Genomic DNA, 57,671 nt, shown 5'->3' with positions numbered 1-57,671 from the left:
CGGGCCTTCGCCGTGGCGGCACCACCGGACCGGTCCGGGTCTCCGGTCCGGCCGGGCCGCGGCGGATCGCTCGCCCCGGCGTCGCCGGGCCCGGCATCGGCCCGCTCGCCGTCGACCGGCGCGGAGCCGCTGGGCCCGGAACCGGCGGGCCCGGCGTCGGGACGTCCGGGGTCGCCCGGTCCGGTGTCGGTCCGCCCGCCGTCGGCCTGCGCCGGAACGGGCTCCGGATCCGCTTCCGCCGCCCGACTCCGCTCCCGCTCGGTGCGACGGCGGCGCTCCGCCTCCACGCTCGCCAGCAGCGACTCGGGCGCGTAGCCGCCGTTGAGCGACTCGTACAGGAGCTGGGCCAGCAGGTAGGACGGGGCGAGACGGAGCGTGTGGGCGAGCACCACCCGGGCCGTGGCGGCGTCCCCCGCGGCCCAGGAGACCCAGGCCAGCAGGGTGAGCGGCGGCGCGGCGTAGCCCGTGTAGGGCGGCACGCAGCGGGTGGCGAGGAAGCGCCAGAGCCGCTGCGCGGGCGCGAGCTCGGCCGGCCTGGCGTACTCGGCGGCGCGGTCCCGGATCACCCGGTCCTGGAGGGCGAGCAGCAACCGGGCCGTCCGGTCCTCGTCGAGCCCGGTGGCACCCGCCGCGAAGTCGGCGACGGCCCGGTCGAGCAGCCGGGCGCTCTCCTCCCGGCCGAGCACCGGCCGCCGCCCCGCCGCCGGGCCGCCCTCGGCCCGGGCGATCGCCCGCCGCTGGGGGCCAGCCCCGGGCGGGCCGACCGGCGCCAGCCCGGCGACGATCTCCTTGCGGCTCCCGCGCGGTGCGAGGCCCGCGACGGTGGCGGCCACCGCGACCGGGCCCGGCCCCGGGCCCCTGCCGATCGGGGTGCCCGCCGGGTCGCAACGGCACCCGTCACGCCGGCAGAGGAAGGACCACCAGCGGCCGGCCGAGACGCAGAGCGACTCCTTCACCCGCACCCCCCGGCTCTCGAAGGCCAGCCGCAACCGGTCGGCGAGCGGGCGCAGCCGCTCGTCCACCGGCGGGCCGTGCTCCCGTCCGGGGTCCTGACAGAGGTAGAGGAGGACCTGGGCCGGCCGCTCGCCCTGCCGCTCGGAGAGCCTGACCAGGAGGGCGGCCGTCTCCTCCGCGGCGGCCGGCCACTCCTCGGCCGACTCGGGGATGTCCAACCGGATCACCCCGCCCTGGCGGAGGTCCGGAGGCTGCAGGCCCACCGCGACGATGCTGTCGTCGGGGAAGAAGCCGAGGAGGTAGGGCAGCAGCTCGGCCATGTCGGCCGGGCCCCGCATGGTGATCGGGCGGCCGCCGGGGCCGTCGCCGAAGGGGAGCGCGATGCGTTCGTCGTTCATGGCCGGAAGACTGCCGCAATTCGCCAGGGCCCCCGGATTTTTCTTTTTTCCCTGTGGATAAACCCCGCCTGTGCATAACTCCTCCCTCGTTCGGCCCATCGGGCACCACTCTCCCGGGGGACATTCGGCGTCCGTTCAGCAGAACAGCCGATGAAATACGACCCCGATCCCGCCGGACATCACCGGCCGCCGTTCGCCCGTTGTCGGCACCTCGGGGTTACATGGACGCCATGCAGCAGCCGAAGACCCACAGCACCGCCACCGCCGCCGACCGCGCCGAGGTCCGGACCCGGGCCGAGGCCGTCCTGCGCGAGCTGGCCGGCCCCGGCGCCACGCTCCGCGACGACCAGTGGACGGCCATCGAGGCCCTGGTCGTCGACCACCGCCGGGCCCTCGTGGTCCAGCGCACCGGCTGGGGGAAGTCCGCCGTCTACTTCATCGCCACCTCCCTGCTGCGGGCCCGCGGCGCCGGACCGACGGTCATCGTCTCGCCGCTGCTCGCCCTGATGCGCAACCAGGTGGAGTCGGCCGCCCGGGCCGGCATCCACGCCCGCACCATCAACTCCGCCAACACCGACGAGTGGGACGCGATCCAGGCCGAGGTCGCGGCCGGGGCCGTGGACGTCCTGCTGGTCAGCCCCGAGCGGCTGAACAACCCGGACTTCCGCGACCAGGTGCTCCCCAAGCTCGCCGCCTCCACCGGCCTGCTGGTGGTCGACGAGGCCCACTGCATCTCCGACTGGGGCCACGACTTCCGCCCCGACTACCGCCGGCTGCGCACCATGCTCGCCGACCTCTCGCCGGGCGTTCCGGTGCTGGCCACCACCGCGACGGCCAACGCCCGGGTCACCGCCGACGTCGCCGAGCAGCTCGGCACGGGCGCCGGCGACGCGCACGCGCTCGTGCTGCGCGGGCCGCTCGACCGCGAGAGCCTCACCCTCGGCGTCCTCGCCCTGCCCGACCCGGCGCACCGGCTGGCCTGGCTGGCCGACCACCTCGACCGGCTGCCCGGCTCCGGCATCGTCTACACCCTGACGGTCGCCGCCGCGGACGAGGTGACGGCCTTCCTGCGCGAGCGGGGCTTCGCGGTGGCCTCGTACTCCGGCCGCACCGAGGACGCCGAGCGCCGCACCGCCGAGGCCGACCTGCTGGCCAACCGGGTCAAGGCGCTGGTCGCCACCTCCGCGCTGGGCATGGGGTTCGACAAGCCGGACCTCGGCTTCGTGGTCCACCTCGGCTCGCCCAGCTCCCCGATCGCCTACTACCAGCAGGTCGGCCGGGCCGGGCGCGGTGTCGACCGGGCCGAGGTGCTGCTGCTGCCCGGCCGGGAGGACGAGGCGATCTGGCGGTACTTCGCCTCGCTGGCCTTCCCGCCCGAGGAGCAGGTGCGCCGGACCATCGACGCGCTCGCCGAGGCCGGCCGCCCGCTCTCCACCGCCGCGCTGGAGCCCCGGGTGGACCTGCGCCGCGCCCGGCTGGAGACCATGCTCAAGGTCCTCGACGTCGACGGCGCCGTCCGGCGGGTGAAGGGCGGCTGGACGGCCACCGGGCAGAGCTGGGAGTACGACACCGCCCGCTACGCCAAGGTGGCCGCCTCCCGCGAGGCCGAGCAGCGGGCGATGCGCGAGTACGCGGCGGCCACCGACTGCCGGATGGAGTTCCTGCGCCGGCAGCTGGACGACGACCGGGCCGCACCCTGCGGCCGGTGCGACAACTGCGCCGGACCGCTGCACGGCCCGGAGGTGTCGGCCGAGGCCCTGGAGGCCGCCCGGGCTGCGCTCGGCCGCCCCGGGGTCGGCTTCGAGCCCCGCCGGCTCTGGCCCACCGGGATGGACGCGCTGGGCGTGCCGCTCAAGGGCCGCATCCCGGCCGGCGAGCAGGCCGAGACCGGCCGTGCGCTCGGCCGGCTCTCCGACATCGGCTGGGGCAACCGCCTGCGGACGCTGCTCGCCGACCAGGCTCCCGACGGGCCGGTCCCCGGCGAGGCGGTGGACGCCCTGGTGACCGTGCTGGCGGACTGGGCACGCGGCCCGGGCGGCTGGGCCGGCCCGGCGGCGGCGGACGGCGGGCGGCTCGACCGCCCGGTCGGCGTGGTGACCATGGCCTCGTCCCGCCGGCCCCGGCTGGTCGGCAGCCTGGGCGCCCGGATCGCCGAGATCGGGCGGCTGCCCCTGCTCGGGCAGATCGCGTACGCGACCGGGCAGCCGCCGCACGGGTCGCGCAGCAACAGCGCCCAGCGGCTGAACGCGCTGGCCGGCGCGCTCGTCCTGCCCCCGGAGCTGGAGGAGGCGGTGGCGGCCGCGGGCGGGCCGGTCCTGCTGGTGGACGACCTGGTCGACTCCGGGTGGACGGTCACCGTGGCCGCCCGACTGCTGCGCCGGGCCGGGGCGAGTGCGGTGCTGCCGCTGGTGCTGGCGGTGCAGGGCTGACCGTCCCCGGCGGCAATCCGACCCCTATCACCCGAATGGAGTATTGGCGGAGGTCACCGGAACGGCGGGACACCCGGCGGGCACCGCCGGGGCCGCCGACAACGAAAAGCGGAGGTGGAGTCGGCCCGGGACACTTCGCGGCGCCCTCCGGCCGTCCCGGATCACGGTCCGACGACAGTCGGGTAGCGCTCGCACGAACGTGGAATATATCCGGCAGAACGTTGGCTTTCGGGCGGCGTTCATCATTTCATCGTTGCCGCTCCACCCCGTCTACCCTGAGAATTGGACCGTACCCGGAACCCGGTCCTTTCGACCAGGTCTTCGGCGTACGCAGGTACCCGCGCGCCCGTGGGTCGGGAAGGAGGATCGTGATCAACGGTATCGACCGAGGTCAGTATCCCCTCGCCCGGAGCTCGGCGCCCAGACGGGTGCTCGACCTGGAGACCTGGACGGCCTCGGGGATCCCGTTGCTCCGCGATCCGCGGGAGTTCGTGCTGGAACTGCACCAGCGCCACCTGCCCCAGCCCGGCACCGTCGTGGTCGCCGTCCTGGACGCACTGCACCGGCTGGTCGGCTCGGCCTCGTTCGCACCGCGGCCGCACCAGGAGGACGGCTGGCTCCACCGCAACGCGATCCTCGCGCACCTGCGCCAGGTCGTCCCGCACGACCTCCGCCTCCCGGCCCCGACCCGGACGGCCGTGCTGCTGCGCTGCCGGGAGGGCGCGGCCGGCTGGACGGAGCAGGACGGCGCCTGGATGTGGGCGCTCCAGGACGCGGCCACCCTGCACGGGCTGCGGTGCGGCGCGTACGTCGCGCTGACGCCGACGGGCTGGCAGATCCTCGGCGACGGACGGAGCGGACGCAATCCGCACGCGGGTTCGTGGGCGGAAGGACCCGTCCACACCGTGACGGAGCTGCCGCCGCGCTCGGCCCTGGACGGCCCGCGCGGCCAGCGGCCACTGCGGCAGGCGGCACCCGAGCGACCCCAGCGCGGGGAGCGGCCGCAGCGGCCCCGCCAGTCCGAGCACCCGTGGACACCCACCCGGGTCACGGCCATCGAGCAGGCGCGCCGCACCGGCACCCGCTGACCCGACCGGCGCCCTCTCGCCCGCGGCGGGACCCGCACCGACCCGGGCACCCAGGCCCCCGGATACCCGGAGCGCCCGGCTGACGGCTGACGGCTGACGGCTGACGGCTGACGACGGTGGGCTGCCAACCGACGACTGCCGGTGCCCGACCCGGGGCCTGACGACCGGCGACCCGGCGACCGGCCCGGAGCGCCGGGCACCGACCAGGCACGACCGGGCACGACCGGGCACGACCGGCCAGGCGGAAACACCGAGGCCCGGCACCAGCGGTACCGGGCCTCGACGGTCCAGAGGGTCTCAAGGGCAAGTGGGCTCAGGCGGGCAGCCGGCCGCCGGTCGGTGCTCCGGCACCCGCGAGGGCCGCCGGAGCGGGAGCGTCGCCACCGCAGACCACCAGCAGCGTCTCCGCGTGCTGGAGCGCCTTGGTGTGCGCGGCGGCGGCGTGGCCGGCCGAACCGCCGTTGACGACCAGCACGACCACCGGGCGGCGGGCCGGGCGGGTCAGGCCGGCGTCGGCGTAGAACACGTCACCGCCCTCGGTGAGCTGCGCCCAGTAGCGCTCCTCGCCGAAGGTGAGTTCGTGCTGCTGCCACGGGTGCGCCGCTCCGACCGTCAGCACCAGGATGTCGCCGGGGTCGCGGCCGGAGTCCAGCAGTCGGTCGACGGCCTCGTCGGCCCGGTCGAGGGCCTCCGCCGCCCCGGTGGCCGGCACGTGCCGGACCTCGACCGGTGCGGGCCGCGACGGCGGGCGCGGAGGGGTGGGCTTGGGGATCTGGTTCGGGCGCGGCGGCGGCCCCGGACGGTCCGCACGCGCGGGCGCCGGACGCGGCGGCACCGGACGCGGCGCCGCAGGGCGCGGGCCCGGCACCTTGGCCGGCGCGGGGGTGACGGCCGACGGTACGGCGGTGGTCGCGCCGCCGGTGGCAGGCGCGCGGAGGGCTTGTGCGTCCGACTCGCGGGGGCTGGGAACGCCGGGGCCCGGGAGGCTCTCGCTGATTTCCGGCTCCTCGGGGAAGACAGGCATACCCGGATATCTATCAAATGCCGGTCGGACGCGCACGGGCGCCCCACCCATTGGGCACCGCGAACCTCCGGACCCGCCCGCCGGCCCCTCCCGACGGACCGTCAGAAGCCGAGCGACAGCTGTTCGCCGACCGGCTCCGCCGAGCCCGCTCCGCCCGCTCCGGAAAGCGCCCGTTCCCGCTTCAGGTGGCGCCACTTGGGCAGTCCGTCCAGATATGCCCAGGAGAGGCGGTGGTGCTCGGTCGGCCCGAGCTCCTCCAGCGCGGCCCGGTGGACCGGGGACGGGTAGCCGGCGTTGTCGGCGAAGCCGTAGTCGGGGTGCGCCTCGCCCAGTTCGGCCATCAGGCCGTCGCGGTGGACCTTGGCGAGCACCGAGGCGGCCGACACGCAGATGCACGACTGGTCGCCCTTGATCACCGTGCGCACCCGCCACGGGCCGCCGAGGTAGTCGTGCTTGCCGTCCAGGATCACCGCGTCGGGCTCCACCGGCAGCGCCTCCAGCGCCCGGACGGCGGCGAGCCGCAGCGCGGCCGTCATCCCCAACTCGTCACACTCCAGCGCGGAGGCGTGACCGAGCGCGTACGCGGTGACCCAGTCGGCGAGCACGGGGGCGAGTGCCTCGCGGCGGAGTTCGGTGAGCAGCTTGGAGTCGGTCAGACCCTCCGGCGGCCTGCGCAGCCCGGTGACGGCCGCACCGACGGTCACCGGCCCGGCCCAGGCACCGCGCCCGACCTCGTCGAGGCCGACCACGACCTTGGCGCCGGCCCGCCGGAGCGAGCGCTCGACGGAGTGCGTCGGCGGGACGATGGGCATGGTGGAGTCCGTTCAGCTGGGCGGACTCCAGCGTATTCCACCCGCCGGGAGGCCCGGAACGGCCGGGACCGCCGGGCGCCACCCGGGCGCCCCGGCGCGGCCCGCCCGACCCCGACCCGCGACGCCCGCACCCGCACCCGAGCCCGAGTCCCCGACACCCGACCCCGAACCCCCGCCCCGGCGTCCGACCCGAGCCCTGCCCCGGCCACGCCGTGAACCCCGCCCCCCGACGTCCTCCCTCTCAGCTCCGCATCAGCGGGACCAGGACCTCGTCCACCAGCTCGGTCGCGAACTCCGGGCCCACCTGCCCGCCGCAGATCTTGACCCGGTACAGCAGCATCGCCGGCGCCAGGTCGGCGACCATCGGGGTGACGGCACCGGGCCGGACGTCGCCGCGTTCGGCGCCGCGCCGGAGGATGTCCAGGATGACCTCCTTGGTCGGCTCGATCACCCGCTGGGCCATGAAGTCCTTGAACAGTTCGGCCTGTTCCTGATCCAGCTCGGCCATCAGCGCGTGCATCGCCCCACCCGAGCGGGAGTGGACGACGGCCGCGAAGCTCTCGACGAGGTGGAGCAGTTCGTCACGGGCGGACCCGAGGTCCGGTGTGTCGGAGGGGCGTGGCAGAGTGGAGTCCAGGGCGTCGATGACCAGTTCGACCTTGGACGCCCACCGCCGGTACAGCGCGGCCTTCCCGGTCCGGGCGGCACCGGCGACCCCCTCCATCGTCAGCCGCGCGAATCCGCCGGAGGTGAGCTGGTCGAGCGTCGCTTCGAAGATCGCGGCCTCCAGCTCCTTCCCCCGCCGTCGCACCGGTCGGCGCAGGACCTCGGCCGCGACCCGCACGGGGCATGGCCCCGGGGCGGCCTCGGCCACCCGCTCCGCCGGTCGGTCGACTACCCGGTCGACCGTCCGGCCGACCGACCGGTCCGTCGCCTGGCGCCGCACCAACTGATCCATTGTCACCAGCCCTAAGGAACGCTTGCGTTCATAATCTCGCCCACGATATCGTCCACAGTAGTGAACGATTCCGTTCCTTCATAGTCCGCGGGACGCCGTCGGACCGTGCCGGACCCCGGGTCCGAAGTATACGAAGCAATAGCCAGCAGGGGGCATCAACTTGGCTATCTCCGACACACTCAGCAAGAACTCCCCAGCGCAGGGCCGCCAGGGGCGCAACAAGAACCTCACCCTGACCGTCATCGCGGCCTCGCAGCTGATGGTGGTGCTCGACGCCACCATCGTGAACATCGCCCTGCCGCAGATCAGGGACGTGCTGAACTTCTCCACCACCAACCTGTCGTGGGTGATCAACGCCTACACGCTGACCTTCGGCGGCCTGTTGCTGCTCGGCGGCCGCGCGGGCGACATCCTCGGCCGGCGCCGGGTCTTCATAGCCGGCACGCTCCTGTTCGGATTCGCCTCGCTGCTCGGCGGGTTCGCGCAGGACGGCGGCATGCTGCTGGCCGCCCGCGCGCTCCAGGGCATCGGCGGCGCGATCTGTTCACCGACGGCGTTCGCACTGATCGCCACCAACTTCGACGAAGGCCCCGAACGCAACAAGGCATTCGGGGTCTTTTCGGCGGTGGCCGGATCCGGCGCCGCGATCGGCCTGCTGGCCGGCGGCGTGCTCACCGAGTACCTGGACTGGCGCTGGGTCTTCTTCGTCAACGTGCCGATCGCCATCCTGATCGCCGTCGCCGCACCGCGCCACATCGCCGAGTCCGAGCGCCACGAGGGCCGTTTCGACCTTCCCGGCGCGCTCACCTCGACGCTCGGCCTGGTCGGCCTGGTCTACGGCTTCATCCGCGCCGCCTCGGACGGCTGGACCGACCCGCTGACGCTCGGCTCGTTCGCGGCCGGCGTGGTGCTGATGGCCGCGTTCCTCGTCATCGAGACCCGGACCGCGCAGCCGATCACCCCGCTGAAGCTGTTCGCCGACCGGAACCGCACCGGCGGCCTGGTGATGATGCTCTGCCTGGCCGCGGCCATGTTCGGCATCTTCTTCTACATCACGCTCTTCGTGCAGGGCCCGCTCGGCTACAGCCCGCTGAAGTCCGGCTTCGCCTTCCTGCCGATCAGCGCGTCCATCATCGTGGCCGCCCAGCTCGCCTCCAGCCTGCAGGTCAAGTACGGCCCCAAGCCGTTCATGGCCGGCGGTTCGCTGCTGGTCACCATCGGGCTCACCTGGCTGACCTTCATGGACGCGGACAGCGGCTACCTGGATGGTGTGCTCGGCCCCACGGTGATCTTCGGCTTCGGCATGGGCCTGGTGTTCGTCCCGGTGATGCTGCTCGCCGTCGCGGGCGTCGCCGGGGACGAGACCGGAGCCGCCTCCGGTCTGCTCAACTCGATGCAGCAGATCGGTGGTTCGCTCGGCCTGTCGATCCTGACCACGGTGTTCGCGCACTACGCGACCGCCGAGGCCAAGGTCCAGCTGCCCGGCTTCATGGCCACGGCCACGCCGGAGCAGAAGGCCTGGCTACTGGAGAAGCAGGAGTTCCCGCAGGGCACCGGCGCGGCCAACGAGGTGCTCGTGCAGGGCATCTCGCACGGCTTCATCGCGGGTGCCGCCCTGGCGTTCCTCGCGCTGCTGGTCGCGGCCTTCGTCGTCAAGGCCAAGGCCTCCGACCTGCCGTCGGACGCCGCCGGCGTCGCGGTGCACTGAGCGCGACGCACCACGCACCACGCACCGAGTGCGCCGCGCACTGAACACGGCACACCTGGAGCACCACGCACCGAGTGACCGCCGGACGTGAGGGCCGGCCGGGAGCAGCACGCTCCCGGCCGGCCCTCACGCTTCCCCCGACACCCCTTCCCCCGACGCCCCGCTTCCCCCGACGCCCTCGCGGCCGCACGCGGCCCGGGGCTCAGCGCTCGGCGATGTAGCTGTCGCCGAACAGCCCCAGCCGCGCGCACGCGCCGTCGCGCTCGGACCAGCCGGCCGCCGGCGGACGCTCGGCGAGGATCCGCCGGGCCCGGGACTCGGCCAGGCTGGTGGCGTACCAGGGCGCCGAGCCGTTTGCCGGCCCGTACACGAAGGCGTCCAGCGCGCAGGTCCGGTAGTCGCCCGGCAGCCGGTCCAGGGCCGGGACGGCGTCGAGCGAGAGGCTCCGGACGTTGCGCAGGTCGATCTGCCCGGTCCGCTCGAAGCGGGCGACGTTCTGTTCGGCGACGATCGCGTCCGGGCCCATCAGCCCGTACACCGCGGCGGCCACCGCCGCGCTGAGCACCGCCGCGCGCGGCAGCCAGGCCGTCGAGCGGGTGAGCCCGGCCGCGACGAGGAGCAGGAAGACGACGCCCAGCCAGACCTCGACCACCAGCACCCAGAGCCGCAGCGCGGTCAGCCCGGAGGCGTCCACGTAGAACCACATCCGACCGAGCGCGGAGGCGACCACGGTCAGGGTGAGCAGGCAGAGCGCGCCGAGCAGCAGCCGCGCCAGCCGGCGGTCGCCCTCCGTCCCCCGCGGCGCCCAGCGCTTGGCGAGGGCGACCACGAACAGGGTCAGCACGGTGACCACCAGCAGCTGCCAGAAGCCCTGCCGCGCGTACTCGGAGCGGCTCATCCCGGTGGTCGCGGTGATCGAGTCCCGGCCGCCGAGCACCACCACGGCCTGGACCACCGCGAAGGCGCCGAACATCAGGTTGAGCGCGACCAGCGGCACCGCCCACTCCACCCGGCCCCGTGCGCGGCCCGGACGGACCACCGTGCGGTCCCAGCGCCGGGGGCCGGCGGCGATCCGGGCGAAGCCCAGCGCGGTCGCCAGGCCGATGACGAAGAGCACGAGACGGAGCGGGAGTTCACCGAGGTCGACGCTGGGCGTGAGGCTCTCGAAGACACCGGCCATGGCCGCGTCGGCGCTGGCGAAGAGCGCTCCGAAGACGGTCAGCAGGACGCCGGCCACCAGCACCGCCTTGACCACCGGCACCACCGTGCCCCGGCCCGCCGCTCCGCGGCCGCGCAGAGCGCCGAGGGCCCAGCGCAGACCGGGCACGAGGTTCCAGAGCAGTCCGGGCAGGGCCAGCAGGACGCCGGCCCAGCGGCGTCCGCCGTGCAGTGCGAGGGAGGCGAGGCCCAGCGCGCAGACCGTGGACAGCACGACCGGCCAGCCGGCTTCGTGCAGGGCGGGCACCGTGAGCAGGGCGGTCGCGAGTGCGCTCCACAGGACGGTCCAGCCGCGCAGCCTCCGGTCGGCCGCACGGGCGGCGAGCCCGGCGCCGACGGCGGTGAGCGCGGCGCAGAGCAGCAGGTTGACGCCGAGCCCGTCGCCGAACAGCCAGGTCGTCAGCAGGCCGGTCAGCAGTGCGACCGGCAGCACCAGGCCGGTGGGCGGCGCCTTCCGGTCGGGGTCGCTGGGCCGCAGCCACTGGAACGGCTGCGGCGCCGGTGTGCCGGGCGCCCGGTAGGGGCCGGCGCCGTACGGAACCGCGCCCGCCGCAGGGCCGAAACCGGCCGGGGCGGGGCCCGGCGCAGGGCCGAAGCCGGCGCCGGATCCTGCAGGTCCTGCACCGGATCCGGCACCGGGACCGGCACCGGATCCTGCACCCGGACCGGACGGTGCTCCGTCCGGGGCGGGCGTGGTGTGTCCGGACATGGGTTCCCCCTCAGTGGTCGGGCGGGCACGCGGAAGCCGCCCTCGGGGCGGTCCGCCGACCGGCGCGGCAGCACGGGGCGTGCGGCGCCGACGGGCACGCGGAACCACACCGGTGAAGGCACCGGGCACCACGGCCGAAGCCGACTGTAGACCATTCTGAACAGGTTCAAAAACACCGGACCCGGCTCTGTCGCAAGCCTGTGACAGAGCCGGGTCCGGTGTCGCGGGACCGCGTATGAGCGCCGGTCAGCCCCTCGGCGGAGCCCGCCGTCAGACCGCCGGGCTCGCCCCTCGGAGGCGCCGACGCGGCCCTCGGAGGAACCCTCCGGGAGCCCGCCGTCAGCCCGCCGGACGCGCCCCTCGCCCGGCGCCTCGCACCCTCGCGCCCCCGCGTCCCCGTACCCCAGCGCCCCCGCGCCTCCGCGCCCTCAGTACGTCCCGTACAGCGAGTACTGGAACGAGTCCCTCACCGCGGGCCCGAAGTCCGCCGGCCACGTCCCGAACGGCACCACCGTGTTGCTGTACGCGCCCTGCCCGCCCCCGCCGGTCGAGTAGTTCATGTTGTTCACCGTGGCGCTCGTCCCGTTGCTGTTGTAGACGAACCAGTAGGACGTGCGGGCGCTCAGCGTGAGGTCCACGGCCAGCGAGTTCCAGGCGTTGGCGGTGAGCGTGCCGCTCCCGGTCGCCGCGACCAGCGTCCCCGGCGAACCGCCCGCGTCCGTGTAGACGGCCAGCTGGTAGCGGTTGTTGGGCGCCGCGCCGACCGGGCCGACGTGCACGCTCAGCGAGGTCAGCACCACCGGGGAGGCCCCGGTCGTCACCTTGCTGCCGTTCAGGTGGTTGGAGTCGGTGTCGTCGATCAGCGAGCCCACCGCGGTGTTGCCGATCGTCCGCGGCTCCGCTCCCCCGGTGGTGAACGAGAACGCGTACGGGCCGGCCTGCGCGTTGCCCGAGTTGTCCCGCACGCCCTGGACCGTCGCGGTGTACCCGGTGGTCGGCGCGAGCGGGGCGCCCGGGGTGAGGACCACGCCGTTGGCCGCCGGGTCGTAGGCCACCGTGCCCGCGACGGCCGCACCGCCCGCGGTGGTGCGCAGGGTCACGGCGGAGGCGGTCACGCTCGCCGGGTCCAACGGCTCGCCGAAGGAGAACCGGACCGCCGTACCGGGCGCCACGCCGGTCGCCCCGCCGGCCGGGGTGGTCCCGGTGACCGCCGGCGCGGTGGTGTCGCGGCCGTAGCTCGCGGCGTACGAGCCCACCGCGCCGTCGAAGAACGCGTACGCCACGCCCTTGACCGTCTCGATCCGGTACGGCAGCGAGCGGCCGCCCGAGGTGATGCCGGTCAGCGTGCCGGCGGCCGCGTCGACCGGCAGCATCGCGCGCAGCCCGGTGGCCCCGCCGGTGATGTCGAAGGTGAGCGTGCTCCCGTTCCAGGCCAGCCGGGAGAAGGCCGAGCCGTTGCGGGCGTCCAGCCAGGTGAGCATCTGCCGGCCGGAGACCACCGGGACGCCGCGTGCCTTGGCGGCGGCGATGATCGCGTCCGAGGCCGCGGAGGCGGCGAAGTCGGTGTGGATGTTGGCGGTCAGCGCCGCGTAGTAGCCCTTGGCGCCGTACGCGGAGTCGAGCAGGGTGGTGACGGTGCCCGGGTAGGACTGGCCGGACTCGTCGGTGAGCTGGGTGGTGGCCTGGTACTCGTCGATCACGCTGCCGTCGGCGTCGGCGAAACGCATGATCTGCGCGGTGCCGTTGAAGTAGCCCGGCCGGTCCCTGGTGAACTCGGCCGGGTAGAAGTAGTAGTCGGTGTCCAGCCGGATCCCGTTGGCCAGCTTGGTCTTCGCCTGGGTGGCCCAGTCGTCCCACTCCACGCAGTGCGTGCGGCTGCTCGAAGGGGTGGGCAGGGCGGGGTACTTGGCCCGCCACTCGGCCAACTGGTCCCGGTAGAAGCCCTGCAGGGCGGCGGTCGTGCCCCAGGGGCGGCAGTTCGTGGTGACGTGCACGCCGACCTCGAAGCCCTGGTCGCTGTAGGCCTTGGCCTGGGCCGGGGTGAGCGGGTCGTCGGTGTAGATGTACGAGGAGCCCCGGACGCACTCCCAGGCGGCGACCGAGCAGCCCGGCGGGCTCTGCGCGAGGTAGCCGTCCCAGCGGCCGGCCGTGCCCCCGACGCCGTGGTCGTCGCCGGTCATCACCACGACGGCCTTGACGTCCCGGGGGAAGTACCAGAACCGGGGCAGCGGCTTGGCCGTGGACTCCAGCCGGGTGAGCAGGTTGGCGAGCAGCCGCTGCTGCTCGTCGGCGATCGGGATCAGCGCCTTGTCGAGGTCGTTCCAGTCCGGCTGCCCGTCGGCGCCGAAGAACATCTCGCCGGCCTCGTAGCCGTCGACGCCGTCGCGCTGCTGGCCGGCCCAGGCGATGTTGCCCTGGCGGGTCCGCACCACCGACTTGGCGAGGTCGTAGCTGAACGCGGCGGCCCGTCCGCTGCCGGCGGTGCGCAGGGTGACCGCCGGATTGGCGGTGGCGGTGGCGGCGTCGCTGTACAGGGTGGCGACGGCGGTGGCGCCGTTCAGCGTGTAGAGGTCGGCCGCACCGTGGTAGCCCATGGTGTCGCCGGTTATCCCGGTGCCGGGCGGGGCGGCGGTGTCCACCTTGAGGTAGGCGTCGGAGCGGGTGCCGGTGGCCGGGGTGAGACCGAACAGCGGCGCGAGCTGACGGTCCGGACGCATCGCGACCAGCCGTCCGCCGCCGTTGGTCCAGGTGGTGAACAGGCTCGCCTGGGCGGCGGTGAGCGGCGTCTCGCCGAGCAGCACCACGTCGGCGGCGGCGAGCACCTGGGAGGTGACGGCGGAGATGTCGACCTGGCGGTAGGCGTTGAGGCCCTCCGCCTTGAGGATCTCGGCCAGGTACCCCGTGTACGGGTTGGCCTGGTTGGTGACCAGCAGGACCGGGCCCTCCGCGCCCGGGCCGGCGCCCGGGGCCGGGGGCGGCGGGGTGGCGTCGGCGGTGTAGGTCGCGTAGATCGAGAAGCTCAGGCTACTGGAGGTGACCGCGCCCACGTCGGACGGCCAACTGCTGAACGTCTGGCCGCCGTTGCCGTACACGCTGGTGCCGCCCGGGCTGTACCGCAGGTTGTTGACCGCCGAGTTGGTCCCGTTGGTGTTGTAGGCCAGCCAGTACGGGGTGCTGGCGGTCAGGGGGGCCGTCAGCGGGACGGTGTTCCAGGCGTGGGCGGTGAGGGTCGCGGTGGCGCTGCTCGCCAGCAGCCCGCCCGGGCTGCCGCCGTTGTCCCGGTAGATCGCCACCTGGTAGCGGTTGGCGGGCGCCGCGTCCACCGCGTCCACGTAGACCGACAGGGCGGTGACCGTGCCGCCCGCCGAACCGGTCACGTAGCGCGAGGCGTTGAGGTAGTGGGAGTCCGCGGAGTCGGTGGCCGTACCGACCTCGGTGTTGCCGAGCGTCGTCGTGGCGGTCGCCCCGGGGTCGGCCGCCGCCGGGGCGGCCCCCGGTCCGGAGACCAGCGCCGCCGCCGTGACCAGGGCCGCGAGCAGGCCCCCGGCTCTCCACCGCCACCGCCGGTCCGCGCGTGTGCCTGCGTCTGCCATGACCGCCCCCCTGTGTCACCTCGGCCGACTGCCGTTAACGGTGTACCGGCTCCGTGCCGACCGTGTCCACGAAGCCGACACATTCGGCGTGATTCGTGACGCCCCCGCTCCTGCCGGCCACGGGGGCGTCCGGCGGACCGGCCATCGTCCGACCCGCCCCGCGGACCTGCCCCTCGACCGGGGCCCGCGGGCCTACCCCTTGACCGACCCGGCCAGCAGACCGCGGACGAAGTACCGCTGGAGGGCGAAGAACACCCCCAGCGGGATCACGATCGACAGGAACGCCCCGGCGGTGAGCAGCTCCCAGCGCCCGCCGAACGAGCCGGAGAGCTGCGCCAGCCGGACCGTCATCGGCGCGACCTCGGGCGTGCCCCCGGCGAAGGTCAGCGCGACCAGCAGGTCGTTCCAGACCCAGAGGAACTGGAAGATCGCGAACGAGGCCAGCGCCGGCGTGCAGAGCGGCAGCACGATCGAACGGAAGATCTTGAAGTGCGAGGCGCCGTCCACCACCGCCGCCTCCATCAGGTCGCGCGGCAGCTGGGCGATGAAGTTGTGCAGCAGGAAGATCGCCAGCGGTAGCGCGAACATCGTGTGCGCCAGCCAGACCGGCGCGTAGGTGCCCTTGAGTTCCAGCGCCGGGACCAGCGTCAGCGAGCCCAGGTGCGCGCCCCCGGAGAACAGCTGGAGCAGTGGGATCAGCGCCATCTGGAGCGGCACCACCTGGATCGCGAACACCACGAAGAACACCGTGTCGCTGCCCCGGAACCGCACCCACGCCAGCGCGTACGCGGCCATCGCCGCCAGCACCAGCGGGAAGAGGGTGGCCGGGACGCTGATCGCCAGCGAGTTCACCAGGAACGGCATCAGACCGGTCGAGACGCCGGAGCCGCCCTCGAACAGCACCGTGTGGTAGTTGTCCAGGCCGAGGTCCGGGTGGAGGAGGACGTTCCACCAGCCGTCGGCGGTGACGTCCTTCTTGGGCCGGAGCGAGGTCGCCAGCAGCCCCAGGGTGGGGACGGTCCAGAGCACCGTCACCACGATCACGAACACCGAGGCGAGCGGGGTCGAGAAGGACTTCCGGACGGGGCCGCCGTCACGCCGTACGCTCATCGCACCCCACGCTCCTTCCGCAGCTGGACGATGTTGTAGGCCACCAGGGGCAGCACCGCGAGGAAGAGGATCACCGCGAGCGCACTGCCCCGCCCGGTGTTGAACTGCACGAAGGACTGCGAGTACATCTCGTTGGCCAGCACCTGGGTGCCGAAGTTGCCGCCGGTCATGGTGCGGACGATGTCGAAGGCCTTCAACGTGGTGATCATGACGGTGGTGAGCACGACCACCACCGTGGTGCGGATCATCGGCACCGTGACGTACCAGAACAGCCGCACCCCGCCGGCGCCGTCCAGCCGGGCCGCCTCGGTGACCTCGTCCGGGATCGCCTTGATCGCCGCCGACAGCACCACCATCGCGAAGCCCGTCTGCACCCAGACCATCACGGCCATCAGCAGGAAGGTGTTGAGCGGCTGGGCGAGCATCCAGTTCGGCGGGTGCTCCCAGCCCAGCGTGATGGCGACCTGGCTCAGCAGGCCGATCTGCTGCTGCGAGGCGTCCCGGGACTCGTAGACGAACTTGAAGATGATCGACGCGCCGACCAGCGAGATCGCCATCGGCATGAAGATCAGCGACTTGTACACCGCCTGGCCGCGCATCCGGTCCACCAGCAGCGCCAGCACCAGACCGAGCCCGGTGGCCGCCAGCGGCGCGATCACCAGCCAGAGCAGCGTGTTGACCAGCACCTCGCGCACCGAATCGGTGGTGAACGCCCAGCCGAAGTTCTCACCGCCGACGAACCGGCTGCTGTCGTCGTCGTAGAGGCTCAGCCAGACGGTGCGGACCAGCGGCGCGACCAGGCCGACCAGCAGCAGCAACACCGCCGGGCCCAGGAAGACGGCGACGGTCAGCGGACGGGCGATCCGGCCGGAGGCGCGGCCGGCGACCAGGAAGACCAGCAGCAGGATGCCGAGGAAGCCGGCGATCGCGCCGAAGCCGTTGCCGAACTTGACCACCGCGTCGCCCCAGGCGCCGGCGGCGAGTGCGGAGGCGGAGAGGGACATGACTGGGCGTCCTTTCCCTGCGGACGGCGGAGGAGGGGGAGCGGAGGGGCCGGGCAGGACGCCCGCGGACCACGGAGGCGCGGGGCCACCGCGGAGGGCGACGGCCGGAAGGACCGGAAGGACCGGAAGGACCGGAACTGCCGGAAGGAGGGGACGGGCGGTGCGGGTGGGTGGCCCCGCACCGCCCTCGACAGGTGGTCCTCCGGCGCCGTCCGGGCCGCTACTGCGGCCAGGCGGCGTCGATGTCGGCGGCGGTCTTCTGGATCGACTGCCCCTCGGCGAACCAGGCGGTGAGCGACTTCCACTCCTGCCCGGCGCCGACCGCGGCCGGCATCAGGTCCGACCCGTCGAAGCGGAACGTCGCCGCCGGGTCGGTCAGCGCGTCCGCGGACAGCCGGTCGATCGGGTCGGTGTACAGGCCCTTGTCCACGCCCTGGTTGGCGGAGACCCAGCCGGTGGCCGTCCGCACCCGGCTGCTCGCCCACTCGGCGCTGGAGAGGTAGTTCTGCACCGCCTGCACCTCGGGCCGGCTCGCGAACGCGGTGAGGAACTCCCCGCCGCCCTCGACCGGGTTGGGCACCGACGGGTTCACCGCCGGCAACCGGAAGGCGAAGATGTCGCCGTCCTCGCCGATCTTCGTCTCCTTCGGCCACTGCGCCTTGTAGAACGAGGCCTGCTGGAGCATGAAGCACTTGCCGGTCAGGATCGGCGCGCCCGCGTCCTGGAAGGTGGTGGTCGCGATCGACTTCACGTCACCGTAGCCGCCGTTGACCCAGGCCGGGTTCTGCATCCAGTCGGCGACCGTCTTCATGGCCGCGGCGATCTTCGGGTCGGAGAACTTCACCTGGTGGCCGACCCACTGGTCGTACACCTCACCGCCGTACGAGCCGAGCACCACCTCCTCCAGCCAGTCGGTCGCGGGCCAGCCGGTGGCCGTCCCGGAGCCGATCCCGCCGCACCACGGCTTGCCGCCGCCGGCCTTGGCGATCCGCTCGCTGAGCGCCATCAGGTCGGCCCAGGTCTTCGGGACCTCGTAGCCGGCCTGCTTGAACGCCTTCGGCGAGTACCAGACCAGGGACTTCATGTTGGCGCTCATCGGCGCGGCGTAGAAGGTGCCGTTGACCGAGCCGTAGGTCTTCCAGACCGGGCTCCACTTCTCCTGGTTCTCCACGGTCCGCTGCGGCGGCTTGGCCACCTTGCCGCTCTTGACCATCTGCGCCAGCAGACCGGGCTGCGGGATGATCGCGAAGTCCGGGGCGTTGCCGCCGCTCACCCGGACGGGCAGCTGCGACTCGAAGTCGTTGGTGCCCTCGTAGCTGATCCGGATGCCGGTGCAGGAGGCGAACTCGGCCCAGGACTTCTCCAGGTTGTCGGACTCGGGGCTGAGGATCGACGCGAAGACCGTCACCGTCTTGCCCGAATGGCCGGCGTACGGCTGGTACTTGGCGCAGTCACCGGACAGGGTCTGACCCCCGCCTCCGGAGTCGCCGTCCGAACTGCCGGAGCTGTTGGAGCAGGCCGCGGTCAGCGCCGCCGCGGCCAGCAGGGCCGGCAGGGCGAGCAGACGGCGGCGGGCATGCGTGGACGGCACGGTCGGGGTGGGGGTCAATGCGGTCCTCCTCGCCAGGGCGTGGAACGCTCGGCAAAACGACAGAACGACATTGCGCTGTACCGGAGATCGACGTTCGACATGGACGCGGCGGCCGGCCGATCTGACGACGTTAACCCAGCCGCCACGCGCCGCCAAGGTCCCCGCGCGGCCTTCACCACCACGTGCCCCAGTTGTGACCCGGCCGCACCGGACGCACACACCACCCGCCCCGGAACACCGGCCACCCCCTCGGCCCGGGCGCGCACGACGACGGCCCCGCCCGGAACGGACGGGGCCGAGGCCTGCGTGACGAATCGTCAGAACAGCCTGACCGGAATCTCCTTGAGCGCGTTCACCACCAGCGACCCGCTGGGCCTCAGCTCCGCGTCCGGCACCTCCAGCGCCAGCCCCGGGAACCGCTCGAACAGCGCCGGCAGCGCGACCCCCGCCTCCAGCCGGGCCAGCGGCGACCCCGGGCACACATGCGGGCCGTGGCCGAAGGACAGATGCCGGATCGGGTCCCGGGTGACGTCGAACAGCTCCGCCGTCACCCCGTGCTGGAGCGGGTCCCGGCCGATCGCGTTGTACGAGATCAGCACCGGCTCGCCCTTCGGGATCACCGTGTCCCCCACCGGAACGTCCTCGGCCGCGAACCGGAACAGGAAGTTGCTGGTCGGCGGCGTCCAGCGGAGCGACTCCTCGACCACCGCGTCCCAGCCGACCTCGCCCGCCCGCACCAGCGCCAGCTGGTCCGGGTGGGCCAGCAGCGCCCGCACCGCGTTGCCGATCAGGTTGACCGTGGTCTCGTGACCCGCCGCGATGATCACCCGCAGGGTGGCCGCCGCCTCCGCGTCGGTCAGCGCCCCGCCCTCGGTGTCCGCCAGCAGCAGCACACTGGCCAGGTCGTCACCGGGCGCCGAACGGCGCTGCGCCACCAGGCCGTTGACGAAGGCGTTCAGACCGGCGATGGTCGCCTGGATACCCTCCGGGTTCGGCCGGGCGCCGAAGAACCGCTCGTACAGGTCGCGCAGGAGCGCGTGCTCGGACTCCGGCACGCCGAGCAGCGAGCAGATCACCGTCATCGGCAGCGGGAAGGCGAACGCCGACTTGAGGTCCACCACCGGCTCCCCCGCCGCCAGCGTGTCCAGCAGACCGCTCGTGATCGCCTCGACCTGCGGACGCATCAGCTCCACCCGGCGCGGCGTGAACGCCTGCGCCACCAGCGCACGCAGCCGCCGGTGCTCGGCACCGTCGGTGGTCACCATGCTCGGGCCGGGCACGGCCAGCCCGATCAGCGGCCAGGTCTTCGGCACCTCTCCGCGCTGGTACGCCGCCCAGTGCGCGGCGTCCTTGACCAGCCGGGCGTCGGTCAGCAGGTCACGGGCGGCCGCGTGCTGCGTCACCGCCCAGGCGGCGACACCGCCGGGCAGCTCCACCGGCACCGCCGGGCCGGCGGCCCGCAGCAGCGCGCCCTCGGCGGCGTTGTCGCGCGCCAGCGGGTCGAGGACGATCCGGGCGGGAGCGATCCCGGCGGGGCCGGTCGGGGCGGGAACGATCGGGGCGGGGCCGGTCATCGGTGACAACTCTCCTTCGGTTCTGGTCCTGCTACACAACGACGGGTCTCAGCCCGCGTACCCCGGGGTGTACGACACCGGCAGCGCCACCAGCCCGCGCACCCACGCCGACGGCCGCCACACCAGCGCGTGCTCGGCCACCGCCAGCCGCAGGTCCGGCAGCCGGTCCAGCAGCACCTCGACCGCCGTCGTCGCGATCACCTCGGCCGCCTCCTGCGCCGGGAACGGACAGCCGTGCTCGCCGTACGAGTAGCTCAGGTACGCCCGGTTGCCCTCGGCCGGACGGCCGTCCGCCTGCCGCACCGACGGGTCCGCGTTCGCCCCGGCGAAGCCGAGCAGCACCATGTCCCCGGCGGCGATCCGCTGCCCGCCCAGCCGGGTGTCCCGGGTCGCCCAGCGCCCGGCGAAGATCTGCGTCGGGGTGTCCTCCCAGAGCGCCTCGTTCAGCGCCTGGCTGATGCTGCGCCGGCCGCCGGAGAGCGAGGCGGCGAACCGCTCGTCGGTCAGCATCAGCCGCAGCGCGTTGGAGATCCAGTACGAGGTCGGCTGGTGGCCGGCGATCAGCAGCACCCGCAGGTCCCGCATGACCTCCTCGTGGTCCAGGCCCGCCGGGTGCGCCAGCATCCGCGAGGCGATGTCGTCGCCCGGGTGCACGGCCTTCTCCTGGACCAGCTCCAGCATGGTGGCGAGCAGCCGCTGCGCGCCGGCCGGCGCGTCCGGACCGCCGTCCAGCATGGCGAGCAGGCCCTCGATCAGGACCGGCGCCTGCTCCTCGCTCAGCCCGAGCACCCGGCAGAGCACCAGCAGCGGCAGCCGGTGCGCGTACTCGGCGACCAGGTCGGCCTCGCCGCGGCCGGCGAACCCGTCGATCAGCCGGTCCGCGAGCTCCTCGCAGTGCTTGCGCAGCTCGTACGGGTCGACGGCGGCCAGCGCGTCGGTGACCGCCCGGGAGCGGCGGACGTGCTCCTCGCCCTCGGCGTACAGGATCGACGGCACCGGGGCCATCATCGGCTTGAGCGGCCAGTCCTCCGGGACGGTCGCCCAACCGGTCCAGCGGGTCGAGTCCCGGCCGAACAGCTGCGGCTGACCGGTCACCAGCTGCAGCTCGCGGTAGCCGATCACCAGCCAGGCCGGGACCCCGCCGGCCAGCTCGACCGGCGCGACCGGGCCGTGCACGGACCGGAGCTCACGGTAGAGCTGGGCCGGGTCGGTCTGGAAGCGCGGCCCGTACAGCGGGGTGGCGCCGGCGTGCGCGGGGCAGCCCGGCGGCGGGGTGGCGGCGGGCTCGGTCACGGGGTGCTCTCCTCATAGACGGTGGCGGCGGCAGCGGCGCGCGGGCCCGCCGCCTCGGCCTCGGCCCGGGCGGCCAGGTGGCGGACCAGCTCGATCAGCACCCGCTTGCCGGACGCCCGGTCGCGGGCGTCGCAGTCCACCAGCGGCACCTCGGGCGGCAGGTCGAGCGCCTCGCGGACCTGCTCCAGGGTGTGGGTCGGCTCGCCGAAGTTGTTTCGGGCGACGATGAACGGCGTGCCGTGGTGCTCCAGCCGGTCGATGGCGTACCAGGAGTCCGCCAGCCGCCGGGTGTCCACCAGGACGACCGCGCCGAGGGCGCCGCTGAACAGCCGGTCCCAGAGGAACCAGAACCGCTCCTGGCCCGGCGCGCCGAACAGGTACAGCACCTGGCTGGCGGAGAGCGTGATCCGGCCGAAGTCGAACGCGACGGTGGTGGACCGCTTGCCCCAGGCGCCCGAGGGGTCGTCGATCCCCTCGCCCGCCTTGGTCATGGTCTCCTCGGTGTTCAGCGGGCGGATCTCGCTGACCGAGCCGACCAGGGTGGTCTTGCCCACGCCGAAGCCGCCGACCACGACGATCTTGAACGCGTTGTCGGCGGTGCGGCGCAGCGGCGTCCGGCGGGCCGGCCGGGTGTCGGGGACCGCGGCCGGGGCCGGGAGCCCGGACTCGGCCGGGACCGCGTCCGGGGCCCCGTCAAGGGCCGGAGCCACGGCGCCGTCCGGGCCCTCAGAGCTGTTGGAGTCCATGCAACACCTGCTTCAGCGTGTCGAGATCGGGCAGCCGGGCCTTGTTCGGCGCGAACCGGGGGTGGCGGGCGGTGACCGCCCCGGCCTCCAGGAGGTCGCCGAGGAGGATCTTCACCACCGACACCGGCAGGGCCAGTTCGGCGGCGACCTCCACCACCGCGGTCGGCGCCTCGCACATCCGCAGGATGCGCACGTGCTCCGACTGCATGCCCGGAGCCGGCTCGCGCTCGGCGACGATCAGGGTGACCAGGTCGAAGGCGTTCTCCGGGGCCCGGCTGCGGCCGCGGGTGATGGTGTACAGGCGGTCCGGGTCGTCGTCCCGGCCCGGCAGGGCCGGCCGCCCGTCGGTGCTCCCCCCGCGCTCGCTCATGCCCGGGCGCTCTCACGGGTCGCGGCGTCCCCCGACCCGCCGGCCGGCTCGCCGTCCGCCCCGGCGTCGTCCCGGGCCGGGGCGCTGAGGTGGACGCCGATCTGCTCGATCAGACCGTGCATGTTGTGACCGACCACGCCCACGTCCGCGTCCTCGTCGGTCACCACGGCCAGGTGGGCGCCCTCGCCGGCCGCCACGATGCAGAGGACGCCGCCGTGGAACTCGGTCATCGACTGCCGCACGCCACCGCTGCCGTCGCCGAACTCGATGGAGGCGCCGTGCGCCAGGCTCTGCAGTCCGGAGGCGATGGCGGCCAGCTGGTCGGCCTGGTCGGCGCTCAGCCCGGAGGTGTGGCAGAGCTTGAGGCCGTCGGCGGAGAGCACCAGGGCGTGCCGGGTGCCGGGGGTGGCGGTCAGCAGGTTTTCCAACAGCCAGTCGAGGTCACGGTCGGTGGCGCTGCTCATCAGGAGTCCTTCTCGGTGACGGGGGAAGCGTCGGACGTGGTCGTGGACGTGGTCGCGTCCGTGTCCGTGGTCGGCGCGTCGGTGCCCGTGGTCGGCACGTCGGCGCCCTTGGCCTGCTGAGCGGCCCGGCGGAACGCGCCGAACCGGGCGGCGGCGCTCGCCGCGTCGGTGCGGGCGGGCCGCTCGGCGGGCTCGGCCGCGGGGGCGGCCGAGGTCAGCGTCTGGCCCCGGCGGCGCTGCGGCAGGCCGCTGTCGGTGACCGGGACCGGGGCGTGGGCCGGCCGCGGTTCCGGGATCGCCGCGGCCACGGACGCGGCCGGAGCCGGCGGGACGGCGGGTGCGGCTGCGGGGCTCGTGAGCGCCGGGCCGGCGAGCGCGGGGGCGGCGAGCGCCGGGCGCGCGGGGGTGAGCGCGGGGCGCGGGACGGCCGCGGCGATCTGCTCGGTGACGACGGGCGCCGGTACGGGCGCCGGCGCGGCGTGCGTGACCAGCTGCTGCGGGATCAGCATCACCACCCCGGTACCGCCGCGGGCCGACGGCCGGAAGGAGATCTGCAGCCCGTACTTGCGGGCCAGCACGCCGACCACCGCGAGACCGATCCTGGTCCCCGCGGACAGCGTGGTGAGGTCGAGCGGCTCGGCCGAAACGGCCCGCTCGGCCCGGCGCAGCCAGCTGTCGCCGAGCCCCAGGCCGCTGTCCTCGACGGTGATCACCAGGCCCGCCGGCACCTCCTCGACGTAGACGTGCACCTCGGCGGGCGGCGCGGAGAAGGTGGTGGCGTTGTCCATCAGCTCGGCGAGCGCGTGCATCACGCCCTCGGCCGCGAACCCGGCCACCGCGGCCGTGCTCGCGTTGTGCAGCCGGACGCGCTGGTAGGCGCCGATCCGGCCGAGGGCGCCGCGCAGCACCGACTCCACGGCGATCGGCTTGGCCCAGCGGCGGCCCGAGCGGGCACCGGTGAGCACCGCGATGCCGTCCGCCATCCGGCCGGCCTGCGCGGTGGAGTGGTCCAGCCGGAGCAGGTCCCCCAGGACCTCCTCGTCGTGCCGGTGCTGCATCTCGCGCAGCTCCGCGTGCATGCTCGTGGCCAGCGCCTGGACCCGGCCGGCGGCGGTCGCGCAGACCGCCAGGGCGGCGGCCCGCAGCCGCTCGCCGCGGCCGATCTCCTCGGCGACGGCGCGCAGCAGCGGGTACTGGGGGTGGTCGCGGTGCGGGGCGAGCGCGCCGTCGACGGACGTGCCGGTCCGCAGCCGCTTCGCCACCTCGGGCAGCACCTCGTCGGCAAGCCGCTCCAGCGCCGCGCGCTCGGTCCGCTCGGCCTCGGCCTCGGCCCGCACCCGGGCGAGTTCCGCGCGGGCGGCGGCGGCGTCCGCCTCGGCGCGCTCCTGCCCGGCGACGGCCTCGTCCCGTTCGGTCTCCCGGACGGCGGCCAGCTGCAGGGCGGCCGTCTTGGCCTGGGTGGCCGCGCCGGCGACCACCAGTGCCGCCACGGCCTCGTCGTCCTGCCCGGCCAGCTCCTCGCCCAGCCGGCGGGCCCGTTCGGTGGCGCTCCCCGCCTGCCAGACGGCGATCAGCCACAGCGCGGTGACCGCGCACACGGCGGCGGCGGTCAGCGGCTGCCCGGCGTCCATCGCCCGCAGCACCCCCACCGGCCCGGCCACCGCTGCCAGCAGGGCGGCGGCCGCCGTCAGGGCCTTGGTACGCGCGGCGGGTCGTCGGCGCGGCCCGCCGTCGGGGCTGGTGCGTTCTGTCATCGGTGGCGGTGTCCTCGGCAGCGGGGCGGGGCGAATGCGCGACCGCCCGGCCGACGTCGTGAAACGTCTCCGGGCGGGTGATTCGGTACACGCAGTCGGCCGATCATATCCATTCAGACCGTGCTATCAACCGACAAGTTGACGGTCAGTCTCGTTCACCCACGCTCCGTATACCGAACCACCCCGGGCCACCCGCGCCCCGCTCACCCTGCCCTCACCCGGCCATCACCGGGCACTCACGCCAGCGCCGCTTCCACCGCCCGCCGCACGGCCGCCGGGTCGAGCCCGTGCCCGGCGACCACCCGCGCTCCGAGCCCCTCGCCCTCCCGGAGCACGCCCAGCAGCAGGTGTCCGACCGCGATGTGACCCGACTTCAACCGCAGCGACTCGCGCAGCGACAGCTCCAGGGCCTTCCGCGCCGGCGCCGTGAACGGACTGCGCCGCCCCTCGGACCGGAACCACCCGCGCCGGCGCGACTCGTCCTTCGGCGGCGCGTCCAGCGCACCCGCTCCGAACACGGACTCCACCGCCTCCCGGACGGCCTCCAGGTCCACCCCGATCGAGGCCAGCGCCTGCGCGTCGTCCCCCTCCCCCAGGAGCCGCCGGACGGCCTGCCGGGCCTCCTCGTGGTCCAGCCCGGCCTCGATCAGCACCCGCGCCGCCGGATCCTCCGGCTCGGCCAGGACCGCCAGCAGCAGGTGCTCCGTGCCGACGCACCCGTGCCGCAGGTCCGCCGACTCCTGCCCCGCCCGGCCGACCACCCGGCGGGCCTCATCGGTGAATCGCTCGAACATCGCTCAGTCCCCGTCCTTCCCAGTGCCCGTCCCGCGCTTCGCGTACTTCTTGTGCACCGCCTGCCTGGAGACCCCCAGGCACACCGCGATCTCCTGCCAGGACCACCCGCGCTCGCGCGCGTTGCCCACCTGCAGCCCCTCCAGCCGGTCCGCCAGCTCCCGCAGAGCCCGCACCGACCGCAGTCCCACCGCCGGGTCCCGGCTGCTCGCCGCGGCCGCCAACTCTCCGCTCTCGCTCATGCTGTCAACCTAGGTTGACACTCGCCCCATGTCAACCCAGGTTGACGACAAAGCCGAAAGGGCGGGGCGGGGACGCGATGTCCCCGCCCCGCCTTGAGTGGTGGCCCGCCTCACCCCAGAGGCGACCGGATGTCACCGGTGCGGGGCACCCGTCACCGGCGTGCGGCACTCCCCGCCCCGTCGGCCCCGTACGACTCGCGGAAGACGGTGCGCTCCGTGGCGCGCCGACCCGGATGGCGCCGGTCGCCCTCCGCCGGATAGCCGACCGACACCAGCAGGGCGACGGCCAGGTCGTCACGGCCGTCGATCCCGATCACCTTCTTCACCTTCGCCTCGTCCCAGCCGTTCATGGGCGAAGTCGCCAGGCCCATCTCGGTGGCGGCGAGCATCACGAAGGATGCCGCGATCATGGCGTCCTTGACCGCGTACTCCCGGAGCAGACCCCGTCGGTCGAGGTCCTCCTGGAACTCCTGCGACGCGGCGGAGAACATCGCGATGAACTCGTCGTTCCACGCCCCGCTGCGCCGCGCCTGCTCGTAGACGTCGCTGTGGTCGTCACGCCAGGACTGGGGCTCGGCGACGAAGACCAGGACGACCGGGGCCTCCTGCGGCTGGGGCTGGCCCCCCGTGGCCCAGGCCAGTCCCGCGCGGCCCTCGTCCCCGGACACCGCGACGATCGAACGGTCCTGCAGGTTCCAGCTGGTGGGGGCCTCGACGGCGAGAGCGAGGAGCGCGTCGAGCGCGGCCTCCGGGATCGGGTCGGGCAGGTAGTGGCGGACGGTGCGGCGGGTGCGGATCGCTTCCGCGACGGACATCGTGGGGCTCGTCATGTGACTCACTATTGGAGAGTCACTCTCCAACGGGAAGAGGGCACTATTTAGTGCGTTACTCTCCCCGCATGAAGACCACTGTGGAATCGTCCGGACTGCCGGCCGACGTCTACTCCGCGAAGTGCCCGACGCGTCAGGTCCTCGACCACGTCTCCGGCAAGTGGACCGTCCTGGTCGTGGACGCCCTCCTCGGAGGCACCCTGCGGTACACCGAACTGAGCCGCCGCATCGAGGGCGTGTCGCAGAAGATGCTCACCCAGACCCTGCGCGGCCTCGAAGCCGACGGGTTCGTCACCCGCACCGTGCACCCCACCGTTCCGCCCCGGGTCGAGTACGACCTGACGGAGCTCGGCCGCAGCCTCGCGGAGCCGATCACCGCGCTCCGCCAGTGGACGGAGGCCCACATCAACGAGATCGAGCGGGCCCGGGCCAGGGTCGCGTCGGAAGCCGGGAAGGCCCCCTGACCAGGTGCGGCGGATGCCCCCCGGCACAACGGGAGCGGGGAGCCGGGCATCGCCCGACTCCCCGCTCCGACCGGGCGCTCCACGCCCGGTGAGTGCCCGCTGTCAGCTGCAGCCGCTGGTGGAGCCGCAGCCCTCGCAGAGGTAGCAGCTGCCCGCGCGGCGCATCTTGGTGCCGCAGGAGAAGCAGAGCGGCGCGTCGGCGTTGAGGCCCAGCTGGATCTCGATCAGCTCGGTCGAGTTGTGCGCCTGGGCCGGGCTCGCCTTGGGGGCCGGAGCGGCGACCGGGGCCGGCCTGGCCACCGCGGCGGCCGGAGCCACCGGCGCGGACTGGGCGAGCGACTCGGTGTCCAGCTCGTCGGCCTCCAGCGGCTCGTAGGAGCCCGTCTCCAGGTGGCGGGTCCGCTCCTCGACGGAGTGGATGCCGAGCGCCGAGCGGGTCTCGAACGGCAGGAAGTCGAGCGCCAGGCGGCGGAAGATGTAGTCGACGATCGACTGCGCCATCCGGACGTCCGGGTCGTCGGTCAGGCCGGCCGGCTCGAAGCGCATGTTGGTGAACTTCGAGACGTAGGTCTCCAGCGGCACGCCGTACTGGAGGCCGACCGAGACGGCGATGGAGAACGCGTCCATCATGCCCGCGAGGGTCGAGCCCTGCTTGGACATCTTCAGGAAGACCTCGCCGAGGCCGTCGTCCGGGTAGGAGTTGGCGGTCATGTAGCCCTCGGCGCCACCGACCGTGAAGGAGGTGGTGATGCCCGGGCGGCCCTTGGGGAGGCGCTTGCGGACCGGGCGGTACTCGACGACCTTCTCCACCGCGGCGGCCGGGGCCGCGGCGTCGGCCTTGACCTCGTCGCCGGCCTTCTTCTTCGCCGAGAGCGGCTGGCCGACCTTGCAGTTGTCGCGGTAGATGGCGAGCGCCTTGACGCCCATCTTCCACGCCTCGAAGTAGATCTCCTCGATCTCCTCGACGGTGGCGGACTCCGGCATGTTCACCGTCTTGGAGATGGCGCCGGAGATCCACGGCTGGATCGCCGCCATCATCCGCACGTGGCCCATCGCCGAGATGACGCGCTCGCCCATCGCGCAGTCGAAGACCTCGTAGTGCGCGGTCCTCAGGCCGGGCGCGTCGACCACGTTGCCGTGCTCGGCGATGTGGGCGACGATCGCCTCGATCTGCTCGTCCTGGTAGCCCAGGCGCTTGAGGGCGCGCGGGACGGTGCCGTTGACGATCTGCATCGAGCCGCCGCCGACCAGCTTCTTGAACTTGACCAGCGCGAGGTCGGGCTCCACGCCGGTGGTGTCGCAGTCCATCATCAGGCCGATGGTGCCGGTCGGGGCGAGCACCGAGGCCTGGGCGTTGCGGAAGCCGTTCTGCGCGCCGATCCGCAGGACGTCCTGCCAGGTCTCGTTCGCGGCGGCCCAGACGGGGGCGTCCAGCTCGTCGCGGGAGACGGCGGCGAGCGAGGCGTCGGCGTGCTGCTTCATGACCCGCTGGTGCGGGGCCGCGTTGCGGGCGTAGCCGTCGTACGGGCCGACGACGCCGGCGAGTTCGGCGCCGCGGCGGTAGGCGGTGCCGGTCATCAGGGAGGTGATGGCGCCGGCCAGGGCGCGGCCGCCCTCGCTGTCGTACGCGTGGCCGGTCGCCATCAGCAGGGCGCCGAGGTTGGCGTAGCCGATGCCGAGCTGGCGGTAGGCGCGGGTGGTCTCGCCGATCTTCTCGGTGGGGAAGTCGGCGAAGCAGATGGAGATGTCCATCGCGGTGATGACCAGCTCGACGACCTTGGCGAAGCGCTCGGCGTCGAACGAGTCGTCGTCGCGGAGGAACTTCATCAGGTTGAGCGAGGCGAGGTTGCAGCTGGAGTTGTCCAGGTGCATGTACTCGGAGCAGGGGTTGGACGCGTTGATCCGGCCGGACTCCGGGCAGGTGTGCCAGTGGTTGATGGTGGAGTCGTACTGGATGCCGGGGTCGGCGCAGGCCCAGGCGGCCTCGGCCATCTTGCGGAAGAGCTTCTTCGCGTCGACGGTCTCGATGACCTCGCCGGTCATCCGGGCGCGCAGGCCGAATTCGGTGCCGTTCTCGACGGCGGTCATGAATTCGTCGTTGACCCGGACGGAGTTGTTGGCGTTCTGGTACTGGACGGAGGTGATGTCGTCCCCGCCGAGGTCCATGTCGAAGCCCGCGTCGCGCAGGGCGCGGATCTTCTCCTCCTCCTTGACCTTGGTCTCGATGAAGGCCTCGACGTCCGGGTGGTCGACGTCGAGGACGACCATCTTGGCCGCGCGGCGGGTGGCGCCGCCGGACTTGATGGTGCCGGCGGAGGCGTCGGCGCCGCGCATGAAGGAGACCGGGCCGGAGGCGTTGCCGCCGGAGGAGAGGAGCTCCTTGGAGGAGCGGATCCGGGAGAGGTTGAGGCCGGCGCCGGAGCCGCCCTTGAAGATCATGCCCTCTTCCTTGTACCAGTCGAGGATCGACTCCATGGAGTCGTCGACGGCCAGGATGAAGCAGGCCGAGACCTGCTGGGGCTGCTTGGTGCCGACGTTGAACCAGACCGGCGAGTTGAAGCTGAACACCTGGTGGAGGAGGGCGTGGGTCAGCTCGTGCTCGAAGACCTCGGCGTCCTCCGGGGCGGCGAAGTAGCCGTTCTTCTCACCGGCGGCGCGGTAGGTGAGCACCACGCGGTCGATGATCTGCTTGAGGCTCCACTCGCGCTGCGGGGTGCCGACGGCGCCGCGGAAGTACTTGGAGGTGACGATGTTCACGGCGTTGACCGACCAGAAGTCGGGGAACTCGACGCCGCGCTGCTCGAAGTTGATCGAGCCGTCGCGCCAGTTGGTCATGACGACGTCGCGCCGCTCCCAGCGGACCTCGTCGTAGGGGTGCACGCCAGGGGTGGTGTGGATGCGCTCGATCCGCAGGCCGCCCTTGGGGGCCTTGCCGGCACCCTTGGCCCCGGTCCTGTCGGACTTCGACCCGCGTGCGGAACCGCTCGTGGTGTCTGTCACTTCTCGCTCCTCCTCCTGGTTGGGCAAACGCCCGAAGTGCACCGAAAAATCCGGGCACGGCCTGGTTCGCTCTTCCGGTGTGCGGGCAGACGGGACCCCCGACCGCCCGTGCACGTTTTGTCATGGTCTGTGCGCCGTTTTCGGGCACACGTCGGCCCCTGAAGGGCCGTGGGGTTGCTGCCGGCCCCGGAAGGGGCCGGTGGTGGGGCCGGGCCGCTAGGGCGCGGCGGCGGGGACGGGCACGCAGGTGCCGTCCGCCTCGGGGACGGGTCGCTCGGCGCGGAGTTCCGCGATGGCGGCCTCGAAGTCTTCGAGCCCGTCGTACGCCTGGTAGACGCTGGCGAAGCGCAGGTAGGCGACGACGTCGAGCTCCTTGAGCGGGCCGAGTATGGCCAGCCCGACATCATGGGTGGTGAGTTCGGCGTTGCCGGTGGCCCGCACGCACTCCTCGACCCGCTGGCCGAGCTGGGCGAGGGCGTCCTCGGTGACCGGGCGGCCCTGGCAGGCCTTGCGGACTCCGGAGATGACCTTCTCCCGGGAGAACGGCTCGGTGACGCCGCTGCGCTTGATGACCATCAGCGCGGCCGTCTCCACCGTGGTGAAACGGCGGCCGCAGTCCGGGCACTGCCGTCGGCGGCGGATGCAGCTGCCGTCCTCGGTGGTCCGGCTGTCGACGACGCGGCTGTCGGAGTGCCGGCAGAAGGGGCAGTGCACCTGAGGATCCCTCCTTGGCAGGACGTGCGGACTGAGTCGAGTCTATGCGATCCCGGGGCACCCGAGGCAACCCGATCTTGACGTCGCAACCACAAGTACTGGGTCACGGAGAGGACTGTAGCCACTACATGTAGGTCTGAGGCGGATCCGGAGGCGCTGGCGTGTCGCCCCGGACTAAACTGCCGAAGTCGACTTCGACTCGAACATTTAATCGATGTACAACAAAGCCTTGATCGAGTCAGCCAACTCCCGAATAATTCACTCGAACGTGTGTTTGGCGCAACCTTTCGATACGAGGTGCGTTGGGCTGGAAAAAGGAGAGGACAGCCGTCGAGAGGGGCCGCCATGAACACCGTCGAAACCAACACCATCCCGGTGCAGGAACACTCCCAGCTCAAGGTGGGGCAGCGCACCACGAATCAGCAGAGTGTGGACATCAGCATGGACCGCAGTAGCGAAGAACACCGCCTCTCCGGCCCCGGCCATTCCGGCGTGGGCCGCGTTCCGGACCAGCCCATCGAACACTCCCCCGTGCTGGACGACGCCCATCCCGCGCCGACCCGTTCGATGCCCGGCCGGCCGCCCGGGATCCGCACCGACGAGGCCGGGCTCACCGAACGCCAGCGCCGGGTGATCGAGGTCATCCGGGACTCGGTCCAGCGGCGGGGCTACCCGCCGTCCATGCGGGAGATCGGCCAGGCCGTCGGCCTGTCCAGCACCTCGTCCGTCGCCCACCAGCTGATGGCCCTGGAGCGCAAGGGCTTCCTCCGGCGCGACCCGCACCGCCCGCGCGCCTACGAGGTCCGCGGCGTCGAGGTGGCCCGCCCGAACACCGCCGAGACGGCCGGCCGGCCGTCCACCTCGTACGTCCCGCTGGTCGGCCGGATCGCCGCCGGCGGGCCGATCCTGGCCGAGCAGACGGTCGAGGACGTCTTCCCGCTGCCGCGGCAGCTGGTCGGCGAGGGCGAGCTGTTCGCGCTCACCGTGCGCGGCGACTCGATGATCGAGGCCGCCATCTGCGACGGCGACTGGGTCACCGTCCGCCGCCAGCCGGTCGCCGAGAACGGCGACATCGTGGCCGCGATGATCGACGGCGAGGCCACCGTCAAGCGCCTCAAGCGCGAGGACGGCCGGATCTGGCTGATGCCGCACAACCCGGCGTACGAGCCGATCAACGGCGACAACGCGACCATCCTGGGCAAGGTCGTGGCGGTCCTCCGCCGGCTCTGACCACTCCACGGCACACCACCCCGCCCCGGCAGGAGGGCAGCCGCACGAGGGCGTACGGGAAGGGGCTCCACGCGACAGCGCGGAGCCCCTCCGTCGTTCCCGGACGCGAACCGTCCCGGGCACGCGCCGTCCCCGGTGCGCACCGTCCCCGGCGCGCACCGTGCCCGGGAGCGGCCCTCAGCCCCGCTTGGCCACCGGCCGGACCGGCGCCGCCGAGGCGTCGATGGCCGCCAGCGACCGGCGCACCTGGTTGCGGTCCGTGGTGTACCAGAACTCCGGCATCGAGGAGCGGAAGAAGCCCCCGTACCGCTTGGTCTCCACTCGCGGGTCGAGCACCGCCACCACCCCGCGGTCGTCCGCCGCCCGCACCAGCCGGCCCGCGCCCTGCGCCATCAGCAGCGCCGCGTGGGTGGCCGCGACGGCCATGAAGCCGTTCCCGCCGCGCTGTTCGACGTCCTTCTGGCGGGCGCTCATCAGCGGGTCGTCCGGGCGCGGGAAGGGGATCCGGTCCATCACCACCAGCTGGCAGGCCGAGCCGGGCACGTCCACGCCCTGCCAGAGCGAGAGCGTGCCGAACAGGCAGGTCGTCGCGTCCGAGGCGAACTCGCGGATCAACTCGCCCAGGGTGTCCTCCCCCTGGAGCAGGATCCGGTTGTCGAGCCGTTCCCGCAACGCCTCGGCGGCCGTCTGGGCGCCGCGCATGGAGGAGAAGAGGCCCAGCGTCCGCCCGCCGGCCGCGCCGATCAGTTCGGTCAGCTCGTCCAGCATGTCCGGCCGTTCCGGGTCCCGGCCGGGGTCGGCCAGGTGCCGGGCGACGTACAGGATGCCCTGCTTGGGGTACTTGAACGGCGAGCCGACGTCGATTCCCCGCCAGTGCGGCACGGGCTCGTCCCCGAAGCCGGCACCGGCCGCCTCCGGGTTGTCGCCCGGCGTGCGCGCGTCCGGCAGCCGTGCCTCGGACGGCAGGCCGACCGAGGCGGCCACGCCGTTGAAGTCCCCGCCGAGCTTGAGCGTGGCGGAGGTGAGCACCACCGACCGCTCCTTGTACAGCCCCTCGCGCAGCAGGCCGGAGACGCTCAGCGGGGCGACCCGCAGCGAGGCGGTGCCCAGCCCGAAGCGGTCGCTGCGCTCGATCCAGACGACGTCGTACTCGGAGTCCTGGAGCAGCCGGTCGGCGGTCTCGTGCAGCGTCTCGGCGGAGGCCATCGCCTGCTTGCGGACGGCGTCCTCGTCGGTGAGCCCCTTGTCCCTGGTCTCGCCGAGCGAGGTGATCACCTGCCGGGCGGCGTCCCGGATCGCGGTGACCGCGTACCCCAGGTACTCGGGGAGCTCCTCGACCCGGCCGGGCTGGGCGGTCTCCATCAGGCCGTGGTAGTTCTCGGCGGCGGCCTGGAGCGCGTCGACGGCCTTCTCGTTGGCGAGCCGGGCGGCCCGCTTGACCGCCCGGTTCACCGCGCCGACGGTCAGCTCGGCGGTGGCCGCCCCGGTGACCCGGTTGACCAGCTCGTGGGCCTCGTCGACGATCAGCAGCCCGTGCTCGGGCAGGACCGGAGCGCCCTCGATGGCGTCGATGGCGAGCATCGCGTGGTTGGTGACCACCACGTCCGCGAGCTTGGCCCGCTCGCGGGCCTTCTCGGCGAAGCACTCCTGCCCGTACGCGCACCTGGTCGCGCCGAGGCACTCCTTGGAGGTCACCGAGAGCTGGGCCCAGGCCTTGTCGGAGACGCCGGGGCTCATGTCGTCCCGGTCGCCGGTCTCGGTCTCGTCGGCCCAGTCGCGCAGCCGGAGCACCTCCTGGCCGAGCTTGCCGGTGGGGCCGCCCATCGCCTCCACCGGGTCGAAGAGGCCCTCGCCCTCCTCGCTCGGGGTGCCCTCGTTGGCCCGGTGCAGGCAGAGGTAGTTGGAGCGGCCCTTGAGCATCGCGAACAGCGGGCGGCGGCGCAGCACCGGGTGCAGCGCCTCCACGGTGCGCGGCAGGTCCCGCTCGACCAGCTGGCGTTGGAGGGCCAGGGTGGCGGTCGCGACCACCACCCGGTCCCCGTGGGCGAGCGCCGGCACCAGGTAGGCGAGGGACTTTCCGGTGCCGGTGCCGGCCTGGACGAGCAGGTGCTCGCTGTGGTCGACGGCGTCGGCGACGGCCTCGGCCATCCGGAGCTGGCCGGGGCGCTCGACGCCGCCGACGGACGCCACCGCGGCGTGCAGCAGCTCGGGGATGCGGGCCCGGGGGACGGCCTCGACGGGCGTGTCCGGGGCCTCCGCGGAGTCCGCGGCGTCGGCGGCGTCCTCGGCGGGGAGCGGGGATTCGGAGTCGTTCGTCATGACCGTCCCAGCCTACGGGGCGGGGGTGACAATCCGGTCCCGTCGCCCGGGCAGCGGCGCCTCACGCTCCTGCGCGAGCGCGTTGGGGACGGTGCCGTGCCGGGCCGCGTGCGGGCGGTGCGGACGGTCTCCGTAGCCGTCCAGCAGCAGCCGGTTGCGGTTGAGGCAGAGCCGGTCGATCCGCGGCCGGAACAGGTCGAAGAGCGCGAACCGCTCGCCCAGTGCGGGGAAGCGTTCCTGGTACCGGAGGATCTCGGCGCGCAGCAGCGCCCAGAACGCCGCCTCGGGCAGGCCGCTCTGCGCCTCCAGCAGCGGCGCCAGGTACCGGTAGACGCCGATGAAGAGCCCGGAGTGCAGGAACTGGCAGAGGCCCTGCGGGTCCTCGCGCAGCAGTACGGAGTCCACCTCGGCGGGCAGGTCGCGCAGTTCGGGCAGGTCCTGGTCGCTGAGGTTGACGTCGTCGACGAAGTCCTTGACCGCCAGCCGGACCGGCACGTCGTGCTCGTCGAAGACGACGATCGCGTTCTCCCCGTGCGGGGAGAACACCAGTCCGTACCGGTAGAGGAAGTGCAGCAGGGGCGGCAGCATGGCGGAGAACAGCCGGCCGGCCCACTCGGCGGGGGTGAGCCCGGAGCGGGCGACCAGCTCGGCGGCGAGCGCCCGGCCGTCGGTGCCGGTCTGCAGCAGGGCGGCCAGGGTGCGGCCGCGCTCGCCGGGGTCCAGGGCGGGGCCGAGCGGTTCGCGCCAGATCGCGCCGAGCAGCTCCTTGTACTGGTACGGCGCCTCCGGCAGCTCGCGGTAGAGCGGGTGGTCGACGGTGACGGAGGCGATCTCGCCGAGCAGCACCACCCGGCACTCGTCGCGCAGGAACGGGTCCGCGTCGCGCAGGCCGTGGATCCAGGCGGTGACGGCGGGCGCGGCCAGCGTGCGCTCGGTCGGCAGGCCGCGCCAGACCAGGGTGTTGAGGATGGCGAGCGGCAGTTTGACCGTGCAGCGGTCGGGCCGGCTGTGGTTGAAGAAGGAGCGGATGGACTGCTGGGGCAGCCGGAGGTCCCCGTCCCCGGCCAGCGGGACGATCTCACCGGAGGCGATCCACGGGGCGAAGAGCGGGACGACGGTCTCGTCCCACTGCCAGGGGTGCACCGGCAGCAGCAGGTAGTCGTCGGCGGCCGGGCCGAGCGGGGCGCGCAGGGCGGCGGGGTCGTCCAGCTCGCGGCGGTAGAGCTGTTCGGGGTCGGCCAGGCCGGGGACGCCGCGGTACTCGGCGAGGCGGCGGTGGACGGCGATCCAGGGCAGTGGCCGCGGGGTGCGGGCCTCGGGGGCCCAACGGGCGGCGTCGGAGGCGGAGAAGCCGATCCGGCCCTTGTTGGGGACGATCCACGGGTGGCCGCCCTGCCGGCCCTCCAGCTCGGTGTGGCCGAGGTCGGCGAGTTCGGCGGCGGTGAGCCCGGTGGCCAGGAGGTGGGCGTCGGCGATCAGGGTGGCGGTGAGTTCGCGGATCAGGTGGCCGGTGGTGTCGCCGCTCAGGCCGAGGGTGTGCCGGGCGTGGGGCAGGAGGCGCAGCGGGTCGAGGCCGTCGGGCCGGGTGCAGTGGACGGTGGCCGGGTCGACGAACCAGCTCCCGTAGGCGCCGCGGCGGGCGGTGAAGCGGTACTCGGCGTCGGGCAGTTCGAGCCGGTAGGCGCCGCCGGCACCGGTCCCGTCGGCACCGCGCCCGTCGGCACCGCGCCCGCCGGGGGCGGCCGCGGGGGTGCCGGCCTCCTCGGGGGTGATGAGCTCCTCGTAGGCGAACTCGCCGAGCATCTTGGCCAGCAGCACGCGGCCGGCCCGCTGCCAGTTCCCGGCGGTGAGCTGCGGGGGCAGGTACAGCGGCGGTTCAGCGGCCGGCTGTTGCGGCACGGGTGGGCTCCTGGGGTCGGGGGACGGCGGGGGTGTGGTCGGCGGCGGGGGTGTGCTCGGGGGAACGGTCCCGGGCCCGGTCGAGGGGCTGGTCGAGGGTCTGGTCGAGAGGCCGGCCGAGGGCCCGGTCTGCGGGAGGGCCGCCCGCGCGGCCCGCCGCGGGCGGCGCGAAGCCCGTCCAGGCGGTGCGGGCGGGCAGCCGGTGGACGGTCCGACCGGTCACGGCGTTGAGGATCACCGCGGCCCGGTGGGCGCCGAGCCCGAGGTCGGGGGTGCCGACGCCGTGGGTGTGCAGTTCCGCGTTCTGGACGTACAGACCGCCGGTGACCTCGGGGAGCATCGCCACCCGGTGGTCGAGGTCGACCCGGTAACGGCCGGCCCCGTCCCAGTCGACCAGGTGGGCGAGCGGCTCCAGGGCGGCCGGGCGGGCGGCCCGGTAGCCGGTGGCGAGCACCACGGCGTCGGTGCGCAGCACGTGCTCGACGCCCGAGTCGGTGTGCCGGCAGTGGAGTTCGAGCCCGCCGCAGGGTCCGGTCCGGGCGTCGGTGACGGCGGTGCCGGGGGTGATCTCGACCGGGGTGGCGCCGATCGGCCGGCCGACGGTCCGCTCGTACAGGTGGTCGTGGATCTCGGCGAGGGTCTCGGCGGAGGCCGCCTTGTGCAGCTGCCACTGGGCCTCGACGAGGCTGTCCCGGACGCCTTCGGGCAGGCCGTGGAAGTACCGGGTGTAGTCGGGGGTGAAGTGCTCCAGGCCGAGCTTGGAGTACTCCATCGGCGCGAGGGCCCGGGTGCGGGTGAGCCAGCGGAGCCGGACGCCGTCGCCGTGGTGGCGGCGCAGCAGGTCGAGGAAGACCTCCGCACCGGACTGGCCGCTGCCGACCACGGTGACGTCCCGGGCTCCGGCCAGTCCGTCGCGCCGGTCGAGGTAGTCGGCGGAGTGGAAGGCGGCGGGGTGGCCGTCGAGGGCGGCGAAGGCCTCGGGGCGGACGGGCCGGGTGCCGACACCGAGCACCAGGTGGCGGGCCTCGACGGTGCTGAGCCGTCCGGTGGCGGTGTCCCGCAGCTCGGCGCGGTACCGGTCGCCGGCCCAGTGCAGGGCGGTGACCTCGGTGGCGAAGCGGCAGTTGGCGAGGCGCTCGGCGGCCCAGCGGCAGTAGTGGTCGTACTCGCGGCGGGTGAGCTGGAAGCGTTCGGTGAAGTAGAACGGGAAGAGCCGGTCCTGTTCGCGCAGATGGTTGAGGAAGGACCAGGGGCTGGTCGGGTCGGCCAGCGAGACCAGGTCGGCGAGGAACGGCACCTGCATCCGGGCCCCGTCGACGAGCATGCCGGGGTGCCAGCGGAACTCGGGGCGCCGGTCGCAGAAGAGGGTGCGCAGGCCGGGGACGGGCTCGGCGAGTGCGGCGAGTGAGAGGTTGAACGGGCCGATGCCGACGCCGAGCAGGTCGTACGGCCCGGTCGGGGTTGCTGGGGTGTCCATGAGTCGGGAGGTGTCCTAGGCGGGGTGCGGGACTTGGCGGGGTGCGGGACCGGACCGGGCGCGGAGCGCGGCGCCGTCCGGTCCGCCGGGGGTGGCGGGGCGCGGGCCCCCGGGCGGGACGGGGCCGGGGACCCCGGACGCGGCGGGGTCCGGGGCGCGGGCCGGGTCGGGGCCCCGCTCCCGGACCATCAGGGCGGCGCGCTTGCCGGGCAGGTCGAGTTCGGCGGCGAGCCGGAACCCGGCCCGCGCGAAGGCCCGGACGGAGCGCCGGTTGCGGACGTCGGGTTCGGCGACCACCCGCTCGCACCGCGGGCGTTCCCGCAGGACGCGGGCGGCCAGCGCGGCCAGCAGGGCGGTGCCGAGCCCCCGGCCGCGGCTCGCCGCCGGCCCGAGCAGCAGGTGGAGGCCGGTGTCGTGGGGCCGCGCGGGGTAGTGCGCGGCGAGCGGGTCGAGGTCGGCGCGGTAGACCTCCCAGTAGCTCATCGGGGCGTCGTCGAGCAGGCCGAGGCAGGGCACGCTGCGCCCGTCGCCGTCGAGTTGGGCGCGGACGTGCCGTTCGGTGCCGGCGGGCGGGCCGGCGAGCTCCCAGTAGGCGTCGACCTCGGGGTCGTTCATCCAGCGGGCGAGCAGCGCGAGGTCGGCGGGGAGCCGGACCGGGCGGAGCCTGAACTCGCCGGCGGGGGTGGGCATGGCGCCCCAGCCGGTCGGTTCGTCGAGCATGGTCACGCGCCGGCCACCGGGTTGGGGATCTCGACGTAGACGGACTGGGTGGCGACCGGGCCGACCAGCTCGTCCATGCCGTTGATGCGGGTGAGCAGGTTGGCCTTGCAGGGCAGCACGGGCGCGTCCAGCAGCAGGGCGGGCAGCGCGGAGCCGGTGGCGGTGGCGGCCGGCCCGGAGAGGAACCGGCGGAGTGCGGCCAGCAGCACGGTCTCGTCGGCGAGTTGCTGGGAGCCGAGGGCGCCGATCAGGCCGAGGACGTGGTTGATGCCCAGGTAGTAGGCGAAGTGGTGGTCGATCACCCGGTCGTCGAGGAAGGTGTCGCTCTGCGAGCCGAGGCCGGGCAGTCGGGCGGTGAGCCGCTCGGCGGCGCTCTGCCGGTAGTAGTAGCCCTGGTTGTCGCGGTAGCGGCCGCCGCAGGGCCAGCCCTCGGCGTCGAGCAGGACGAGGCTGTTCTGCTGGTGCGCCTCCAGGGCGATGCCGGCCTGTCCGTCCAGCCAGAGGACGGGCAGCACGACGGCGTCCAGGTAGCGCAGGAACCATTCGGCGGCGACGGTGCGCAGCGGGCGCCCGCTGCGGGCGGCGAGCGCGCGCAGGGTGTCGCCGAGCCGGGACGGCACGGTGCCGGCGGCGGCGATGGCGGCGGGGGTGCCGTGCAGGTGCTCGGCGACCAGGCCCGCCACGCAGTGGACGCGGTCGGCGGGTGCGAAGGGCTGGGCGCGCAGCACGGTGTCCAGGCCTCCCGGGTCGCCGAGGCCGGGGTGGTCGACGCCGATCCAGGCCGGGTCGCGGACGACGTCGAAGCCGGGGTGGGCGGCCCGCCACTCGGCGCCGAGGCCGCTCTCCAGCAGCCGGTGCACCTCCAGGCCGCGGTGGAGTTCCTTGCGGAGGTTCTCCCGGCGGGAGTTGGTGATCCGCAGGCCGAGCGAGAGCTTCAGCATCCAGGGGGTGCCGGGCCGGTAGACGGTGCGCACCGAGGAGGTGGGGTACCAGGCCGCGCCGACCGGGCCGAGGTCGTGCAGCCGGCCCTCGGCGAGCAGGGCGGCGACGGCCGGGCGGTGCGCCAGTTCGCGGGCCTGCCAGGGGTGCAGCGGGAGGGCGGCGGTACCGGGCGGCAGCTGGGCGGGGTCGCCGAGGAGTTGGGCGGTGATCCGGTCGGCGCTCTCGGTGAGGGCGGAGCCCGCGGCGAGGAGTTCCCGGTCGACGGCGTACCAGTGCAGTCGGAAGGAGCCGTGCAGTTCGGGCGAATAGGCGGCGCTCTGGGCGGGTCCGAGGCCGTCGCGGCTCTTCGGGGTGGGGTGCAGCGGGTGGCCGAGCAGCAGGGACTGTTCGGCGGCGAGGAACCGCGAGCCCTCGGGTCCGCCGGCGAGCGGGGCGGGGGCGGCCCGGTGGTGGGTGAGGATGTCGGCGGTGCGGACGACCGAGTCGGCGACCCGGGCGGCGAGGTCGGCGATCCGCCCGGGGTCGGGCCGGTCGGCGGCCGCGGCGGCGAGCAGCGCCGCGGCGGTGACGGCGTCCACCGGGGCGTCGGCGGTGTCCGGGCCGGCGGCGAGGGTGGCCGGGCCGAAGCGGTGCCAGCCGGCCGGGGACCAGTGACGGACCGGGGCGGAGAGCCGGGCCGCGCCGCCGAGGACGGCGATCCGCAGGTGCCCGTCCGAGCCGGGGGCGGCGCCGGTCTCGCGGGCCCAGCAGCGCAACAGGGCCTCCATGGCGGCCTGTTCGGCGGCGACGGCCGGGTCCGGGTGGAGCAGCCGGTCGGCCGGGGCGGCGGTCGCCGGGGCGGGGGCCGGGACGGAGGCCGACGCTGCGGCCGCCGGGACGGGGACGGCCGCGGGGGCCGGGGCGTCGGGCGGTGCTCCGGTGAGGGCGGTGCTCAATGCTGCTCCTTGGGGCGCGTGGGATGCCGACGCGCGTGGGGTGGAGAGGAACCGGCGGGCGCTCGCACCGTCGCGTCAGGTAAGGGTTACCTATCCCTGACGGGTGATCACAAGGACGGCTCACTCGTCCGAGTGAAGAACGCCGGTTGTTCACCACTCAGGAGGGAGCGAGGGCCCGTCGTGCCAACGAGCCGGGCGGGACTACGTCACCGCGCCCGGGCGGTCCACGTCACAGATCGGTGACCGCCCGCCGCACCCGGAACCCGGGGGTCGGCCGGTGCCGTCCTGATGCCCAGTGGGAGACTCCAAGGCGGCGGCCCGCCGCCCGCACGCCGATCTACCAGGGGGAAGCACTCCATGCCAGCGATCCACCGGTCAGCCGTGGCCGCGGCCCTCGCCGCGGGAACCCTGCTCGCCGTCACCGCCTGCGGTCCGGACGGACCCTCCGGCGGCGGGGGAACCGCCGCGCCGCCGCCCGCCTCGGGCAGCGCCACCGCCACGGGGGCCGTGGGGGGCGGCATCACGCTTCCGACGGGTCTCCCGACCGGCCTGCTGGAGGGCCTGCCGAAGAGCTGGGACGACCTGACGAAGTGGACGTTCGACGACTGGGACAAGTGGGCGTCCAAGAACGTCTTCAACAACCCGATCGTGAAGGACTTCTGGAACCCGGACAAGATGGGCGACTCCAAGCCGGCCGACCCGGCCCCGCCCACCGCCAAGCCGGCCGACGACGCCGGGGTCACCGACCCCGAGCCGCCGGTGGTCAAGGCCGTCCCGGTGCCGCGCCCGTACACCAAGCAGCCCTCCGGGAAGATCTTCTTCTCCGCCGACGGCGGTCGCGGCAACTGCTCGGCCACCGTGATCACCGACCCGGCACACCCGGGCAAGAGCAACCTGGTCTGGACGGCCGGCCACTGCGTCCACCCGGGCAAGGGCGGCAAGTACTTCAAGGACCTGGTCTTCGTCCCGGCCTACAACAACTCCGGCGCCTCCAGCGGCGGCAAGAAGGCCCCGCTCGCCGAGCTGGCACCGCTCGGCACCTGGTGGGCGAAGGACGTGGTGACCTCGCCGCAGTGGCTGGTCGAGGGCGGCGGCACGGGTGACGCGGCCAGCCAGTACGACTTCGCGATCATGCGGGTGAGCAACCAGAACGAGACCGGCAAGTCGCTGGAGGAGACGGTGGGTTCGGCCGTCCCGGTCTGGTTCGACGCCCCGCGCGACAAGCTCGCCGTCGCGGCCGTCGGCTACCCGCTCTACAAGCCGTTCGACGGCCAGGAGCTCTACCGGTGCGAGGGCGGCAAGCCGACCCGGCTCTCCTTCGACCCGAAGCGCCCGTCGATGCTCACCATCGGCTGCAACATGACCCAGGGCTCCAGCGGCGGCGGCTGGTTCGCCCCGATGCCGGACGGGAAGACCGCCCTGGTCTCCAACACCTCGATCGGCACCCAGGACCACACCTCGCTGAGCGGGCCGTACCTGGAGACGGTCGCCAAGCAGGCGCTGGACTGGATCTCCAAGAAGAAGTAGCCGCCGGCACGAGCGGCCGCAGGAACGCCGACGGGCCCCGGTCCACCTCCCGAGGGAGGGGACCGGGGCCCGTCGGCGTGCGGGCTCAGCCCTGCGGCGTCAGCGCCACGGTGTAGCGCTCCAGCTCCGCGGCCAGCTCGGCCGGCACCTTGGCGTGCAGCAGCGTGCCCTCCGCGGTGTGCTCGGTGGCCAGCAGCTCGCCCTCGGCGTGCACCCGGGAGACCAGGCCGCCCTGGGTGTACGGGACGAGCGCCTGCACCTCGACGGCCGGGCGCGGCAGCTCGTCGTCGATGAGCTTGAGCAGCTCGTCCATGCCCTGGCCGGTGCGGGCCGACACCACGATGGCGTGCGGCTCGCGGCGCAGCAGCCGCTGCAGCACGAGCGGGTCGGCGGCGTCGGCCTTGTTGATCACCACGATCTCGGGCACGTTCTGCGCGTCGACCGAGACGACCACCTCGCGGACGGCGGCCAGCTGGGTCTCCGGCTCGGGGTGCGAGCCGTCCACGACGTGCAGGATGAGGTCGGCCTCGGCGACCTCCTCCATGGTGGAGCGGAACGCCTCGACCAGGTGGTGCGGCAGGTGCCGGACGAAGCCGACGGTGTCGGCCAGGGTGTAGACCCGGCCGCTCGGCGTCTGCGCCCGGCGCACGGTCGGGTCGAGGGTGGCGAACAGCGCGTTCTCCACCAGCACGCCCGCGCCGGTCAGCCGGTTGAGGATGGAGGACTTGCCGGCGTTGGTGTACCCGGCGATCGCCACCGACGGCACCTGGTGGCGCCGCCGCTCCTGCCGCTTGGTGTCGCGGCCCTTCTTCATGTCGGCGATCTCCCGGCGGAGCTTCGCCATCTTCTCGCGGATCCGGCGCCGGTCGGTCTCGATCTTGGTCTCACCGGGACCACGGGTGGCCATGCCGCCGCCGGAGGAACCGGAACCGCCACCACCCATCTGCCGGGAGAGCGACTGGCCCCAGCCGCGCAGGCGCGGGAGCATGTACTGCATCTGCGCGAGCGACACCTGTGCCTTGCCCTCGCGGGACTTGGCGTGCTGGGCGAAGATGTCGAGGATCAGGGCCGTCCGGTCGACGACCTTGACCTTGACCACGTCCTCCAGCTGGATCAGCTGGCCCGGGGTGAGCTCACCGTCGCAGACGACGGTGTCGGCCCCGGTGGCGGCGACGATGTCGCGCAGCTCCTTGGCCTTGCCGGAGCCGATGTAGGTGGCGGCGTCGGGCTTGTCCCGGCGCTGGATGACACCGTCCAGCACCTCGGAGCCGGCCGTCTCGGCCAGCGCGGCGAGCTCGGCGAGCGAGTTCTCCGCCTCCTCGGCGGTGCCGTCGGTCCAGACGCCCACGAGCACCACGCGCTCCAGCCGGAGCTGGCGGTACTCGACCTCGGTGACGTCCTGGAGTTCGGTGGAGAGGCCGGCGACGCGGCGCAGCGCGGCACGCTCGCTGCGGTCGTACTGGTCGCCGTCGTAGTGGTGGCCGAGGTCCTCGTCGATGGCCGCGAGGTCCTCGTCCATGAGGGCTTCCGCCCGCAGACCGTCCGTGCGGCGCGGGGCGTCGGCGTGGTCGCGGGTGTCGAACGTGGAGGTCATTCTGTCCTTAGGCTGCTGGTTCTCGGGTGGCCTGTGCGCGACCGTACGGACGGTCGTGCCCGGAGTCTGCCCAGCTGCCGCCCCGTCTACCACTCGGGCGAGGTGTGAGCTACCCCTCGGGGCCGCGGAACGGGCTGAGACTTCTCTGCCCGGTCAACGCCGCGGTCCGGCCGTGAATTCCCCATGATGTTCGCACGCCCGGCGCGGACGGGGCATCCCCATTTCCCCGGGCCGCGTCGCCCGGCCCCTCCTCCGGCGCCTCCCCCGGTGCGGCGCCGGCCGCCGGGGTCCGCCCGGGGCCGCCGCCCGCCGGGGCGTGCGGGCGGCTGACGTCGTACACCCCGGAGACCCTCAGCATGGCCCGGAGCACGGCCGCCAGCGCGGCCGGATCGGGCAGCTCGACGGTGTAGGTGTGCCGGACCCGCAGCTCCTGCGGCGGCTCGACCTCGGCCGAGACGATCCCGACGCCCTCCGCCGAGATCGCGGCGGTGAGGTCGGCGAGCAGCCGCGGCCGGTTCAGGGCCTCGGCGCGCAGGGTCGCCCGGTAGCCCGCGGGCGGTGCGCCGCCGGGCCGCCAGCCGACCTCCAGCGCGCCGCGGCCGTCGGCCCGCATCCGCTCCCCCGCCGGACAGCCGGCCCGGTGCACGGCGACCGTGCCGCCGCGGATCGGGTAGCCGGCGATCTCGTCGGGCGGCACGGGGGTGCAGCAGCGGGCCAGCCGGACCGGCGCGGCGGGGCGGCCGGCGACCGTGACCGGGGCGGCCGGCCGGTCGGCGGCGGCGCGGTGCGCGGGCGGCGCCGGCTGCCCGGCGGAGGGGCCGGTGCGGACCACCGGACGGCGCGGCGGGTGGTCCGCCAGCCAGCGTTCGATGGCCAGCCGGGCGGCCGGCGTGCGGGCGTGCGCCAGCCACTCGGGAGCCGGGCCGGACGGTTCGGCCCGGTGGGGGCCGGGCCCGGCCTGGGCGCCGCCGGCGCCCCCGGGGGGCCCGGACCCGTCCGGTGCCGCGGGCTCGTCGGTGAGGATGGCGACCTGGTCGCCGTCCTGGAGGACGGTGGAGAGCGCGGTGAGCCGGCCGTTGACCCGGGCCCCGATGCACCGGTGGCCGGTCTCCTCGCCGATCAGGTAGGCGGCGTCCACGCAGCTGGCGCCGGCCCTCAGCTGAAGCGTTTCGCCGTGCTCGGTGACGACGGTGATCTCGCGGTCCCCGGCCAGGTCTGCGGTGAGCGCGGACCAGAAGGCGTCCGGGTCCGGGGTCTCCTGCTGCCACTCCAGCAGCCGGGAGAGCCAGCCGGGCCTGGCCGGGTCGGTGCGGTCCAGCTCGTCCGCGCCCTGGTCGACGCCGGGCTGCCGGGGGTCGCCGAGCGCGACCACGCCGGTCTCGGCGACCTCGTGCATCCGCCGGGTGCGCACCAGCACCTCGACCACCTCGCCGCCGGACAGCGCGACGGCGGTGTGCAGCGACTGGTACAGGTTGAACTTGGGGGCGGCCACGAAGTCCTTGAACTCGCCCGGCAGCGGCGTCCAGCAGGTGTGCAGCTCGCCGAGCACGGCGTAGCAGTCGGCGTTCTCCTCGACCACCACCAGCAGCCGGCCGAAGTCGGCCGGCTGCGGCCCCTGGGGCCGGCCGTCCGGGCCGGGCGCGGCGGCCCGCTTGAGCAGCACCCGGTGCAGCGAGACGCAGTGCCGGGGGCGGACGGTGACCTCGGCGGCGACCCCGGCCTCGGCCAGCTGGCGGCCCAGGGTCCGGGCGAACGGCTCCAGCAGGGTGTCCTGGCCGGCCTCGTGGCGGGCGAGCAGGGCGCGGGTGCGGGTGTGCTCCTCGGGGTGCAGGGTGGCGAAGACGATGTCCTCCAGCTCCGCCTTGAGCACCTGGATGCCGAGCCGTTCGGCCAGCGGGATCAGCACGTCCCGGGTGACCTTGGCGATCCGCACCTGGCTGGCCGGCTTCATGTGCCGGATGGTGCGCATGTTGTGCAGCCGGTCGGCCAGCTTGATCACCATGACCCGGACGTCGTCCCCGGTGGCGACCAGCATCTTGCGGAAGGTCTCGGCCTCGGCGGCCGCGCCGAAGTCGACCTTCTCCAGTTTGGTCACCCCGTCGACCAGGTAGGCGACTTCGGGACCGAACCCGGCCCCGACCTGATCCAGCGTCAACTCGGTGTCCTCCACGGTGTCGTGGAGCAGGGAGGCGACCAAGGTGGTCGTCTCGGCGCCTAGTTGGGCCAGGATCATGGTGACGGCCAGCGGGTGGGTGATGTACGGCTCGCCGCTCTTCCGCTTCTGCCCGCGGTGGCTGGCCTCGGCCAGCCGGTAGGCACGGCCGAGCAGACCGAGGTCGGCCTGCGGGTGGTGCCGCCGGTGGGCCTGGACCAGCGGTTCGAGGGCGTCCGGCACCGGCGGGCGGCCGGTGGCCAGCAGCGCGGCCCGACCGGCGCGGCCGAGGGCGGCCCGACCCAGCCCCCCGAGGGGCCGCCTGGGCCCGGCCTGCCGTGCGGACGTCGGCTGCCCCGCCAGGGGCTGCCCGGCTTCGATGGTCATCGGCACCTCCGGCAGCGGTCACCGGGAGCTTGGGCCGACCCGGTGGTCCATGCTACCGAGCAGAGCACGTTCCGCGATGCCCTGCTTCCCGTCCGTCATCGGTATCACCCGAACGGGAGGATTCGGCCGCATACGGAATGGGCAACCGTCCGGGCCGCGCCGCCAGGCGCGGGCCCGTCCGCCGCCGCGCGCGGGTGTCACCCCTCCAGTGCGGCCAGCCAGCCCGGGTCCAGCTCGCCACGGGCCACGATCACGGCCGGACCGGTCTTCTCCACCCGGCCGTCCGGGTGCTCGGTGATCACCAGCCGGCCGCCCAGCACGTCCACCGTGTAGGTGACGGCCTCGCCGGTGACCGCCGGGTCGACGCCGTCCCGGCGGGCGGCGGCCACCGCGACGGCGCAGGCACCGGTGCCGCAGGAGTGGGTCTCGCCCGAGCCGCGCTCGTGCACGCGCATCGCGACGTGGCGCGGTCCGCGGTCCACCACGAACTCGACGTTGACGCCCTCCGGGTAGGCGCCCCCGGGGCTGGTGGCCGGCGCCTTCAGCAGGTCGCCGGCGTGGTCCAGGCTCTCGACGAAGGCCACCGCGTGCGGGTTGCCCATGTTGACGTTCAGCGCCGGCCAGCGCCGCTCGCCGACGGCGACCTCGATGCCGTCCGGGCCGGGCAGCGCCGCACGGCCCATGTCCACGGTGACCTCGCCCGGCGTGCCGTCCTCGGCGTCCTCGGCGACCCGCACCGTCCGCACCCCGGCCCGGGTGGCCACCGCCAGCTCGCCCGGCTTGGCCAGCCCGGCCTCGACCAGGTAGCGGGCGAATACCCGGACGCCGTTGCCGCACATCTCTCCGATCGAGCCGTCGGAGTTGCGGTAGTCCATGAACCACTCGGCCCGGTCGGCCTGGTCGGCCGAGGCCGGATCGGCGGCGGCGCGCACCACGCGCAGCAGCCCGTCACCACCGATCCCGGCCCTGCGGTCGCAGAGCGCGGCGACGGCACGCGGGCCGATGGCCAGCAGGCCGTCCGGGTCGGGGAGGATGACGAAGTCGTTCTGGGTGCCGTGCCCCTTGAGGAAGGGGAGGCCGGCGGGCTGAGCGGAGGATGCGGTCACCCTCCCGATGCTACCGAGCCGGCCCGGACCGCCGCGCTCCGGTTCCAGGACGCGGACGGGCGCCTCGACGGCCGGTCACCTCACGGAGGGGCACCTCGGCGGCCGCGCACCTCGCGGAAGGACACCACCGCGGACAGGCGCCGCCGGCCGGGAACGACCGACCGACCCTACCGGCCGGAGAGCCGGACCACCCGCCAGAGCGCCAGCGCGCAGGCGGCCAGCACGATCAGCGTGTAGATCACGATCGCCTTCCACCCGGCCCGCTCACCGGTGCCGCGGCGCGGCAGGCCCGGCCACTTGTAGCCGGCGTGCCGGGCGGCCATCGCGCCCCAGCCGACCGAGGCCGCGGTGAGCAGCAGGCCGAGCATCCCGATCATCGCCGAGCCGGTCCCCGCCGAGCCGAAGGCCAGTGGGAAGGCGAACATCAGCGAGCCGGCGGTGGCCAGCAGCGCGATCGGCAGGGTCTGCCACCAGCGCAGCCGGCGGCGCGGGCGGATCTCCCGCTCGTGCACGGCTCCGGCCGGGGCGCGGGTGTCCAGCGCCGGCAGGGCGACCGCGTACGAGGTGGGCGCGTCGAGCCCGGGCAGCACCGGCAGGTCGGGCAGGGTCGAGGCGTCGAGGCCGTCGGCCTGCGCCGTGGCGGCGCTGCCGCTCCTCGACGCGGCACCCTGGCCGGTTTCGGGGCCGGTACCCGTCGACACGCGGCCTCCCCTGACAGTTCGACACGAGTGGGACTCGCGGCCGGGCACGATCGACCCGCCGGGTCGATCCCTTATGGCATCGATGATGGCATGTCCAGGGGGGCGTTCCGGGCCTGACCGGGGTCGTCGGGTGATCCGTGGCCATCACGTGATCCGGTCGTGACCGCCGGTTCGTCCTGCACGGCCGTCTGCGCGCGCAGCTGCACTGCCAGGTGGCCGGAAAGCGCCTACCGGACGGCGGGTTCCTGACGGTCGATCAGTTCGAGCGAGCGGTCCAGCAGCCCGACCGGGTCGGTGCCGGCCGGGCGGGCGAGCCAGTGGATCCGGTCGTCGCGGCGGAACCAGGACTCCTGGCGGCGGGCGAACCGCTTGGTGGCCCGGACGGTCTCGGCACGCGCCTCGTCCTCGGTGCACTCCCCCGCGAAGTGGTCCAGCACCTGCTGGTAGCCGAGCGCCCGGGAGGCGGTCCTCCCCTCGCGCAGCCCGAGCCCCTCCAGCGCCCGCACCTCGTCGAGCAGCCCGGCCTGCCACATCCGGTCCACCCGCAGGGTGATCCGCTCGTCCAGCTCGGACCGCGGCACCGCCACGCCGATCTGCACCGCGTCGTAGACGGCGGTGTTGGTCGGCAGGCTGGCGGTGAACGGCTGCCCGGTGATCTCGATGACCTCCAGCGCCCGGACGATCCGCCGCCCGTTGCTCGTCAGGATCGCCTCGGCGGCCGCCGGGTCCAGCCCGGCCAGCCTGCGGTGCAGCACGTACGGGCCGGCCTCGGCCAGCTCGGCCTCCAGCCGGGCGCGGACCTCCGGGTCGGTCCCGGGGAACTCCATCTCGTCGATCGCCGCCCGCACGTACAGCCCCGAGCCGCCGACCAGGACGGGGGTGCGGCCGGCCGCGAGCAGCCGGTCCATCTCGGCCCGGGCCAGCCGCTGGTACTCGGCGACGCTGGCGGCCTCGGTGACGTCCCAGATGTCCAGCAGGTGGTGCGGGATCCCGCCGCGCTCCTCCGTGGTGAGCTTGGCGGTACCGATGTCCATGCCCCGGTAGAGCTGCATCGAGTCGGTGTTGATCACCTCGCCGCCGAGGACTCGGGCGATGGCGACGGCCAGGTCGGACTTGCCGGCGGCGGTCGCGCCGACGACCGAGACGACGCGGGGCCGGCCGGGCTCGACGGGCCGGGCGGACGGGACGGCGGGAGAGCTGCTCACCGGTCAAGTCTGCCAAAAGCGCCGACCCGCCGACGGCCCTGCCCGTCCGGCCCGGCCGACCGGGCGACCATATGACCGTTTGCATCCGTTTTCGGCCACACCGAACCGTTGCGAACGGTTCGCCCGTGACGGACGTTGTGAGAGAGACAGCGAGAGAAGGGTGAGGCGCCATGGGTCTGATGGACAACCTCAAGGGCAAGGCCGGGGAGCTCAAGGGCAAGGCCAGCGAGTTCGCCGGCAAGCACAGCGAGCAGATCGAGAACGCGGTCGACAAGGCCGGCGGCGCGATCGACAAGGCCACCAAGGGCAAGTACTCCGGGAAGATCGAGCACGGCACCAGCAAGGCCAAGGGCGCGGTCGACGACTTCGCCCACAAGCCCCCGGCGCCCGGTCCCGGAACCTCCGTGAACGGCACCCCCGGCCCCGGCACCCCCGGTCCCGGCACCCCCGCGAACGGGGCTCCCACCGACGGCCCGCAGGGCCCGGCCGTCTGACGGGCGGCGGCCGGCCCGGCAGCCCTCGGCGACCGGGGCCGGCCGCCCGCGGACCCGGGACCGGAGCCCGGAACCCGGGGCCCGGAGCCCGGGGCCCGGCCCGAGCCTCAGCTCCAGGCGGCGACCAGGTACCCCACCCCGTACGGCGCGTCCTGGTAGCCCAGTCGCGCCGTGAGGCCGACCCCCTCGGCGGCGCCGGCCAGCACCTGCCAGGGCGCCCGCCCCTCGGCCTTCAGCTCGGCGGCCAGCTCCGCGTCCAGCGCGGCCAGCGCCGCGGTGTCCGCCGAACCCAGCGCCCGCGCCAGCTCGGCGTCGAATCCCTCGGCCCGTTCGTCCAGGTAGCCGGGCGCCTTCAGCGAACGGCAGGCGCTGCCGTCCCCCATCACCAGCAGCCCGACCCGGTCGGCCAGCCCGGCCAGGCCCTGGCCCAACCCGAGCATCCGGTCGGCGGGCGCGTCCGCGGGCACCGCGCAGGCGTGCGTCGGCAGGGTCGTCCCGGCCCGCTCCAGCAGCCAGGCGCCGACGGTCAGCGCGGGCGCCAGCTCCGGCCCCTCGGCCCGGCCGCCCGGAAGTGCGGCCACCAGCGGCACCCCGTACCGGTGGAAGGAGCCGGCCCCGCCCTCGGTCCACACCTCGGCCTCGGGCCCGGTGCCGACCACCACGAGCAGTTCCGGCGCGGCGGCGAGGACCGCCGCGACCGCTTCGTCGCAGGCCGCGCGGAGCGGCTCCAGCTCGGCGGCCGCCCCGGCGGCGACCTCCGGGACGAGCAGTGGCGGACAGGGGCAGACGGCGGCGGCAACCAGCATGTGGATCACTGTAACGAACAACGCGAGCGGCCCGGCAGGATCCGTGATCCCGCCGGGCCGCCGCGCTCGGGGCACGGTCAGTCGCCGCAGCAGCCGCCCGCCGGGGCCGCGAGCGGCAGCGCCGCCGGGGCTCCGACGGACGGCAGGCCCAGCATCACGCCGGCCGGCTTGGCGGCGGGCTTGGCCTGGCGCTTCTCCCAGGCGTCCCCGGCCCGGGTCCGGCGCACCGCGAGGGTCGGGCCCTCGGCCAGCAGGTGGTGCGGAGCCGCGTAGGTGATCTCCACGGTGACCATGTCACCGGGGCGGACCGGCTCCGTCGGGCGGGTGAAGTGGACCAGCCGGTTGTCGGGGGCGCGGCCGGAGAGCCGGTCGGTCCGGTCGTCCTTCTTGCCCTCGCCCTCGGCGACCAGGACCTCCAGGGTGCGGCCGACCTGCTTCTTGTTCTCGTCCCAGGAGATCTCCTCCTGGAGGGCGATCAGCCGGTCGTAGCGGGCCTGGACGACGGCCTTCGGGATCTGGTCCGCCATGTCGGCCGCCGGGGTGCCGGGGCGCTTGGAGTACTGGAAGGTGAAGGCGTTGGTGAAGCGCGCCTCGCGGACCGTGTGCATGGTCTGCTCGAAGTCCTCCTCGGTCTCGCCGGGGAAGCCCACGATGATGTCGGTGGAGATGGCGGCGTCCGGCATCGCCTCCCGCACCTTGCGGATGATGCCCAGGAAGCGCTCCTGGCGGTACGAGCGGCGCATCGCCTTGAGGACGGTGTCCGAGCCCGACTGCAGCGGCATGTGCAGCTGGTGCATCACGTTCGGCGTCTCGGCCATCGCGGCGATCACGTCGTCGGTGAAGTCGCGCGGGTGCGGCGAGGTGAAGCGGATCCGCTCCAGGCCCTCGATCTGCCCGGCGGCGCGCAGCAGCTTCGAGAAGGCCTCGCGGTCGCCCAGGTCGGAGCCGTAGGCGTTGACGTTCTGGCCGAGCAGGGTGACCTCGATGACGCCCTCGTCGACCAGCGCCTCGATCTCGGCGAGGACGTCACCGGGGCGACGGTCCTCCTCCTTGCCGCGCAGCGCCGGGACGATGCAGAAGGTGCAGGTGTTGTTGCAGCCGACCGAGATCGCGACCCAGGCGGCGTACGCGGACTCGCGGCGGGTGGGCAGGGTGGAGGGGAAGGTCTCCAGCGACTCCAGGATCTCGACCTGGGCCTTGCGCTCGACGGCGGCCCGCTCCAGCAGCGCCGGCAGGTGCCCGATGTTGTGGGTGCCGAACACCACGTCGACCCAGGGGGCCTTCCGGACGATGGTGTCGCGGTCCTTCTGCGCCAGGCAGCCGCCGACGGCGATCTGCATGCCCTTGTGGCGGGTCTTGACCGGCGCCAGCTGCCCGAGGTTGCCGTACAGCTTGTTGTCGGCGTTCTCCCGCACCGCGCAGGTGTTGAACACGACCAGGTCGGGGTCACCGTCCTGCCCGGCCTTCACGTACCCGGCGTCCTCCAGCAGGCCCGAGAGCCGCTCGGAGTCATGGACGTTCATCTGGCAGCCGTACGTGACGACCCTGTAGCTCTTCGATCCGCTGTCACCACTCACCCGACCAGGGTACGGGCAGCCGCGAACGACTTTCCCCCTCCCGTTCGCCGCACGCGCCTGGCACTATCCCTGCATGACCCCCGACACCCGCTCCCGCCCCGGCGCCGCCGTCCGGACGGCGACCCGCCGCCCGCTCTGGCGGGTGCTGCTGGTGCTGGTCCTGGTGGCTGCGGGCCTCAGCGGCTGGTGGCTCTCCGAGAGCCGCTCGCCCGGCTACCCGCAGGGGTACACCGGTCTCGCGACCGGGGTGAAGCGCGGGGTGTACGACCGGTACGGGCAGCTGTTGGAGGCCCACGTCACCAAGGCGATGCCGGGGGTGCGGCTGCGGCTGGACAACTCGGAGGGGTCGATCGACAACCTGGCCCGGGTGACCGACGGCCGGGACGACTTCGCGATCGCCACCGCCGACGCCGTCGCCCAGTTCTCGGGCCCGGGCCGGGAGAAGCTGCGGGCGATCGCCCGGCTCTACGACGACTACCTCCAGCTGGTCGTCCCGGCCTCCTCGCCGGTGCGCCGGGCGTCCGACCTCAAGGGTCTGCGGGTGGGCGTCGGCCAGTCGCTCTCCGGGGTCAACCTGGTCACCAAGCGGCTGCTGGCCGCCGCCGGGCTGGATCCGGACCACGACATCAAGCCCGTGCCCCTGGGCGTCGGCGACGCGGCCGACGAGCTGCGGGCCGGCGAGCTGGACGCGTTCTTCTGGTCCGGCGGGCTGCCGACCAGCGCGCTGACCGACCTGTCCGACCACGTCCGGATCCGGATCGTGCCGCTCGGCGACCTCGCCGAGGCGGTCCACAAGGTCGATGGCGGCGGCACCGACGCCTACCGGGCGGCCACCATGCCGAAGGGCACCTACCCCAACGCCGAGCCCCGGGACGCGGTGGCCACCGTGGCCGTCCCCAACCTGCTGATCACCCGGGCCGACGTCGACGACGACCTGGTCCAGGGCATGACCAGGGCGGTGATAGACAGCCGCGACCAGATCGGCGCCAAGGTGCACGCCGCCCAGCTGGTCGACCTGCGCACCGCCGTCTACACCGACCCGCTCCCCCTGCACGAGGGCGCGATGCGCTACTACCGCTCCGTCAAGCCGTAGGGCCCCGGCAACCGCCCCCGCAACCGCCCCCATGGCCGCCCCGGCCCCGACCGGCCCGGTCCGGCCCGCCAGGCCCGCCCCGGCTAGAGCTCCTTCCTGCCCGCCCGCGGCACCGCGAGGGTCACCGCGAGCCCGGACGGCACGACCGCGCCGAAGGTGAGCGAGCCGCCCGCCGCCTGCAGCAGGGTGCGGGCGATCGACAGGCCCAGGCCCGAGCCGTCCACGTTCTGGTGGCGCGCGCTGCGCCAGAACCGGTCGCCGGCCCGGGCCAGCTCCTCCTCGGCGAGGCCCGGCCCCTGGTCCGAGACGGTCACCGCGACCTCGTCGCGCCGCACCGCGACCAGCACCCGCACCCGGCTCCCGTCCGGCCCGAACTTGATCGCGTTGTCGAGCACCGCGTCCAGCGCGCTGCCGAAGCCGATCGGGTCGGCCAGCCCGAGCGCCAGGGCCGGCCCCTCCCAGGCCAGCTCGATCCCGCGCAGCCGGGCCACCGGCCGCCAGGCGTCGGTCCGGGCCAGGGTGAGCGCGGCGAGGTCGGTCGGCTCCGGCTCGGGGCGGGCGTGCTCGGCGGTGGCCAGCCCGAGCAGGTCGTCCAGCACCCTGGCCAGCCGGACGCCCTCCTCGCGGACCCCGCCGAGCTCCTCCTCGTGCCCCTCGGGAAGCTCCAGGCCCAGCACCTCGACCCGGAGCAGCAGCGCCGCCAGCGGGTTGCGCAGCTGGTGCGAGGCGTCCGCGACGAAGGCCTTCTGCTGGTCGAGGGCGAGCACCACGTGGTCGGCCATCTCGTTGAAGGAGCGGGCCAGCCGCCGCAGCTCGGGCGGCCCGCCGCCGGACGCCACCCGGGCGTTCATCCGGCCGGTGGCGATGTCGTGGGTGGCCCGGTCGAGGGTGCGGACGGGGCGCAGCACCCATTCGGTGAGCCGGACGGCCAGCAGCACCGCGACGATCATCGCGGCGGCCTCGCCGGCCCCGATCACCAGCCAGCGGTGCAGGACCCGGGTGCGCAGCGCGCCGGTCGGGGACTCGCTGAGCACCACCGCGACGACGTCGCCGTCGCGGACCACCGGGGTCGCGACGGTGAGCGTCCGGTCCGGGGTCCACGGCCAGACCTGCGGCGGGTTGTGGCTGCGGCGGCCGTCGAGCGCCTCCTGGAAGGCCTGCTCGCCCCAGCCCGCGGTCGGCACCCGCCAGTCGGCCGGGGCGACCGCGATCGGCATGCCGTCGCGCTGGAAGATGCCGATCCGCACCCCGTACAGCTCGTGGTAGCGCACCACCTCGTTGCCCAGGGCGTGCCGGCGGCTGACGTCGCCGGGGGCCGGCTGCGGGTCGCCCTTGAGGGCGGACTCCAGGCCGGAGACGCCCGAGGTGGGCAGGTCCTGGGCGAACCGGGCCGCGTCGTCCAGCCGGTCGACCACGACCCGGCTCTGCTCGGCGGCGGCGACCGCTGCGGCGAGCGGCATCCCGAGCGCGGCGAGGACGCACAGCATCAGCGCGATCAGGATGCCGAGGAGGCGGTTGCGCACGTGCGGTCAGTGCTCCGCGCGGGCCGGGGGCGGCGTGTCGGCAGCGGTGGCCGGGCACTCGGGGATCAGCCGGTAGCCGACGCCCCGGACGGCCTCGACCAGTCCGGGCAGGGCGAGCTTGGTGCGCAGCGAGCCGATGTGCACCTCCAGGGTGCGGCCGTTGCCCTCCCAGCCGCTGCGCCAGACCTCGCTGAAGATCTGCTCGCGGCGGTAGACCACGCCGGGGCTCTGGGCGAGCAGCGCCAGCAGGTCGAACTCCTTGCGGGTGAGCGGCACGTCCCGGCCGTCCACGCTGACCCGGCGGCGTTCGCGGTCGATCACGATGCCGCGGGACTCCAGCGGGCCGCGCTGCTGCGGCACGGTGTCCGGCGCGGGGGCGGCGACGGCGGCGGGTGCGGCGCCGCGGCGGGCCACGGCGTGGATCCGGGCGAGCAGCTCGCCCATGTCGTAGGGCTTGGTGACGTAGTCGTCGGCGCCGAGGTTGAGGCCGTGGATCCGGGAGCGGATGTCGGCGCGCGCGGTCACCATGATCACCGGTACGCCGCTGCCGGCCCTGATCCGGCTGCAGACCTCGAAGCCGTCGCGGTCGGGCAGTCCGAGGTCGAGCAGGACCACGCGGTAGGGCTCGTTGCCGTCCGGCACGAGCGCGTCGAGCGCCTCGTGGCCGCTGCGGGCGTGCCTGACCTGGAAGCCGTGCCGGCCCAGTACCGCGACGAGCGCCGCGGCCACGCGTTCGTCGTCCTCGACGAGCAGTAGTCGCACCTCGGTTCTCCTCCTCTCCCCGACGTTCCCGGGGGTCCTCTCGTGGTCGTCACGGCCCCCTGCCGGGCAGGTCCCGGTCCTGCGCAGTATGGGCCAGCCGGGGCCCGGACGCCAGGCTCGGCCACCCGCCGGAACCGGGCGGGACGGGGTGCTCCGGGGCGGGTGCCCGCTGTCACCGCGGCCCGCGGGGGCCGTCTCCGGGGCCGCCGGACGTTGTCACTGTGCCCGTACCGGGGCCCGGTGAACAGCCCGCGCCCGGCGCGTGGCCAGATCGTGATGCTCAAGTTCCGCTCAGATCGGCTGACGTGGCACCGTCAGCGCTCCTATGGTCAGCCCACCGAGGGCCGCGGCTCCGCCGGCTGCGGCCCTCGGATTCCTACCACCATTGCAGCCCAAGGGAGTTCGTCCCTCGGGCCGACACGAGGGAGCAGGCCCGATGACCACGAGCCTCAGCAAGGACTCCCGCGCCGACGCCGCTCCCCTGGTGGTCCTGCGCAATGTGAACAAGCACTTCGGCGCACTGCACGTGCTCCAGGACATCGACCTGGAGATCGCCCAGGGCGAGGTGGTGGTCCTGATCGGACCCTCCGGCTCGGGCAAGTCCACGCTCTGCCGGACGATCAACCGGCTGGAGACCATCGACTCCGGCACGATCTCCGTCGACGGCCGCCCGCTGCCCGCCGAGGGCCGGGAGCTGGCCCGGTTGCGGGCCGAGGTCGGCATGGTGTTCCAGAGCTTCAACCTGTTCGCGCACAAGACCGTGCTGGAGAACGTGGTGATCGGCCAGGTCAAGGTCCGCGGCATCGCCCGGGACCAGGCCGTCCGGACCGCCCGGGAGCTGCTGGAGCGGGTCGGCGTCGGAGCCCAGGCCGACAAGTTCCCGGCGCAGCTGTCCGGCGGGCAGCAGCAGCGCGTCGCGATCGCCCGGGCCCTGGCGATGAACCCCAAGGTGATGCTCTTCGACGAGCCCACCTCGGCGCTCGACCCCGAGATGATCAACGAGGTGCTGGAGGTCATGCGCCAGCTGGCCGCCGACGGCATGACCATGGTGGTCGTCACCCACGAGATGGGCTTCGCCCGCTCCGCCGCCAACCGGGTGCTCTTCATGGCCGACGGCCGGATCGTCGAGCAGAACACCCCCGAGGCCTTCTTCACCGCGCCCCGCTCGGACCGCGCCAAGGACTTCCTCTCGAAGATCCTGCACCACTGATCCCCCGGGCCGGCCCGAGGCCGACGGCGGCAAGGGCGCCGCCGCCGGTCCGCCTGCCCGCTTGCCCGCCCGCACCCGGATTTCCCTCCGCCAGAGCCCGGTTGAACCGTGGCCAAGCCCCAGGAGCTACCCTCATGAGGACTCGTCGCACCCTCGCCGTCGCGCTCTGTGCCATCGCGCTCACCGCCACCGCCGCCTGCGGGAAGGACGGCACGCCGGGCGCCGACAAGGCGAGCTCGGGCGGCAGCGCCGCACCGGCACTGCCCACCTACACCGTGAAGACCGACGTCAAGCTGGACTCGCCGGCCCTGGCCGCGGCCAAGAAGCGCGGTCAGCTGATCATCGGCGCCAAGTCCGACCAGCCGTTCCTCGGCTGGGAGGACCTCGCCTCCGGCGACCGCAGCGGCTTCGACATCGAGATCGCCAAGATGGTCGCCGCCGACCTCGGCTTCACCCCGCAGCAGATCAAGTGGCAGACCCTGGTCTCCTCGCAGCGCGAGCCCGCGATCTCCAACGGCCAGATCGACTTCTACGTCGGCACCTACAGCATCAACGACGAGCGCAAGAAGACCGTCTCCTTCGCCGGCCCGTACTACGTCGCCGGCCAGGACCTGCTGGTGAAGGCCGACAACACCGCCATCACCGGCCCCGAGTCGGTCAACGGCAAGAACGTCTGCACCGCCACCGGCTCCACCTCGATCAAGAACATCCAGCAGTACTCGCCGAAGATCACCCAGTTCGACACCTACTCGGCCTGCGTCGAGAAGCTGATGTCCGGCGAGGTCGACGCGGTCACCACCGACGACGCCATCCTCAAGGGCTACGCCTCCAAGTACGCGACCAAGCTGAAGGTCGTCGGCAAGCCGTTCACCAAGGAGAACTACGGCGTCGGCCTGAACAAGGACGACAAGGTGCTCCGCGACGCGATCAGCGACGCGCTCAAGGCCCACCAGGACAACGGCGACTGGAAGAAGGCCTACGACGCCACCCTCGGCCTCTCCGGTTCGACCGCGCCGCAGCCGCCGGCGCTGGAGCGCTACTGACGGCCGGGCGGGGGCGGCCGCCCCCCCCCCCCCCCCCCCCCCCCCCCCACAAACCCCCCCCCCCCCCCCACCCCCCCCCACCCCCCCCCCCACCCCAGGGGCGCCGCCGTGGGGTAGTGGTTGAGGACCG

At 73.9% G+C, this 57,671-nt stretch carries 43 protein-coding genes and 1 pseudogene (1 of these 44 running past the window's edge); 10 read left to right on the top strand and 34 right to left on the bottom strand.

The window, feature by feature from the left end; translation table 11 throughout:
• Positions 1-1,352 carry the 5' portion of a DUF4192 domain-containing protein gene (locus AC067J_RS33380; RefSeq protein WP_478305629.1) on the bottom strand. The gene continues 418 nt to the left of window position 1, outside the view, so 1,352 of the gene's 1,770 nt are visible here — the first part of the coding sequence; the start codon lies at positions 1,350-1,352; its stop codon lies beyond the left edge, outside the window.
• 230 nt (positions 1,353-1,582) lie between these two features.
• Between AC067J_RS33380 and AC067J_RS33375 the strand changes: the two genes are divergently transcribed.
• Positions 1,583-3,781 carry a DEAD/DEAH box helicase gene (locus AC067J_RS33375; RefSeq protein ID WP_478305627.1) on the top strand — a complete coding sequence of 733 codons (2,199 nt, stop codon included), beginning with the start codon at positions 1,583-1,585 and terminating at the stop codon, positions 3,779-3,781.
• A 368-nt stretch (positions 3,782-4,149) separates the two neighbouring features.
• Positions 4,150-4,869: a hypothetical protein gene (locus AC067J_RS33370; protein WP_478305625.1), complete on the top strand. Its 720-nt coding sequence runs from the start codon at positions 4,150-4,152 to the stop codon at positions 4,867-4,869.
• 313 nt (positions 4,870-5,182) lie between these two features.
• On the opposite strand, the gene AC067J_RS33365 is transcribed toward AC067J_RS33370, so the two are convergent.
• The 3 genes from AC067J_RS33365 to AC067J_RS33355 all read right to left on the bottom strand — a co-directional run bounded on the left by AC067J_RS33365 (position 5,183) and on the right by AC067J_RS33355 (position 7,663).
• The gene (locus AC067J_RS33365; RefSeq protein ID WP_478305623.1) at positions 5,183-5,581 is read right to left on the bottom strand and encodes a hypothetical protein; all 399 of its coding nucleotides are present in this window, start codon (positions 5,579-5,581) and stop codon (positions 5,183-5,185) included.
• A 413-nt stretch (positions 5,582-5,994) separates the two neighbouring features.
• The gene (locus AC067J_RS33360) at positions 5,995-6,705 is read right to left on the bottom strand and encodes a ribonuclease HII (RefSeq protein ID WP_478305621.1); all 711 of its coding nucleotides are present in this window, start codon (positions 6,703-6,705) and stop codon (positions 5,995-5,997) included.
• Between the two features lie 241 nt (positions 6,706-6,946).
• On the bottom strand, positions 6,947-7,663 hold the full coding sequence (locus tag AC067J_RS33355; RefSeq protein WP_478305754.1) for a TetR/AcrR family transcriptional regulator: 717 nt from the start codon (positions 7,661-7,663) through the stop codon (positions 6,947-6,949).
• A 160-nt stretch (positions 7,664-7,823) separates the two neighbouring features.
• Between AC067J_RS33355 and AC067J_RS33350 the strand changes: the two genes are divergently transcribed.
• Positions 7,824-9,371 carry an MFS transporter gene (locus AC067J_RS33350; RefSeq protein ID WP_478305619.1) on the top strand — a complete coding sequence of 516 codons (1,548 nt, stop codon included), beginning with the start codon at positions 7,824-7,826 and terminating at the stop codon, positions 9,369-9,371.
• 202 nt (positions 9,372-9,573) lie between these two features.
• On the opposite strand, the gene AC067J_RS33345 is transcribed toward AC067J_RS33350, so the two are convergent.
• The 14 genes from AC067J_RS33345 to AC067J_RS33280 form a co-directional block, all read right to left on the bottom strand.
• The gene (locus AC067J_RS33345) at positions 9,574-11,022 is read right to left on the bottom strand and encodes a DUF4153 domain-containing protein (protein WP_478305617.1); all 1,449 of its coding nucleotides are present in this window, start codon (positions 11,020-11,022) and stop codon (positions 9,574-9,576) included.
• A 704-nt stretch (positions 11,023-11,726) separates the two neighbouring features.
• Positions 11,727-14,891 carry an Ig-like domain-containing protein gene (locus tag AC067J_RS33340; protein WP_478305615.1) on the bottom strand — a complete coding sequence of 1,055 codons (3,165 nt, stop codon included), beginning with the start codon at positions 14,889-14,891 and terminating at the stop codon, positions 11,727-11,729.
• Between the two features lie 192 nt (positions 14,892-15,083).
• Entirely contained in the window at positions 15,084-16,001 is a 918-nt protein-coding gene (locus tag AC067J_RS33335; RefSeq protein WP_478305613.1) for a carbohydrate ABC transporter permease, read from the bottom strand.
• Positions 15,998-17,005, bottom strand: coding sequence for a carbohydrate ABC transporter permease (locus AC067J_RS33330; protein ID WP_478305611.1), 1,008 nt, complete (start codon positions 17,003-17,005; stop codon positions 15,998-16,000). The genes AC067J_RS33335 and AC067J_RS33330 overlap by 4 nt, the downstream gene beginning before the upstream one ends.
• A gap of 220 nt (positions 17,006-17,225) precedes the next feature.
• Positions 17,226-18,614 (bottom strand): ABC transporter substrate-binding protein, encoded by a 1,389-nt coding sequence (locus AC067J_RS33325; RefSeq protein ID WP_478305609.1) that lies wholly within the window; start codon positions 18,612-18,614, stop codon positions 17,226-17,228.
• Between the two features lie 299 nt (positions 18,615-18,913).
• The gene (locus tag AC067J_RS33320; protein ID WP_478305607.1) at positions 18,914-20,170 is read right to left on the bottom strand and encodes a cytochrome P450 family protein; all 1,257 of its coding nucleotides are present in this window, start codon (positions 20,168-20,170) and stop codon (positions 18,914-18,916) included.
• Between the two features lie 48 nt (positions 20,171-20,218).
• Positions 20,219-21,463, bottom strand: coding sequence for a cytochrome P450 (locus AC067J_RS33315; protein WP_478305605.1), 1,245 nt, complete (start codon positions 21,461-21,463; stop codon positions 20,219-20,221).
• The gene (locus AC067J_RS33310) at positions 21,460-22,209 is read right to left on the bottom strand and encodes a GTP-binding protein (RefSeq protein ID WP_478305603.1); all 750 of its coding nucleotides are present in this window, start codon (positions 22,207-22,209) and stop codon (positions 21,460-21,462) included. The genes AC067J_RS33315 and AC067J_RS33310 overlap by 4 nt, the downstream gene beginning before the upstream one ends.
• A complete protein-coding gene (locus AC067J_RS33305; RefSeq protein WP_478305601.1) occupies positions 22,190-22,579 on the bottom strand; it encodes a DUF742 domain-containing protein in 390 nt (129 codons plus the stop codon). The genes AC067J_RS33310 and AC067J_RS33305 overlap by 20 nt, the downstream gene beginning before the upstream one ends.
• Complete coding sequence (locus AC067J_RS33300) at positions 22,576-23,043, bottom strand: roadblock/LC7 domain-containing protein (protein ID WP_478305599.1); 468 nt, start codon at positions 23,041-23,043, stop codon at positions 22,576-22,578. The genes AC067J_RS33305 and AC067J_RS33300 overlap by 4 nt, the downstream gene beginning before the upstream one ends.
• Positions 23,043-24,797: a sensor histidine kinase gene (locus AC067J_RS33295; RefSeq protein WP_478305597.1), complete on the bottom strand. Its 1,755-nt coding sequence runs from the start codon at positions 24,795-24,797 to the stop codon at positions 23,043-23,045. The genes AC067J_RS33300 and AC067J_RS33295 overlap by 1 nt, the downstream gene beginning before the upstream one ends.
• A 236-nt stretch (positions 24,798-25,033) precedes the next feature.
• Positions 25,034-25,591 (bottom strand): Clp protease N-terminal domain-containing protein, encoded by a 558-nt coding sequence (locus AC067J_RS33290; RefSeq protein ID WP_478305595.1) that lies wholly within the window; start codon positions 25,589-25,591, stop codon positions 25,034-25,036.
• Between the two features lie 3 nt (positions 25,592-25,594).
• Positions 25,595-25,831 (bottom strand): RNA polymerase subunit sigma-70, encoded by a 237-nt coding sequence (locus AC067J_RS33285; protein WP_478305593.1) that lies wholly within the window; start codon positions 25,829-25,831, stop codon positions 25,595-25,597.
• Positions 25,832-25,983: 152 nt separating this feature from the next.
• Positions 25,984-26,661 (bottom strand): nitroreductase family protein, encoded by a 678-nt coding sequence (locus AC067J_RS33280; RefSeq protein ID WP_478305591.1) that lies wholly within the window; start codon positions 26,659-26,661, stop codon positions 25,984-25,986.
• Between the two features lie 68 nt (positions 26,662-26,729).
• Here AC067J_RS33280 and AC067J_RS33275 point away from each other — a divergent pair, with 68 nt between their 5' ends.
• Entirely contained in the window at positions 26,730-27,125 is a 396-nt protein-coding gene (locus tag AC067J_RS33275) for a winged helix-turn-helix transcriptional regulator (protein ID WP_478305589.1), read from the top strand.
• Between the two features lie 102 nt (positions 27,126-27,227).
• On the opposite strand, the gene AC067J_RS33270 is transcribed toward AC067J_RS33275, so the two are convergent.
• Both AC067J_RS33270 and nrdR read right to left on the bottom strand, forming a co-directional pair.
• Complete coding sequence (locus AC067J_RS33270) at positions 27,228-30,125, bottom strand: vitamin B12-dependent ribonucleotide reductase (protein ID WP_478305587.1); 2,898 nt, start codon at positions 30,123-30,125, stop codon at positions 27,228-27,230.
• Between the two features lie 216 nt (positions 30,126-30,341).
• Positions 30,342-30,839, bottom strand: coding sequence for a transcriptional regulator NrdR (nrdR, locus tag AC067J_RS33265; protein WP_327681172.1), 498 nt, complete (start codon positions 30,837-30,839; stop codon positions 30,342-30,344).
• A gap of 567 nt (positions 30,840-31,406) precedes the next feature.
• On the opposite strand from nrdR, the gene lexA reads away from it, so the two are divergent.
• Positions 31,407-32,069 (top strand): transcriptional repressor LexA, encoded by a 663-nt coding sequence (gene lexA, locus AC067J_RS33260; RefSeq protein WP_224281048.1) that lies wholly within the window; start codon positions 31,407-31,409, stop codon positions 32,067-32,069.
• Positions 32,070-32,246: 177 nt separating this feature from the next.
• Here the strand turns inward: lexA and AC067J_RS33255 are convergent, their stop codons facing one another.
• The 5 genes and pseudogenes from AC067J_RS33255 to AC067J_RS33235 form a co-directional block, all read right to left on the bottom strand.
• Positions 32,247-34,388 (bottom strand): ATP-dependent DNA helicase, encoded by a 2,142-nt coding sequence (locus AC067J_RS33255; RefSeq protein ID WP_478305585.1) that lies wholly within the window; start codon positions 34,386-34,388, stop codon positions 32,247-32,249.
• Positions 34,389-34,400: 12 nt separating this feature from the next.
• Positions 34,401-36,287 carry an IucA/IucC family protein gene (locus AC067J_RS33250; RefSeq protein WP_478305583.1) on the bottom strand — a complete coding sequence of 629 codons (1,887 nt, stop codon included), beginning with the start codon at positions 36,285-36,287 and terminating at the stop codon, positions 34,401-34,403.
• On the bottom strand, positions 36,265-37,764 hold the full coding sequence (locus AC067J_RS33245) for a lysine N(6)-hydroxylase/L-ornithine N(5)-oxygenase family protein (RefSeq protein WP_478305582.1): 1,500 nt from the start codon (positions 37,762-37,764) through the stop codon (positions 36,265-36,267). The genes AC067J_RS33250 and AC067J_RS33245 overlap by 23 nt, the downstream gene beginning before the upstream one ends.
• Before the next feature lie 174 nt (positions 37,765-37,938).
• Positions 37,939-38,595: pseudogene (locus AC067J_RS33240) on the bottom strand (GNAT family N-acetyltransferase); the annotation flags it as partial.
• On the bottom strand, positions 38,487-40,361 hold the full coding sequence (locus AC067J_RS33235; RefSeq protein WP_478305581.1) for an IucA/IucC family protein: 1,875 nt from the start codon (positions 40,359-40,361) through the stop codon (positions 38,487-38,489). The gene AC067J_RS33235 and the pseudogene AC067J_RS33240, both read right to left, overlap by 109 nt.
• Before the next feature lie 357 nt (positions 40,362-40,718).
• Between AC067J_RS33235 and AC067J_RS33230 the strand changes: the two genes are divergently transcribed.
• Positions 40,719-41,888: a trypsin-like serine peptidase gene (locus AC067J_RS33230; protein ID WP_478305579.1), complete on the top strand. Its 1,170-nt coding sequence runs from the start codon at positions 40,719-40,721 to the stop codon at positions 41,886-41,888.
• An 85-nt stretch (positions 41,889-41,973) separates the two neighbouring features.
• On the opposite strand, the gene hflX is transcribed toward AC067J_RS33230, so the two are convergent.
• The 5 genes from hflX to miaA form a co-directional block, all read right to left on the bottom strand.
• Entirely contained in the window at positions 41,974-43,482 is a 1,509-nt protein-coding gene (hflX, locus tag AC067J_RS33225) for a GTPase HflX (RefSeq protein WP_478305578.1), read from the bottom strand.
• A gap of 109 nt (positions 43,483-43,591) precedes the next feature.
• Positions 43,592-46,021: a RelA/SpoT family protein gene (locus tag AC067J_RS33220; RefSeq protein ID WP_478305576.1), complete on the bottom strand. Its 2,430-nt coding sequence runs from the start codon at positions 46,019-46,021 to the stop codon at positions 43,592-43,594.
• Positions 46,022-46,218: 197 nt separating this feature from the next.
• Positions 46,219-47,127 (bottom strand): diaminopimelate epimerase, encoded by a 909-nt coding sequence (dapF, locus tag AC067J_RS33215; protein WP_478305574.1) that lies wholly within the window; start codon positions 47,125-47,127, stop codon positions 46,219-46,221.
• Between the two features lie 167 nt (positions 47,128-47,294).
• Complete coding sequence (locus AC067J_RS33210; RefSeq protein WP_478305572.1) at positions 47,295-47,828, bottom strand: hypothetical protein; 534 nt, start codon at positions 47,826-47,828, stop codon at positions 47,295-47,297.
• Between the two features lie 227 nt (positions 47,829-48,055).
• On the bottom strand, positions 48,056-49,033 hold the full coding sequence (gene miaA, locus AC067J_RS33205) for a tRNA (adenosine(37)-N6)-dimethylallyltransferase MiaA (RefSeq protein WP_478305570.1): 978 nt from the start codon (positions 49,031-49,033) through the stop codon (positions 48,056-48,058).
• Positions 49,034-49,203: 170 nt separating this feature from the next.
• On the opposite strand from miaA, the gene AC067J_RS33200 reads away from it, so the two are divergent.
• On the top strand, positions 49,204-49,527 hold the full coding sequence (locus tag AC067J_RS33200) for an antitoxin (RefSeq protein ID WP_478305568.1): 324 nt from the start codon (positions 49,204-49,206) through the stop codon (positions 49,525-49,527).
• A 107-nt stretch (positions 49,528-49,634) separates the two neighbouring features.
• Here AC067J_RS33200 and AC067J_RS33195 read toward each other — a convergent pair whose 3' ends face one another.
• Positions 49,635-50,333, bottom strand: a complete 699-nt coding sequence (locus tag AC067J_RS33195; RefSeq protein ID WP_478305566.1) for a class III extradiol ring-cleavage dioxygenase family protein — start codon at positions 50,331-50,333, stop codon at positions 49,635-49,637.
• Between the two features lie 77 nt (positions 50,334-50,410).
• Complete coding sequence (gene miaB, locus AC067J_RS33190; RefSeq protein ID WP_478305564.1) at positions 50,411-51,910, bottom strand: tRNA (N6-isopentenyl adenosine(37)-C2)-methylthiotransferase MiaB; 1,500 nt, start codon at positions 51,908-51,910, stop codon at positions 50,411-50,413.
• Between the two features lie 73 nt (positions 51,911-51,983).
• On the opposite strand from miaB, the gene AC067J_RS33185 reads away from it, so the two are divergent.
• Positions 51,984-53,003, top strand: coding sequence for a TAXI family TRAP transporter solute-binding subunit (locus AC067J_RS33185; protein ID WP_478305562.1), 1,020 nt, complete (start codon positions 51,984-51,986; stop codon positions 53,001-53,003).
• An 83-nt stretch (positions 53,004-53,086) separates the two neighbouring features.
• Here the strand turns inward: AC067J_RS33185 and AC067J_RS33180 are convergent, their stop codons facing one another.
• Both AC067J_RS33180 and AC067J_RS33175 read right to left on the bottom strand, forming a co-directional pair.
• On the bottom strand, positions 53,087-54,526 hold the full coding sequence (locus AC067J_RS33180) for a sensor histidine kinase (protein ID WP_478305560.1): 1,440 nt from the start codon (positions 54,524-54,526) through the stop codon (positions 53,087-53,089).
• A 6-nt stretch (positions 54,527-54,532) separates the two neighbouring features.
• Positions 54,533-55,288 (bottom strand): response regulator transcription factor, encoded by a 756-nt coding sequence (locus AC067J_RS33175; RefSeq protein ID WP_478305558.1) that lies wholly within the window; start codon positions 55,286-55,288, stop codon positions 54,533-54,535.
• A gap of 436 nt (positions 55,289-55,724) precedes the next feature.
• Here AC067J_RS33175 and AC067J_RS33170 point away from each other — a divergent pair, with 436 nt between their 5' ends.
• Positions 55,725-56,498 (top strand): amino acid ABC transporter ATP-binding protein, encoded by a 774-nt coding sequence (locus AC067J_RS33170; protein ID WP_478305556.1) that lies wholly within the window; start codon positions 55,725-55,727, stop codon positions 56,496-56,498.
• 134 nt (positions 56,499-56,632) lie between these two features.
• Entirely contained in the window at positions 56,633-57,541 is a 909-nt protein-coding gene (locus AC067J_RS33165; protein ID WP_478305554.1) for a glutamate ABC transporter substrate-binding protein, read from the top strand.
• Positions 57,542-57,671: the final 130 nt, after the last annotated feature.

The sequence above is a fragment of the Kitasatospora sp. NPDC042419 genome, assembly GCF_056437345.1.
This window is presented reverse-complemented; position numbering and strand designations above follow the sequence as displayed.

What these genes read in the sequence shown, in the direction of transcription:
- AC067J_RS33230 (WP_478305579.1), top strand. Translation starts at nt 40,719, where the DNA reads ATGCCAGCGATCCACCGGTCAGCCGTGGCCGCGGCCCTCGCCGCGGGA.
- AC067J_RS33305 (WP_478305601.1), bottom strand. Translation starts at nt 22,579, where the DNA reads ATGAGCGAGCGCGGGGGGAGCACCGACGGGCGGCCGGCCCTGCCGGGC.
- AC067J_RS33340 (WP_478305615.1), bottom strand. Translation starts at nt 14,891, where the DNA reads ATGGCAGACGCAGGCACACGCGCGGACCGGCGGTGGCGGTGGAGAGCC.
- AC067J_RS33275 (WP_478305589.1), top strand. Translation starts at nt 26,730, where the DNA reads ATGAAGACCACTGTGGAATCGTCCGGACTGCCGGCCGACGTCTACTCC.
- AC067J_RS33375 (WP_478305627.1), top strand. Translation starts at nt 1,583, where the DNA reads ATGCAGCAGCCGAAGACCCACAGCACCGCCACCGCCGCCGACCGCGCC.
- AC067J_RS33165 (WP_478305554.1), top strand. Translation starts at nt 56,633, where the DNA reads ATGAGGACTCGTCGCACCCTCGCCGTCGCGCTCTGTGCCATCGCGCTC.
- AC067J_RS33170 (WP_478305556.1), top strand. Translation starts at nt 55,725, where the DNA reads ATGACCACGAGCCTCAGCAAGGACTCCCGCGCCGACGCCGCTCCCCTG.
- AC067J_RS33335 (WP_478305613.1), bottom strand. Translation starts at nt 16,001, where the DNA reads ATGAGCGTACGGCGTGACGGCGGCCCCGTCCGGAAGTCCTTCTCGACC.
- AC067J_RS33330 (WP_478305611.1), bottom strand. Translation starts at nt 17,005, where the DNA reads ATGTCCCTCTCCGCCTCCGCACTCGCCGCCGGCGCCTGGGGCGACGCG.
- AC067J_RS33200 (WP_478305568.1), top strand. Translation starts at nt 49,204, where the DNA reads ATGGGTCTGATGGACAACCTCAAGGGCAAGGCCGGGGAGCTCAAGGGC.
- AC067J_RS33280 (WP_478305591.1), bottom strand. Translation starts at nt 26,661, where the DNA reads ATGACGAGCCCCACGATGTCCGTCGCGGAAGCGATCCGCACCCGCCGC.
- AC067J_RS33300 (WP_478305599.1), bottom strand. Translation starts at nt 23,043, where the DNA reads ATGAGCAGCGCCACCGACCGTGACCTCGACTGGCTGTTGGAAAACCTG.
- hflX (WP_478305578.1), bottom strand. Translation starts at nt 43,482, where the DNA reads ATGACCTCCACGTTCGACACCCGCGACCACGCCGACGCCCCGCGCCGC.
- AC067J_RS33245 (WP_478305582.1), bottom strand. Translation starts at nt 37,764, where the DNA reads ATGGACACCCCAGCAACCCCGACCGGGCCGTACGACCTGCTCGGCGTC.
- AC067J_RS33185 (WP_478305562.1), top strand. Translation starts at nt 51,984, where the DNA reads ATGACCCCCGACACCCGCTCCCGCCCCGGCGCCGCCGTCCGGACGGCG.
- AC067J_RS33320 (WP_478305607.1), bottom strand. Translation starts at nt 20,170, where the DNA reads ATGACCGGCCCCGCCCCGATCGTTCCCGCCCCGACCGGCCCCGCCGGG.
- AC067J_RS33220 (WP_478305576.1), bottom strand. Translation starts at nt 46,021, where the DNA reads ATGACCATCGAAGCCGGGCAGCCCCTGGCGGGGCAGCCGACGTCCGCA.
- AC067J_RS33255 (WP_478305585.1), bottom strand. Translation starts at nt 34,388, where the DNA reads ATGACGAACGACTCCGAATCCCCGCTCCCCGCCGAGGACGCCGCCGAC.
- lexA (WP_224281048.1), top strand. Translation starts at nt 31,407, where the DNA reads ATGCCCGGCCGGCCGCCCGGGATCCGCACCGACGAGGCCGGGCTCACC.
- AC067J_RS33360 (WP_478305621.1), bottom strand. Translation starts at nt 6,705, where the DNA reads ATGCCCATCGTCCCGCCGACGCACTCCGTCGAGCGCTCGCTCCGGCGG.
- AC067J_RS33285 (WP_478305593.1), bottom strand. Translation starts at nt 25,831, where the DNA reads ATGAGCGAGAGCGGAGAGTTGGCGGCCGCGGCGAGCAGCCGGGACCCG.
- AC067J_RS33195 (WP_478305566.1), bottom strand. Translation starts at nt 50,333, where the DNA reads ATGCTGGTTGCCGCCGCCGTCTGCCCCTGTCCGCCACTGCTCGTCCCG.
- AC067J_RS33290 (WP_478305595.1), bottom strand. Translation starts at nt 25,591, where the DNA reads ATGTTCGAGCGATTCACCGATGAGGCCCGCCGGGTGGTCGGCCGGGCG.
- AC067J_RS33295 (WP_478305597.1), bottom strand. Translation starts at nt 24,797, where the DNA reads ATGACAGAACGCACCAGCCCCGACGGCGGGCCGCGCCGACGACCCGCC.
- AC067J_RS33310 (WP_478305603.1), bottom strand. Translation starts at nt 22,209, where the DNA reads ATGGACTCCAACAGCTCTGAGGGCCCGGACGGCGCCGTGGCTCCGGCC.
- AC067J_RS33355 (WP_478305754.1), bottom strand. Translation starts at nt 7,663, where the DNA reads ATGGATCAGTTGGTGCGGCGCCAGGCGACGGACCGGTCGGTCGGCCGG.